Origin of the sequence: Aeromonas sp. MR16 (assembly GCF_022549315.1) — a bacterium.
Classification (GTDB): domain Bacteria; phylum Pseudomonadota; class Gammaproteobacteria; order Enterobacterales; family Aeromonadaceae; genus Aeromonas; species Aeromonas aquatica.
Genome location: NZ_JAKZFK010000023.1, coordinates 1 through 56259 on the forward strand (window position 1 = coordinate 1; position 56259 = coordinate 56259).

The 56259-nt window shown below is 62.2% G+C and carries 51 protein-coding genes (1 of these 51 only partly in view); 24 read left to right on the top strand and 27 right to left on the bottom strand.

What is annotated here, in order from left to right:
* Nucleotides 1–347: 347 nt before the first annotated feature.
* The 3 genes from MM194_RS15620 to MM194_RS15630 form a co-directional block, all read right to left on the bottom strand.
* On the bottom strand, nucleotides 348–1394 hold the full coding sequence (locus MM194_RS15620) for a nitronate monooxygenase (protein WP_241344063.1): 1047 nt from the start codon (nucleotides 1392–1394) through the stop codon (nucleotides 348–350).
* A complete protein-coding gene (locus MM194_RS15625; protein WP_033129733.1) occupies nucleotides 1391–1678 on the bottom strand; it encodes a helix-hairpin-helix domain-containing protein in 288 nt (95 codons plus the stop codon). Before MM194_RS15625 ends, MM194_RS15620 begins: the two co-directional genes overlap by 4 nt.
* 72 nt (nucleotides 1679–1750) lie before the next feature.
* Nucleotides 1751–2392 carry a ribonuclease gene (locus tag MM194_RS15630; RefSeq protein WP_033129732.1) on the bottom strand — a complete coding sequence of 214 codons (642 nt, stop codon included), beginning with the start codon at nucleotides 2390–2392 and terminating at the stop codon, nucleotides 1751–1753.
* 236 nt (nucleotides 2393–2628) lie between these two features.
* Here MM194_RS15630 and MM194_RS15635 point away from each other — a divergent pair, with 236 nt between their 5' ends.
* Nucleotides 2629–3189, top strand: a complete 561-nt coding sequence (locus tag MM194_RS15635) for a carbonate dehydratase (protein WP_033129731.1) — start codon at nucleotides 2629–2631, stop codon at nucleotides 3187–3189.
* 73 nt (nucleotides 3190–3262) lie between these two features.
* Here the strand turns inward: MM194_RS15635 and MM194_RS15640 are convergent, their stop codons facing one another.
* Both MM194_RS15640 and MM194_RS15645 read right to left on the bottom strand, forming a co-directional pair.
* The gene (locus MM194_RS15640; protein WP_241344064.1) at nucleotides 3263–6301 is read right to left on the bottom strand and encodes a cytochrome c peroxidase; all 3039 of its coding nucleotides are present in this window, start codon (nucleotides 6299–6301) and stop codon (nucleotides 3263–3265) included.
* 174 nt (nucleotides 6302–6475) lie between these two features.
* Nucleotides 6476–7384, bottom strand: coding sequence for an S-adenosyl-l-methionine hydroxide adenosyltransferase family protein (locus MM194_RS15645; RefSeq protein WP_241344065.1), 909 nt, complete (start codon nucleotides 7382–7384; stop codon nucleotides 6476–6478).
* Nucleotides 7385–7557: 173 nt separating this feature from the next.
* Between MM194_RS15645 and MM194_RS15650 the strand changes: the two genes are divergently transcribed.
* The 3 genes from MM194_RS15650 (at nucleotide 7558) to MM194_RS15660 (ending at nucleotide 11241) form a co-directional block, all read left to right on the top strand.
* Nucleotides 7558–8019, top strand: a complete 462-nt coding sequence (locus tag MM194_RS15650; RefSeq protein ID WP_241344066.1) for a hypothetical protein — start codon at nucleotides 7558–7560, stop codon at nucleotides 8017–8019.
* A gap of 342 nt (nucleotides 8020–8361) precedes the next feature.
* A complete protein-coding gene (locus tag MM194_RS15655) occupies nucleotides 8362–9843 on the top strand; it encodes a diguanylate cyclase (RefSeq protein ID WP_241344067.1) in 1482 nt (493 codons plus the stop codon).
* A gap of 153 nt (nucleotides 9844–9996) precedes the next feature.
* Nucleotides 9997–11241, top strand: a complete 1245-nt coding sequence (locus tag MM194_RS15660; protein WP_033129726.1) for a DEAD/DEAH box helicase — start codon at nucleotides 9997–9999, stop codon at nucleotides 11239–11241.
* 102 nt (nucleotides 11242–11343) lie between these two features.
* Here the strand turns inward: MM194_RS15660 and MM194_RS15665 are convergent, their stop codons facing one another.
* Entirely contained in the window at nucleotides 11344–12636 is a 1293-nt protein-coding gene (locus MM194_RS15665; RefSeq protein ID WP_241344068.1) for a hypothetical protein, read from the bottom strand.
* Between the two features lie 388 nt (nucleotides 12637–13024).
* On the opposite strand from MM194_RS15665, the gene MM194_RS15670 reads away from it, so the two are divergent.
* From MM194_RS15670 to MM194_RS15680, 3 genes are all read left to right on the top strand, one after another.
* Entirely contained in the window at nucleotides 13025–14449 is a 1425-nt protein-coding gene (locus tag MM194_RS15670; RefSeq protein WP_241344069.1) for a DASS family sodium-coupled anion symporter, read from the top strand.
* Between the two features lie 283 nt (nucleotides 14450–14732).
* Nucleotides 14733–15188: a GNAT family N-acetyltransferase gene (locus MM194_RS15675; RefSeq protein ID WP_241344070.1), complete on the top strand. Its 456-nt coding sequence runs from the start codon at nucleotides 14733–14735 to the stop codon at nucleotides 15186–15188.
* 638 nt (nucleotides 15189–15826) lie between these two features.
* Nucleotides 15827–16654, top strand: a complete 828-nt coding sequence (locus MM194_RS15680) for a hypothetical protein (RefSeq protein ID WP_241344071.1) — start codon at nucleotides 15827–15829, stop codon at nucleotides 16652–16654.
* Nucleotides 16655–16804: 150 nt separating this feature from the next.
* On the opposite strand, the gene MM194_RS15685 is transcribed toward MM194_RS15680, so the two are convergent.
* The gene (locus MM194_RS15685) at nucleotides 16805–18508 is read right to left on the bottom strand and encodes an amidase (RefSeq protein ID WP_241344072.1); all 1704 of its coding nucleotides are present in this window, start codon (nucleotides 18506–18508) and stop codon (nucleotides 16805–16807) included.
* A gap of 170 nt (nucleotides 18509–18678) precedes the next feature.
* The gene (aguA, locus tag MM194_RS15690; RefSeq protein ID WP_033129721.1) at nucleotides 18679–19776 is read right to left on the bottom strand and encodes an agmatine deiminase; all 1098 of its coding nucleotides are present in this window, start codon (nucleotides 19774–19776) and stop codon (nucleotides 18679–18681) included.
* A gap of 146 nt (nucleotides 19777–19922) precedes the next feature.
* Here aguA and MM194_RS15695 point away from each other — a divergent pair, with 146 nt between their 5' ends.
* Nucleotides 19923–20834: a LysR family transcriptional regulator gene (locus MM194_RS15695; RefSeq protein ID WP_241344073.1), complete on the top strand. Its 912-nt coding sequence runs from the start codon at nucleotides 19923–19925 to the stop codon at nucleotides 20832–20834.
* A gap of 162 nt (nucleotides 20835–20996) precedes the next feature.
* On the opposite strand, the gene MM194_RS15700 is transcribed toward MM194_RS15695, so the two are convergent.
* Complete coding sequence (locus MM194_RS15700; protein WP_241344074.1) at nucleotides 20997–22409, bottom strand: DUF2252 domain-containing protein; 1413 nt, start codon at nucleotides 22407–22409, stop codon at nucleotides 20997–20999.
* A gap of 92 nt (nucleotides 22410–22501) precedes the next feature.
* Nucleotides 22502–23074 carry a TetR/AcrR family transcriptional regulator gene (locus MM194_RS15705; protein ID WP_241344075.1) on the bottom strand — a complete coding sequence of 191 codons (573 nt, stop codon included), beginning with the start codon at nucleotides 23072–23074 and terminating at the stop codon, nucleotides 22502–22504.
* 172 nt (nucleotides 23075–23246) lie between these two features.
* Between MM194_RS15705 and MM194_RS15710 the strand changes: the two genes are divergently transcribed.
* The 3 genes from MM194_RS15710 (at nucleotide 23247) to MM194_RS15720 (ending at nucleotide 25949) form a co-directional block, all read left to right on the top strand.
* Nucleotides 23247–24284 carry an alkene reductase gene (locus MM194_RS15710; RefSeq protein WP_241344076.1) on the top strand — a complete coding sequence of 346 codons (1038 nt, stop codon included), beginning with the start codon at nucleotides 23247–23249 and terminating at the stop codon, nucleotides 24282–24284.
* 277 nt (nucleotides 24285–24561) lie between these two features.
* Nucleotides 24562–25491 (top strand): MarR family transcriptional regulator, encoded by a 930-nt coding sequence (locus tag MM194_RS15715; RefSeq protein ID WP_033129717.1) that lies wholly within the window; start codon nucleotides 24562–24564, stop codon nucleotides 25489–25491.
* Nucleotides 25488–25949, top strand: coding sequence for an acyltransferase (locus MM194_RS15720; protein ID WP_033129716.1), 462 nt, complete (start codon nucleotides 25488–25490; stop codon nucleotides 25947–25949). The genes MM194_RS15715 and MM194_RS15720 overlap by 4 nt, the downstream gene beginning before the upstream one ends.
* 157 nt (nucleotides 25950–26106) lie before the next feature.
* Here the strand turns inward: MM194_RS15720 and MM194_RS15725 are convergent, their stop codons facing one another.
* From MM194_RS15725 to MM194_RS15735, 3 genes are all read right to left on the bottom strand, one after another.
* Nucleotides 26107–26445 carry a nuclear transport factor 2 family protein gene (locus MM194_RS15725; protein ID WP_241344077.1) on the bottom strand — a complete coding sequence of 113 codons (339 nt, stop codon included), beginning with the start codon at nucleotides 26443–26445 and terminating at the stop codon, nucleotides 26107–26109.
* 205 nt (nucleotides 26446–26650) lie between these two features.
* Entirely contained in the window at nucleotides 26651–28240 is a 1590-nt protein-coding gene (prfC, locus tag MM194_RS15730; protein ID WP_347006511.1) for a peptide chain release factor 3, read from the bottom strand.
* A gap of 253 nt (nucleotides 28241–28493) precedes the next feature.
* Nucleotides 28494–30368: a diguanylate cyclase gene (locus MM194_RS15735; protein ID WP_241344079.1), complete on the bottom strand. Its 1875-nt coding sequence runs from the start codon at nucleotides 30366–30368 to the stop codon at nucleotides 28494–28496.
* Nucleotides 30369–30565: 197 nt separating this feature from the next.
* On the opposite strand from MM194_RS15735, the gene MM194_RS15740 reads away from it, so the two are divergent.
* Entirely contained in the window at nucleotides 30566–31570 is a 1005-nt protein-coding gene (locus tag MM194_RS15740; RefSeq protein WP_241344080.1) for a sensor domain-containing diguanylate cyclase, read from the top strand.
* 104 nt (nucleotides 31571–31674) lie between these two features.
* On the opposite strand, the gene viaA is transcribed toward MM194_RS15740, so the two are convergent.
* Nucleotides 31675–33129 carry an ATPase RavA stimulator ViaA gene (gene viaA, locus MM194_RS15745; RefSeq protein WP_033129712.1) on the bottom strand — a complete coding sequence of 485 codons (1455 nt, stop codon included), beginning with the start codon at nucleotides 33127–33129 and terminating at the stop codon, nucleotides 31675–31677.
* A gap of 102 nt (nucleotides 33130–33231) precedes the next feature.
* On the bottom strand, nucleotides 33232–34839 hold the full coding sequence (locus MM194_RS15750; RefSeq protein WP_241344081.1) for an ATPase RavA domain-containing protein: 1608 nt from the start codon (nucleotides 34837–34839) through the stop codon (nucleotides 33232–33234).
* Nucleotides 34840–35071: 232 nt separating this feature from the next.
* Here MM194_RS15750 and MM194_RS15755 point away from each other — a divergent pair, with 232 nt between their 5' ends.
* Both MM194_RS15755 and rimI read left to right on the top strand, forming a co-directional pair.
* A complete protein-coding gene (locus MM194_RS15755; RefSeq protein ID WP_241344082.1) occupies nucleotides 35072–35479 on the top strand; it encodes a DNA polymerase III subunit psi in 408 nt (135 codons plus the stop codon).
* A 138-nt stretch (nucleotides 35480–35617) separates the two neighbouring features.
* Nucleotides 35618–36079, top strand: a complete 462-nt coding sequence (gene rimI, locus MM194_RS15760; RefSeq protein WP_033129709.1) for a ribosomal protein S18-alanine N-acetyltransferase — start codon at nucleotides 35618–35620, stop codon at nucleotides 36077–36079.
* Nucleotides 36080–36135: 56 nt separating this feature from the next.
* Here rimI and MM194_RS15765 read toward each other — a convergent pair whose 3' ends face one another.
* Complete coding sequence (locus MM194_RS15765; protein ID WP_241344083.1) at nucleotides 36136–36681, bottom strand: thioredoxin family protein; 546 nt, start codon at nucleotides 36679–36681, stop codon at nucleotides 36136–36138.
* Between the two features lie 182 nt (nucleotides 36682–36863).
* Between MM194_RS15765 and MM194_RS15770 the strand changes: the two genes are divergently transcribed.
* Entirely contained in the window at nucleotides 36864–38654 is a 1791-nt protein-coding gene (locus MM194_RS15770) for a long-chain fatty acid--CoA ligase (protein ID WP_241344084.1), read from the top strand.
* A gap of 59 nt (nucleotides 38655–38713) precedes the next feature.
* Here the strand turns inward: MM194_RS15770 and MM194_RS15775 are convergent, their stop codons facing one another.
* From MM194_RS15775 to MM194_RS15790, 4 genes are all read right to left on the bottom strand, one after another.
* On the bottom strand, nucleotides 38714–39589 hold the full coding sequence (locus MM194_RS15775) for a hypothetical protein (protein ID WP_241344085.1): 876 nt from the start codon (nucleotides 39587–39589) through the stop codon (nucleotides 38714–38716).
* 327 nt (nucleotides 39590–39916) lie between these two features.
* Entirely contained in the window at nucleotides 39917–40609 is a 693-nt protein-coding gene (locus MM194_RS15780) for an aspartate/glutamate racemase family protein (protein WP_241344086.1), read from the bottom strand.
* Nucleotides 40610–40703: 94 nt separating this feature from the next.
* The gene (locus MM194_RS15785) at nucleotides 40704–41294 is read right to left on the bottom strand and encodes a LysE family translocator (protein WP_033129705.1); all 591 of its coding nucleotides are present in this window, start codon (nucleotides 41292–41294) and stop codon (nucleotides 40704–40706) included.
* Nucleotides 41295–41396: 102 nt separating this feature from the next.
* Nucleotides 41397–41993 (bottom strand): LysE family translocator, encoded by a 597-nt coding sequence (locus MM194_RS15790; protein ID WP_241344087.1) that lies wholly within the window; start codon nucleotides 41991–41993, stop codon nucleotides 41397–41399.
* 117 nt (nucleotides 41994–42110) lie between these two features.
* On the opposite strand from MM194_RS15790, the gene MM194_RS15795 reads away from it, so the two are divergent.
* Both MM194_RS15795 and MM194_RS15800 read left to right on the top strand, forming a co-directional pair.
* Complete coding sequence (locus MM194_RS15795; protein WP_241344088.1) at nucleotides 42111–43484, top strand: PLP-dependent aminotransferase family protein; 1374 nt, start codon at nucleotides 42111–42113, stop codon at nucleotides 43482–43484.
* Nucleotides 43485–43511: 27 nt separating this feature from the next.
* Nucleotides 43512–43976 (top strand): hypothetical protein, encoded by a 465-nt coding sequence (locus tag MM194_RS15800; protein ID WP_033129702.1) that lies wholly within the window; start codon nucleotides 43512–43514, stop codon nucleotides 43974–43976.
* 175 nt (nucleotides 43977–44151) lie between these two features.
* Here the strand turns inward: MM194_RS15800 and MM194_RS15805 are convergent, their stop codons facing one another.
* A complete protein-coding gene (locus MM194_RS15805) occupies nucleotides 44152–45465 on the bottom strand; it encodes a sodium-dependent transporter (protein ID WP_241344089.1) in 1314 nt (437 codons plus the stop codon).
* A gap of 267 nt (nucleotides 45466–45732) precedes the next feature.
* Here MM194_RS15805 and MM194_RS15810 point away from each other — a divergent pair, with 267 nt between their 5' ends.
* On the top strand, nucleotides 45733–45927 hold the full coding sequence (locus MM194_RS15810; RefSeq protein ID WP_152599045.1) for a hypothetical protein: 195 nt from the start codon (nucleotides 45733–45735) through the stop codon (nucleotides 45925–45927).
* On the opposite strand, the gene MM194_RS15815 is transcribed toward MM194_RS15810, so the two are convergent.
* Together MM194_RS15815 and MM194_RS15820 are read right to left on the bottom strand one after the other, a co-directional pair.
* Nucleotides 45893–47206, bottom strand: a complete 1314-nt coding sequence (locus MM194_RS15815) for a sodium-dependent transporter (RefSeq protein ID WP_033129700.1) — start codon at nucleotides 47204–47206, stop codon at nucleotides 45893–45895. The genes MM194_RS15810 and MM194_RS15815 overlap by 35 nt on opposite strands.
* A gap of 211 nt (nucleotides 47207–47417) precedes the next feature.
* The gene (locus tag MM194_RS15820) at nucleotides 47418–48257 is read right to left on the bottom strand and encodes a 2OG-Fe(II) oxygenase family protein (protein WP_033129699.1); all 840 of its coding nucleotides are present in this window, start codon (nucleotides 48255–48257) and stop codon (nucleotides 47418–47420) included.
* A gap of 195 nt (nucleotides 48258–48452) precedes the next feature.
* On the opposite strand from MM194_RS15820, the gene MM194_RS15825 reads away from it, so the two are divergent.
* A complete protein-coding gene (locus MM194_RS15825; protein WP_241344090.1) occupies nucleotides 48453–49016 on the top strand; it encodes a DUF2799 domain-containing protein in 564 nt (187 codons plus the stop codon).
* A gap of 92 nt (nucleotides 49017–49108) precedes the next feature.
* Here the strand turns inward: MM194_RS15825 and MM194_RS15830 are convergent, their stop codons facing one another.
* Both MM194_RS15830 and MM194_RS15835 read right to left on the bottom strand, forming a co-directional pair.
* A complete protein-coding gene (locus MM194_RS15830; RefSeq protein ID WP_033129697.1) occupies nucleotides 49109–49930 on the bottom strand; it encodes a Cof-type HAD-IIB family hydrolase in 822 nt (273 codons plus the stop codon).
* Between the two features lie 238 nt (nucleotides 49931–50168).
* Entirely contained in the window at nucleotides 50169–51407 is a 1239-nt protein-coding gene (locus MM194_RS15835; RefSeq protein WP_241344091.1) for an MFS transporter, read from the bottom strand.
* 373 nt (nucleotides 51408–51780) lie between these two features.
* Here MM194_RS15835 and MM194_RS15840 point away from each other — a divergent pair, with 373 nt between their 5' ends.
* Together MM194_RS15840 and MM194_RS15845 are read left to right on the top strand one after the other, a co-directional pair.
* Entirely contained in the window at nucleotides 51781–52401 is a 621-nt protein-coding gene (locus tag MM194_RS15840) for a transcriptional regulator (protein WP_241344092.1), read from the top strand.
* A 308-nt stretch (nucleotides 52402–52709) separates the two neighbouring features.
* A complete protein-coding gene (locus MM194_RS15845) occupies nucleotides 52710–53186 on the top strand; it encodes an Lrp/AsnC family transcriptional regulator (protein WP_033129694.1) in 477 nt (158 codons plus the stop codon).
* 79 nt (nucleotides 53187–53265) lie between these two features.
* On the opposite strand, the gene MM194_RS15850 is transcribed toward MM194_RS15845, so the two are convergent.
* Nucleotides 53266–53583, bottom strand: coding sequence for a hypothetical protein (locus tag MM194_RS15850; protein ID WP_033129693.1), 318 nt, complete (start codon nucleotides 53581–53583; stop codon nucleotides 53266–53268).
* A gap of 232 nt (nucleotides 53584–53815) precedes the next feature.
* Complete coding sequence (locus MM194_RS15855) at nucleotides 53816–54241, bottom strand: MarR family transcriptional regulator (RefSeq protein ID WP_033129692.1); 426 nt, start codon at nucleotides 54239–54241, stop codon at nucleotides 53816–53818.
* A 142-nt stretch (nucleotides 54242–54383) separates the two neighbouring features.
* Between MM194_RS15855 and MM194_RS15860 the strand changes: the two genes are divergently transcribed.
* From MM194_RS15860 to MM194_RS15870, 3 genes are all read left to right on the top strand, one after another.
* Complete coding sequence (locus MM194_RS15860) at nucleotides 54384–54812, top strand: organic hydroperoxide resistance protein (RefSeq protein WP_033129691.1); 429 nt, start codon at nucleotides 54384–54386, stop codon at nucleotides 54810–54812.
* Entirely contained in the window at nucleotides 54809–55813 is a 1005-nt protein-coding gene (locus MM194_RS15865; protein WP_241344093.1) for an NADP-dependent oxidoreductase, read from the top strand. Before MM194_RS15860 ends, MM194_RS15865 begins: the two co-directional genes overlap by 4 nt.
* Nucleotides 55814–56053: 240 nt before the next feature.
* Nucleotides 56054–56259 carry the 5' end (the start) of an NUDIX domain-containing protein gene (locus MM194_RS15870; protein ID WP_241344094.1) on the top strand. Its footprint extends 235 nt past the window's final position, so 206 of the gene's 441 nt are visible here — the first part of the coding sequence; the start codon lies at nucleotides 56054–56056; its stop codon lies off the right edge, out of view.

Below are 56259 nucleotides of genomic sequence, written 5' to 3' on the forward strand. Positions count from 1 at the left end.
AGTGGCATTCTACTCAACCGCCTTCTCGAGTCAAGCCTTATTTTCAGAGGCTTTTCGAGGCACCGACTGGCTTAACTGCGTTGCCGCTTGCCCTGTCGATGTGGCGCATTATAGAGAGATTGATCACGCTGGCAAGGGATAAATTGAAATAAAACTGCAATAATCTGCACTTTCTTAGTTATTCATAACAAGACACAGCTTTTATACAAACTTATCCACAGAGCACTGCTGAAACGGGGCCTGGCGCCCGACCAGTTAGTCAATTTTGCCCTCCACTTCGTCGCAGGAGGGATCTTATTCCAGCCCAAGGTGGCGCTGGTGCTCGTCCTCTATATATAAGGAAGCGCTCACAGCAGCCCCGCCTCTTGTACCCATGACGCCATCAGCTCGGCCGCAGGAAGATCACGGCTGCCCGATCGATTCTGCCCGGCCCAGAGCGGTGAGAAGTCATGACTTCCCCTCCTCTCTGCCGCGCCACGCAGTGGTGCCAAGGCCATGCTGGCGTGTGGAAAGGTGGGCGCCAGCTCGGATAGCGGGCCCAGCTCCCGCATCAGGCGGTTGACGATGCCTCTGGCGGGGCGGCCGCTGAACAGGTTGGTCAGTGCAGTATGATGACCCCATTCGGAGTGGAGAGCTTCGCGGTGCAGGGCAGAGGTCGTCGCCTCGGTACTGCAGAGGAAGGCGGTGCCCATCTGCACGGCGCTCGCCCCCAGCGCCAGGGCGGCGCGGATCCCCTTGCCATCGACGATGCCCCCCGTCGCAATGACTGGTAATGTCACCGCTTGCACTATTTGTGGCAGCAGAGTGAAGGTGCCTTGCTGCAGACTGAGATCGTCCGAGAGGAAGTGACCGCGATGGCCCCCCGCCTCCAGCCCCTGGGCGATGATGGCGTCGGCGCCATGCGCGCTAAGCCAGCGCGCCTCTGCCACAGTCGTCGCACTGGCCAGCACCTTGGCTCCCCCGCTTTTCACGTATCCGAGCAAGGCGGGATCGGGCAGTCCGAAGTGGAAGCTGACCACCACGGGTTTGAACTCGGCCAGGATGGCGGTATGTTCTTCGTTGAAGGGGGTTCGGCCGGGAGCGGTCAGGACGGCATCAGTGCTCAAGCCACACTCGGCATAATAAGGTGCCAGTGCCTGTCGCCAGCGGCGATCTGCGGCCAGATCTGGCTCGCACTGATGATGACAGAAGAAGTTGATGTTAAAGGGCCCAAGGCCGCTTTCCCTGAGCAGGGTCAAGGAGCGCCGCAGCTCGGCCAGGCTGAGCATGGCGGCCGGCAGGGAGCCCAGTCCACCGGCGGCGCTGACCGCCAGAGCAAGGTTGCAGTCTTGAACCCCTGCCATGGGAGCCTGAATGATGGGATAGCGAAGCCCGAGTTGGCCAAGCAGGGTCATGCTCCTCCCTCCGTCTGCCCTGCCGACACTGCCTCTTCTATATAGTCGCGCGCCATGACGATGGCACTCTCGATGGCAACCCGCGCCTGCGGACTGTTCTGCCAGCAGGTCGAGCCCAGCATGCTGGCCACCAGCCGGACTATCTGGCCGGTGTCGGCCTCCGCCAACTCACGCAGGCTATGGTAGCCGAGTTGTTCGAGCCGCCCGATGACGGTGGGCCCGACCCCCTTGACCCCGAGCAGCAAGGCCCGCTCCTTCGCCGGGAACTGTTTCAGATCAGTCATTCATCGCCTCCTTATGCCATGACACTGCTTATCTCTCTGCCTTTCTCGGCAGCCAACCATCACAACCGCTCTTTAACGCACATTTCTTAGCAGGAAATCTGGCTGACCACAGGAGCGAGCCTCTCGCTTGCGCATCTCGTCGGAGCAGGGCACTGCGTCATGCACTTCCTTGTCGATGCAGACATAGATCTCCCGCAGGAAGCGGCCGCCGTCGGCGCAGGCCAGGGTGATGCTCCCTTTGGACAGCCAGGCATTGGCATCGACCAGATCCTGCTTGAGTTGCTCTCGGCTCTTGCGCAGCGGCTCACTGGGCGCCTGGTAGGCGGCGGGCACCTTCACCCGCTGGCGCAGCTCGCCGGCCAGCCGGTGAAACTTCGGCTGGTCGAGGCCGGAGCAGGTGCCGTGCTTCTCCCATTCGTGGCGATAGAGGAAGCGGCTGGGATAGAGTCCGGCAAACTCGCGCTCCATGGCGGGATCCAGCCGCTCGGTGCCGCAGTCACTCGGGTAGCCGCGCTGATATTGCGGCCAGAGGCCGTGCAGCACGAACCCCAGCGGTCGGCTGCACTGCTCCCGATCGCCCGGTTTGACGGCGCAGTGCTGCGGCGACCAGGAGAGCGCCAGCGCGTAGTAGTCAAACTCCCCCGCCCGCCCCTTGCCCTGCACGCCTGAGACGAGCAACAGGGCACCGATCAGTAACACCATCATCTGCTTCATCTTCTTTTCATCTCCATCACCGCATCTTGCCTCCCCCGGACGAGAAAAATTTCCCTTCCCTCTCGGCCCCATGCTCCCACACCAGGGAGTCAAAGAACAACCATGCGAGCGGTCCCTGCGCGACGGGGTCAGACCAGTTAAGGGTTTCCCCTCCCGGATCTGAGGCGTAAGCTGACTCTCCGGCGAGCCTCTGCGTCCCGCCACCGTCTCCGAATTCATCTGCAACAGGACGTAACATGATCCGCAAGAATCCCTCAGGTCACCTGCCCGTTATCGACGAATCTGCCTATATCGACAAGACCGCCATCATCTGTGGCAAGGTGATCATCAAGGAGAATGTGTTTGTCGGCCCCTACGCCGTGATCCGTGCCGACGAGGTCGATGAGCATGGGGACATGGAACCCATCGTCATCGGTGCCAACTCCAACATCCAGGACGGGGTCGTCATCCACTCCAAGTCCGGCGCCGCCGTCACCATCGGCGAGTACAGCTCCATCGCCCACCGCAGCATAGTGCACGGGCCCTGCGAAGTGGGGAACCGGGTCTTTATCGGCTTCAACAGCGTGCTGTTCAACTGCCACATCGGCGAAGGTTCCGTGGTACGCCACAACTCGGTGGTCGATGGCTGCGATCTGCCTCCCGGCTTCTATGTGCCCTCCACCACCCGCATCAACCAGCAGAGCGATCTGGCCGAGATCCCGCGCGTCACCGTGGATGCCACCGAGTTTTCCGAAGACGTGGCTCACACCAATATCGATCTGGTCAAGGGCTACAAGGCACTCTCCAACGAGTTCTGATTTTTCCCTCATCCAGACAGCAAAACGGGCGCCAGGGCGCCCGTTTTTATTGCGGTGAAGCTGTGCTGGTTGCCTAACTCGCCCGCACACAGGCGGCGGCATGCGCCTCTTCGGGCAGATCGGTGAGAGGCTCGCCGGTGCCCAGATCGAGCAGGGGGGCCTCACCGTCGCCATTGCTGGCATCGCTGCTCCAGAAGCGGCTGTAAAGCGGCCAGCCTTTTTCGGTCAAGAGCTTCATCTCCTCACCCGCCTGGTGATAGGCGGCGAACAGGCTCGCCAGCTCCTGCGCCCCCGGCAGACGCCAATCATCGTGACCACGGGCCACCAGCTGCTGGCAATAATCGCGCGCCCGCTGCTGACTCATCATCGCGTAGTGGGCGCTGAAGGGGTTGTAATCCCCGTCCTCGTCGTTCGCCGTGTCGTCATAGGCGATCCCCAGCCGATCCGCCTCGCTCTGGGTCAAGGGGCAGACGAAGGAGAGCTTGCCCGCCGCCAGCTCGGGCTGGTGGCAGCCCTGGCTGAAGTCCGGTTGGGCATCCACCACCTGCACTCGCACCGCCAGAGTACGGCCACCCGCGCTGACCCGCACCCGTGCCGGGCCGACGGCGAGGCCGCTGACCGCCCCCTGCCCATCGATGCTCGCCAGCTCGGGCAACTCGCTGGACCAGGTTGCTGGCTCGGTGAGCGGCGCCAAGGACCCATCGCTCAGGCGCAGGGCCAATTGCAGGGCCAGGGTACGGCCGACCTCCAGCTGGGGCAGGGCCGGTGTCACCACCAGATCGACTGGGATGGCACCGACCGGACGGGCGTCATCCACCTCGCTCAAGCCCAGCTCGGCGACGCTGGCCGGGGTACGCCTCGGCTCGGCGGAGGCCCCGCGCAGGAACTCACCGATGGCGTCGAGCTCATCGTTGGTCAGGCCCAGCGCATGGAGGTGATCGGACGCCTTGGGGAAGAAGGGATCGTGCTGATCCGCCCCGGTCGGGAAACCGACCCCGCTGCTCCACTTGGTGACGCCGAAGTTGTACATGGCCACCACCCCCTGCACCGAGCCGCCGAGGCGCTGGGCCAGGATCGGGAAGACGCCGTTGTGCATATAGGGGCCGGTGAAGGCCACATCCCGCAGGCTCGGGGTCTTGAACAGCCCCATGTCCGCCTTCTGGCGGGTCTGCAGGAAGCGGCCCCTGTCCTCGAGATTGCGGCCGTAATAGGTCAGCCCCACGCTCTCAAACTGATGCTGGGTCAGCAGAGGACCTGAGTGGCAGTTCATGCAGCGGCCATCGGTTCTAAACAGGTGCATGCCCCAGAGCGCCTTGTCGCTGAGCGCTTGGGCATCCCCCTTGACGAAGCGCTCCAGCGGGCTCGGGCTGCTGATGATGGTGCGCTCGAAGGTGGCAATGGCCTTGGCAACCCGATCCAGGGAGATGTGATCATCCCCGAAAGCCGTGGCAAAAGCCGCCAGGTAGTCCGGGCTGGCCCGCAGCCGTGCCAGCAGCTCGTCGTGATCGAGGGCCATCTCCACCGGATTGTTGATGGGGTGCAGGGACTGCTCCTCCAGGGAACCGACCCGGCCATCCCAGAACTGGGTGCTGCTGTAGGCGGCATTGAGGATAGTGGGCGCGTTGCGGGTGCCCTTCTGGCCGAGATGACCGACCGACACGCTCAGCCCATCGCTCCAGCCTTTTTGCGGATCGTGACAGCTGGCGCAGCTGATGTCGTGGGCCTTTGAGAGCTGCTTGTCGAAGAACAGCTGCTGGCCCAGCACCACCTTGGCCCGGCTGTAGGGGTTGTCGACCGGGAAGGGCACCGCGGGCAAGGCCCCGAGCTCCTGCCATTGCACGCCGTCATCCACATTGGCGACGGGCCATTGGCTGCTGTCGCCAGCGTATTGCGCTCGCAGCGCCGCCAGTTCCGGCATGTCGCCGTCACGCACCACCGAGGGGCGCACCGGGTAGAGGGCGACCGCATACCAGAGCAAGCTGCCCTCCCCCTCGTCGAGCCAACTGCGGGTCAGCGGCTGATAGAGGCGGGCCCGAGCGCCATCCTGCAGCCAGATCTGCTGGGGCAAGGCGAGGGCGAAGGTATGGGGATAACGCCAGTCCTGCTTGTCGGTGGTGAGCAAGCGTTCAAACTCCACCAGGGTCGGCAGGCGCCACCCTGTCTGGCCACAGCTGGTCGGACGCAGCGCCAGTTGCTCGCGAGCGGCCGGCACCGAGTCGATAAAGCCCTGCCCCGGCAGCCAATATTGGCTGCCCTTGACCCCGGAGACGGTGCGCACGTCGTGCAGACAGTGCCAGGCGCCCTGGGTCAGCAACTTGCCCTGTTCATCCAGTCGCAATAGTTCGGCGGTCTCGGGCTCCCCCGGGATCACGGGCTTGGTTGGATAGATCGCAAGCTGGGCGGCCTGGATCGCGGCTTCGTTGGTGCGGCGATACCAGCTGCGGGCGGCGCTGTCATCCAGCAGCGCCAGCAGCATCTGCCAGCTGTCGGGGTAGTTGAGCTCGGCCCCCAGTCGCTGGGCCCGCAGCAGGGTGGCATAGTCCTGAATGGCGGCCTGTTGCTGCAGGCGGATCTCGCTGCCCTGACCCCATTCGCTGGCATCGAGTGCCCCGTCACCATTGCGATCGCTGAGCAGGAAGATCGCCGTTTCCTCCTCATCCAGTCGCAGTGTCGGCGCGGCTGCGCGGCGAGCCCGATTGTCACCGGCAGCCAGGTCGGCCACCAAGGCACTGCTGGCCCGCAGGATGTAACCATCCTGCTCACCGCTGAGTTCAAGCGGTGCCGTCAGCAACAGGCCGGCGGGCAAAGTCAGGGTCGGGTTGCCCTGGCCGGTCAGGGTCACTGATGTCCCTATCCCGGTGGCGCGCTGGCGCAGGTTCAGGGTCGCACCCGGTGCCAGTCGGTCACCCAGATCGATGTCGAGGATCAGATCGGCCCGGGTATGGGTCTGCAGCGGCGGCTCGACGGGTGGGGTGACGATCGGCGGATCGATCACCGGCGGGGTGACGACGGGAGGCTCGACGACAGGAGGCACTGGATTGGTACCTTGGCTACCGTTGTCGTTACAAGCAGTCAGGGCCAGCAAGCTGGCCAGCAGTAATATGGGTTTCATCGTTTGGTTGCGGTGGGCAGACAGGCCGGCGATTATCCATTCAAACGGCAATCATTATCAATTGCATCCAGCTAATATGTTTTTTAACAACAACTTCGCTACCTGAATGTGACAAGGGGTGGCCACAAGCCACCCCCGATCGCCTTAATATATAGACAGCACCTGCCCCTTCTTTTAATTGCACTTCTTCAGGCTGACATGCCAGTTGGCACCAGACTGCACCTGATACTTGGCGGCGAAGCTGTCCATGTTGAGTGCCACCGACACCTGCAACAGGCTGTTGAGGTAGATGAGCGGCTGTCCCTCAGGCACGTCGCCGAAGCTGCTGACGTAGGGGGCCTTGCCCTCGTACTTCTGCACATTCCCTTCGCTTATCTTGAAGCAGGCCTGGTCCCCCTTGTTGATCCCTGCCTTGGCGAGCAGGGTCTCGTCGATGTTGGTCCAGACGTTGCCGTACTGCACATCCAGGATGGGGATGGTGCCCTTGAGGGTGCCATCGGCCTCGGCCAGCGCCGGTTGGTAGGGAATGGTCACCACCTCGGCGGGCAGCAGCGGCCCCACTTGCTCGTAGCTGATGGTGCCGGAGGCGAGTCGCGCCCCGGTATAGGCGTAAACGTCACGGCCATGGAAGGTGTAGGACTTCTCGGAGCCCTTGAGGCGATTGCGCTTCTCGTCTATCTGGCGCACCGCTTCGATGCCGAAGTGCTCGGCCACCAGGGTCAGGGTGCCGTTGTCCGGCGAGACGATGTAATGACCACTCTTGGTCTTGAGCACCACAGAGTGGCGCGCCGTGCCCACCCCCGGATCCACCACGCTCACAAATACCGTGCCCTTGGGCCAGTAGTTGATGGTCTGATAGAGACGGTAGGAGGCCTCCCAGATGTTGTAGGCCGGGATCTCGTGGGTCAGATCGTAGAGCGGCAGGGTGCGATCCACCCCGAAAGCAACCCCCTTCATGGCCGATACGGCGCCATCCTTGAGGCCAAAGTCGGTCTGAATGACCAGCGCCTCGTTGGCAAAGGCACAGCCCGCCACCAGCGAGAGGGCGAGCACCAGGGTGCGGGGAGCGGTGCGAATATCCATATCAGAACTCCTTGTAGATCGATGAACAGGCATAAACAGCCATTTAGACATCCAGAATGCCATCATGTGCATTCTTTGCAAGCCGTCTCGCCCGAATGGGGGGAAAAGCACTCGCCTGAGCGCCCGAACTTGTGTATCCATGGGGCTGGGCAGAAGAATCAAGCGAGGTAGGCATGACAGAGACGGGGACTCCCACACTCTTGCTGAGTCTGGGTGAGCAAAGCAGCCGGGTGCGACTGACTTGGGAAGATGGCACCCTCTGGGATCATCCGCTGGCCTTTGGCCTGGAGGCCATGACGCCGGGCCCCTTTCGTCGGGATCCGCCCAGCGCGCTCGAGTTGGAGCAGGCCATCATGGTGGTGGAGGACGTGCTGATGCCGCTGGCCGCCCAGATCCCGCCCCACGAGAGGCTGATGCTGCACAGCCCCTACCCGTTGGTTGGCGAACTCGGCAGCCAGGAACTGAGCCGAGAGAGCGTCGAGCAGCTGTTCGGTCAGTTTGCCGCCATGGTGGAGGGGGATCCGCTGGCGGCGGCCAACTTGCCCAAGGCCCGCCACTTTGCCGCCACCCTGCTGATCCTGCGTGAGTGGATGCACCATCTGGATGCCAAGCGAGTCGTGCTAATCGACGGCTGACACGCATCTCGCACGTGAACGACAGAGAGCCCCTGACCAGTGATGTATCGAGAACCATCGACGATGTCACGAGTGCGATCTGTCTCTTTTATCGCCATCACAGGTGCCCATATCATCGCCATTCAGCCTGTATCAATGTTGTCTGACACATAATATGGTACCCGATAAGCTCCCCCCTCCTTCCGGCAACAGGAAATACCCAAGGATATGGGAAATAAACAACTATCCCATTGATATAAACGGCTAATTTTCACAACGATTGACGTTCACCCGGTACCTTGCCTGCTTATAATCAGCTGAGCCAGGTCAGTTGCAACCCCTCTTGCCATTCGGGAAAGGTCCATGCCTGCATCGAAGTCGAACCCCCTGTCCCGCAAGTGGCTAAGCCGGCTTGGCTTCCTCTGCGTGGGGCTGGCGGGGCTGGCAATGGTGTTCAACTACGCCTACCTCAGCATTCGCCATGACATGGAGCTCATCACCGCCAAGCAGCCCAACGTGTTCGAGGTGTTCTATCAACGAGCGCGCATTCTGGCTCCGGCACAGCTGGCACAGTTTATCGATCAGAGCGCCATCAAAACCCCCATCTTCAGCGAGAACCACAGCGCTCTCGCCTATGTCTATGGCTACGACTACAAGAGTCGGAAGAGGTTTGCGGAGATCCCCATCATGCCGTCGCTTCACAGGACCCTGGCCGCCTATCAATACGTGCTCTCCTACCCCGAAGTCATCAACCTCTACGCCATCTTCGACGATCACCAGCTGCTCGGCATGATCGCTGACAATCGGGACCTCCCGGCCCGACTGCTGACCACCAAGAGGGCGCTGGGTCAGAGAGCGCCCTGGCTACACTACTTTGGCTGTGCCTCCTTCCCGATAGCCCATCAGCTCTGCAGCCCCGACGAGGCCCAGGTGTCCGACATCTACACGGACAGCTTCACCCAGCAACAGATCATCACCATGTACTTCCCCTTCGATTTCTATGATCTGGCGACCAGGGCATATCGCCATGGTCTGATGGGGATCGACATCGCCATCGACGCCGCTTTCAAGGATGTGCTGCAGCCCTATGAGAGTTCCAATCCAACCCGTACCGTCATCACCTTCGACGCCGCCGAGCCCTGCAGCCCCGGCCACCTCTGCCTCAGCACCCCCCTTATGCGCACCAAGGCGGGGGCCGATCTCTATCTCAAGTGGTCCTACTCCTACGGCAGTTTCGTGCAGAAGGTGGTGCTCTACAGCCCCGCCTTCAAGCTCTATCTCATCGCCCTGTTGCTGCTCATGCCGACCTGGCGACACCTCTATTCCCGCCTGTATTTACTGGCACACACCGATCAGCTGACCCGTCTGCCGAGACGAGACATCCTGGATCAGGCGCTGCTGCAGGAGCACGATTGCCTGATGATCCTGGACATCGACAACTTCAAGTCCATCAACGACAGCTATGGCCACGGCGTGGGCGACAGGGCTCTGACCGCCTTCGCCCACCACCTGAACAACAGCATCCGCAGCGGGGATACCGCCATCCGCTGGGGAGGTGAAGAGTTTATCGTCCTCTACAAGGGGCTCGGCAATGATGCCGAGATGTGCCGGACCGTCGCCCGCTTGCTGGCACAACCGATAGCGATCCCGGATCTCCCCACCCCCATCACCTTCTCGGCCGGTATCATCCGCATCCGGGATTACCTGTCGGTGGCCGACGCCATCACCCTGGCCGACGAGCTGCTCTATCATGTCAAGCAGCGCGGCAAGCACAACATCGCCTACCGACAGGGACTGGAGATCAGGCTGGTCAAGGAGCCGGGCGCCCCCCAGGAGGCGGGGTAAACAGGCGGAAATCGCTGTTGGCCGGTGCCGCGCTGGTTGAAGATCGGCAAGCAGCCGAGGTTCTTCTCAACTTCTGCTTAACCAGGCGGTTCTGTTACCATTTACCACTGTGACTGTTTTCATCCTGCCGCGATGGCCCAACCTGGTATCCCTATGTCTTTTGCCTCCTTTGCCGAACTGGCCCTCTCCCCTCGTCTGCAGCAGACGCTGAGGGAGCTCGGCTATGCCCAGCCGACCCCGATCCAGGCCAGCGCCATCCCGACCATACTGGCAGGCTGCGATCTGCTGGCGGGTGCCCAGACCGGCACCGGCAAGACAGCCGCCTTTGTGCTGCCGCTGCTTGAGCGGCTGATGCAGCACTCGCAGGATGAAAGGCCCCGCCCGATCCGTGCCCTGGTGCTGGTGCCGACCCGCGAGCTGGCGGTGCAGGTACACGAGAGCGTGCTGCGCTATGGCAAGGAGACAGGGCTGACCTGCGCTTTGGTGTATGGCGGGGTGAGCATAGCCGCCCAGGTGGAGGCACTTAGAGCCGGGGTGGATATCCTGGTCGCCACCCCGGGCCGGCTGCTCGATCACCTGCGCCAGGGGGCCCTGAGCCTGGCACAGCTCCGTCATCTGGTGTTTGACGAGGCGGACCGCATGCTCGACATGGGCTTTATGGACGAGATAAAAGCCCTGCTCAAGCAGATCCCGGCAGAGCGCCAGACCCTGCTGTTCTCCGCCACCTGCGATGACAATCTGTTTGCCTTGAGTCGCGTGTTGCTGCGCGACCCTGTGCTTGTCGAGGTGGCAACCCGCAACACCACGGCGGCCGAGATAGAGCAGCGGGTCTACGCGGTGGATGGCGATCGCAAGCAGGCATTGATCGAACACCTGCTCAAAGTGAAGGGCTATGCACCGGCGCTGATCTTCAGCCGCACGCGGCAGGGTGCCGACCAGCTGGCCCAGCGACTCGGCAAGGCGGGCATCAATGCGCTGGCCTTCCACGGGGATCTCTCCCAGGGGGCGCGGGAGAAGGTGTTGCTGGAGTTTCGTGCCGGCACCCTGCAGGTGCTGGTCGCCACCGACGTGGCCGCCCGCGGACTGGATATCTTGGATCTCAACTATGTGATCAACCTGGAGTTTCCACATCAGCCTGAGGATTACGTGCACCGCATCGGCCGTACCGGTCGCGCCGGCAACAAGGGGCTCGCCATCACGCTGTTCAGCCCGGAAGATGCACCTCAGCTGGAGAAAGTCGAAGCCGTGCTCGATACCCGATTGCCCCAACAGTGGTTCCCGGGTTTTGAGCCCGATCTCACCCGCTTCGAGCCCGAACCCCGCAGGAGCGGCAAGGCCGCCCAGAAACAGCGTGCCAGAAAACAGGCGCTGGGTGGCAAGAGTGGCAAAGTCCGGTAGGTGCGATTAGCGGAGCGCAATCGGACACGATAGCGTCTCTCCACCACAATAAAAAACGCCCAATTGGGCGTTTTTTATTGTCCAGTCAGGCCGTTGCGGCCACTAAGACTGGACTGCCAGCGCCGGCGGCAGGGATCTGAGGATCCGCCGCTCCGCCAGGGTGGAGAGGATAAACATCGCCAGATAGCCGAGGCCCAGCGCCACTATGATGGCGACCACGTTGGCGGTGAACTGGGCCACCAGATAGTAGGCCGCCACCAGCGCCACTATGCCCACCAACCGGATGATCAGGCTCTGGGTAAAGTGGCCGTGGGCCTTGATATAGGCGAGCTGATAGCCGTTGAGCATCATGAAGATGAAGAAGATGGAGAAGTGGAACAGCACGGGCACGGCCCCCGCATAGTCGGTGGGGAACAGCAGCAATACTAGCGACTTGCCCGCCAGCAGCATCACCAGGAAGAATATTGTGCTAACCACGGCGCTCAGGCGGAAGATCCAGCTACGGATCTGCCGGATCTGCCGGTGATCGCCATTGCGCAGGTTGACCGCCAATTCCGGCAACACGAAGCGATAGATGGGGAAGACGAACAGGGTCGTCATATAAGTGAAGATGGGGCGCACCACCACCTGAAAATCCCCCAGCTCGTCGAGGCTGAAGTGGCGAATGGTGAGCAGCACTGTGATGTAGATCATCAGGATGCTGGCCCCTGCCTCGAGGGACGCGGTGAAGCTCTTCTTCACATAGCTGCGCATCTCGGGGCCGAGCGCCACCCTGGCGAGCGGCCGGGTCGCGATAGCCCTGCGCCTATGCAGATACATATAGCCGGCTATCCCCAGAGAGGAAAAAGTCAGCCCGTAGAAGAGCGAGGCGATCGCCTCCATCCCGAGGCCGAAGTAGCAGATCCCAAACATCAGGGCATTGGCGAGCGGCTCCAGCCAGGTGACCCTGTTCGAGATCTCGTACATCCGGTACATGGCCACCAGATTGGTGAAATAGACCTTGAGCCCCAGCCCGACCATGAGTCCCACCAGGTGCAGATACTCCACCCGGATATGGAGCCCGTGCTTGATATAGGGGATCACGACCCCCCAGGTGAGCAGCACCATGCCGATGAGGAAGTAGCGGAAGATATTGATGATGTCTCTGTCGTTCCTGGTCTGGGAGTAGCTCACCACCATGGAGGAGCGAAAGCCGGTCATCAGGATGAGGGACAGGGAGATCAAGTCCACCACGCTGTTGAACAGCGCCAGATCCCCCTTGGCCACCCACTGCGCCAGCCACACCTTGAAGGCGAAGCCGATGAGGATGCTGGCCAGCGACGCCCACATGCCGGTGACGAAGGCCTGCTTGAGACGGGTGAGAGAGTCGGGTTGCACGTCTTGCGTAACTTGCATGATTCGAAAGGCCGGGTCGCTGCGAGGCAAGGGAGAGGCCCATCTTATAAAAAGGAGGCCCGGATTGAACAGCCTTAATCCCGTCCCCCTTCCCGGCAGGAGATAAGGGCGTTGCCATCCCCCCACCTCAAACCGACGCCTTAGCCCCCATCACCGCAGGACAGCGACCAGTAAGGCCCAAAGCATGCGCCACTCGGCGACGCCAATGCAGTGCGTCCAACTGCCGAATGAGTGGGTTGATTATCGAACATCACGCTTTTGATCAAAATATCAATACAAGATATCGAATTGCTGGCAAGTTCCCAGATTTGGCCAATCACGCCTCTTATAGTGGGCTCATGGACGGCTCCAGTCGTCTCCCCATGACGTACAAAACAAGGGAATCACCATGAAAAGACCCACAACCCCCCAGCTGGCAGCATTTTGTATCGTGCTACTGGCTGCATTCTGCTGGTCACTGCCTACCCCGGCAGGGCTGGCGCCGGCGGCCTACCACACCGCCATCCTGTTTATCGCCACCATCCTTGTCATCGTCACCAACGTCGCCCCAACTGGCTATATCGCCATTGTCTCTCTCGCCCTCTATGCCGTGCTCCACGCCGGAGGTGAAACCACCCCCAAGGCGGCCATCGAGGGAGCCCTTGTCGACTTCAATCACCCACTGATCTGGCTCATCGTCATCGCCTTCATGATTGCCAGCGCCTTTGCCAAGACAGGGCTCGGCAAACGGATCGCCCTCTTGCTGCTGAGCCGCTTCGGCCAATCCACCTTGCGTTCCGCCTACTGCCTGGCGGTCGCTGACTTTATCCTGGCGCCAGCCACCCCGAGCAACACGGCGCGGGCCGCCATCGTGGCGCCCATTGCCGACTCCCTGGCCAAGACCATCAACAAGGAGGATCGCAAGCTTGGCCAGTTCCTGCTCTCCAGCGTCAGCGCCATGAACGATGCCTCCGCCGTCGCCTTCAGCACCGGCTTCGCCGGCAATCTGGCGCTGGTCGGTATTGCCGCCAGCGTGGCGGGTCTTGCCATCGGCTTTCGTGAATGGGCGCTCTATCTGTTGCCACCCGCCATCGGCCTGCTGCTGATCATTCCTTTCGTGCTCTATCTGGTGATCCGGCCCGAGACTCGCGCTACCCCGGACGTTCCCCGCTTCGCCCGGGAAGAGCTGACCAAGATGGGCCCCCTGTCACGGCATGAGAAAAGCCTGCTGGGGGTGTTTGTCGGTCTGGTCGTGCTCTGGGTCGGCGGTAGCAACCTGGGACTGGACGCCACCACGGTCGCCTTCCTCGGTCTCGCCGCCTTGCTGCTGCTCGGCGTGCTGAACTGGAACGACGTCAAGGGCAACAGCGCCGCCTTCGATACCCTGATCTGGTTCAGCGTATTGATGGGGATGGCCGACAACCTCAAACAGGTCGGCTTCACAGACTGGCTGGGGAACGCACTCTCCCAGTTCATGCACAGCACCCTCGGCGGCTTTGGCACCCTGCCCATGCTGGTGGTGGTGATGGGGATCTATCTCTTCACCTCCTATGCCTTCGCCTCCGGCACCGCCAAGGTAGTGGCACTGGCCCCCGTGATCACCGGCGCCCTGCTGGCAGTCGGCGTGCCCAAAGAGATGGCGATCTTTAGCATCGCCGCCATCACCAACGTGGGCTGCAATCTGGCCACTTACTCCCATGCCCGTATCCCGCTGCTGCTTGGCATGGGATATCACACCAGCGGTGAGTGGATGCGCATCGGCCTGGTGATCGCCTTGGCAGGCTTTGCCGTGGTGATGTCCATCGGCCTGCTCTGGTGGCAGTTCTTGATCTAGATGGCGGGGACCCCCTGCCATCCCCCATCCAATGAAACAACGAAATGGATTTGCCCCTTCTCCCGCGTCTTGTCATGCACAAGGGGTGGGGGATGAGGGTGGCGGTAACGCAATAAGCCCAGTAATGTAGGGACGATTAGCGTGGCGTAATCGTCCGTTTATCGCGAACGACGTGATGGCAAGACAAGCAGGAAACCTTGGATGGCAACGGGCTTCTGGCTACCCCTTATCGCGATCGTCCGAATAGGCTTCGCTATTCGAACCGGCGGCCCTTTGGAGAGATATGACAAACCTACATAGAATTGAACTGCTTCATTGCGAAGAAAACTCTCCCTATTTAGCGCAACTGGATCAGTTATTTCAATCCGAGTGGTCAGACTTTCGGCTTTGTGATGCTTACACAAAAGATGCGAACTTACCGCCGGTGCTTGTTGCGGTAATGAATGATGTGGTGATGGGGGGTTTGGCTTACTCTCGCTTCAAGGAACCCCATCGCAGCGGTGACGTCATCTGGATCAATGCCGTGTTTGTCTGTGCCGAATACCGGGGTAAAGGCATTGCCAGCCGACTCATCAATGCCGGTGTGTCACAGTTGTTAGAGCCGTCACAAGACTATCTCTATGCCTATACGAATGTCCCGGCACTGTATCAATCCTTGGGGTGGTCTGAAGTCGATATTGAATATGAGCCAGATCACAAGGTCATGGGCATTTCACTCAAGCCCCAGCTACCCGAATAAAAAGCGTCGAGGAAAACAGCTAGGATCCGCTGGGGAATAGGTGCAACCCCCTGTATTTATCTGCCCCAAAACGACGGTACTATCTTGGGTGAGCTGCACTTCCGCCGCCCGCACGCTACCGCCCCAGAAGCTCGCCACCAGTATCAAGGCCCCTGCCACCCCGTATTTGATCCAGGATTTCATCGTCTTGCTCCCCTCTCACCGGCCCCTCGCCACCCCTGTGGCAAGCAGCCCTTTAGTCAGTGGGCAGAAGATAGGGGGGATTTGTGAGGGAAGCATGAGGTTGTGTGAAGCCAGGGTGAAGTCCGGAGAAATCAGCAGCAACCTCCTATTCGCGAACGTCCGAATACGCTTCGCTATTCGAGCATACAGCTTTACAGAGGTATCATTCGAAAACCAACATGAAGTACACTCCTCACGGAGTCTTGATGTGCAATATCAGCTTGCGTCTAAGGAACAATGGTTTTTTCAGCTAACACATATATTGAACCGGGACTTCCCCAGTTTTACCTGGGGAAATGTTCTCTACCTGTCCCCCCCATAACGTTACTGGTGGAGGGGCCCGGGGTTGCTCTGGTGATAATGATATACATCATTATGGATGCCTCATGTTACTACTAAAGTTATAGGATGTATAGATGACAACTTTATTTTCATGGACGGGTATCGATACGCATGGACCAGCATCAATTTACATCGCTAGTGATAGCCGGATATCTTGGGGAAAAGGTAATTACTGGGATGTGGGAAGAAAAGTATTTTCATCAAAAAAACACCCAGAATTATTTGGCTATAGCGGTTCAGTTACATTTCCGATTCAAATGCTTGGTCAACTCATTGAACACATAGATAATGGATTGGCTATTTGTCAAAATGATAATATAGATAAAAAACTAGAAAGCATTAGGTCTTATATTGAGAATAGCTTCAATGCAATGCCACACGATCAAAAAAAGCCCTGCCAAATATTATATGCGACAAGATTAGGAAATAGAATTAGTTCTAGTTTTCATATGGCAATATTTGATATTACTAGTGGGGGAATTTCTTGTGAGAAAATGGCTTTACCTGAAAAATCTGGTTTAATTGTGACTACAGGTAGTGGAAAAGTCTCATTTAAAAAATGGTATGACACATGGGTAGGAAAACCACACCAAGACCCTTATCAAACAGGGCGGACCAGTAGAGCTGTGTTTAGCTCTTTTTGTGACTCCTTGGTGTCCCAACAAGATCCCTTCAGTGGCGGAGCTCCACAGCTAGTAGGGCTATACCGTGAAGGAGCGGCAATAAACTTTGGTATTATATACAACGGTAAAAGATATTTTAATGGTTCAGAAGTAACTGCATCCCAAGACTTAAACCTTATAGAATGGAGAAATTCATTATTTGAGCGATGCGATGGTGACACCATGAATATTCTAGATAAAGCTCAGCGACAACCTAGACCTAAAATGGAAATAAATTAATACAAAATAACAAAAAAATACTTTTTAACCTTTACCCTCTCTATTTAATAAAATGAAAAAACGAATTTTACTATCAGATTTTCCAGAGGGGGGCATGATGCCTCCCTCTCTCTTTATCCCTGATACCTCGCGGACAGGGAGCTACAGCAATCAGGCCAACGGCGGCGTGCGTGGCGGCACCTTGCGCTTGCTGCCGGTTGACTCGAAGGCCGAGGCGACGCGCAGCAGGTTATTGTCGTCATAGGCGCGACCGGCGAAGGTCAGACCCACCGGCATGCTGATGTCAGCCATCACCCCCATGGGGACGGTCACGGTCGGCACGCCGAGATGGCGAATGGCGAGGTTGCCGTTGGCGACCCAGACGCCGTTGCTCCAGGCGATGTCGGCGGAGGCCGGATTCACATCCGCATCGGCCGGACCGACGTCGGCGACCGTGGGGAACAGCACGGCGTCGAGCCTGAGCTCGTCCATCCACTCTTCCAGATCCAGCTTGCGGGTCTGCTCCAGGCCGCGCAGGCCGTCCGGCACGGAGGCAATCTCGTCAAAGCGCTTGAGGCCGCGCTTGGCCATATTGACGTACTCGTCCATACCGGCCGCCAGATCCCCCTCTCGGTTAGGCAGTGTGCCCGGATCGTGGGGGAAGATCTTGGGCCCGTCCACATCGGCCAGCTTATTGAGCTTGGGATCGCCGTTGGCGCGCAGGAAGTCGTCGAACGCCCAGCCGGAGAGCTCCCACAGCTCGTCGTTGAGAAACTCCGGGCTCACGATACCGCGATTGAACACGGTCGGCGCACCGGGTCTGTCCCCTTCGCAGTTGGAGACCAGGGGGAAGTCCACTTCGATGACTTCCGCGCCAGCGGCTTCCAGCGCCTTGCGCGCGTCTTCCCAGAGTGCGATCACGGACGGGCGGGTATGGATGCGCTGACCGGTCGGGCCGCCGATGCCGGGGTGCTCGCTGGTGCCGGCCAGCTCATCCTTGTTGATAAACATGCGCGGCACCCCGAGGCGCTTGCCCTTGAGGGCATCAGGCTTGGCGGCGAGATCCAGGTAAGAGGCCGGACGCACCTCGGAAGCCTTGGGCAACTTGATCCAGGGCTGCATGCGCCACAGATCCCCACGGGTGTCGCTATCGTCGGCCACCACCACATCCAGCACTTCCAAAAGGTCTGCCATGGTGCGGGCGTAGGGCACGACGACGTCCATGGTCGGGGTCAGGGGCCAGTTACCGCGCACCGAGATGACGCCACGGGACGGGGTATAGGCACAGAGGCCGTTGTTGGAGGCAGGGCCACGGCCGCTCGACCAGGTCTCTTCGGCCAGACCGAAGGCGGCGAAGCTGGCGGCGGTGGCGGTGCCGGCCCCGTTGGAGGAGCCGGAGGCAAAGGGCGCGGTCAGATACTCAGCGTTATAGGGGCTCTCGGCACGGCCATAGACGCCGCGCTGCATGCCGCCATTGGCCATGGGCGGCATATTGGTTTTGCCAAGGCAGATGGCACCGGCGGCGCGCAGGCGCTCGACGGTGAAGGCATCGCGCTGGGCCACCAGATCCTTGAACGCCGGGCTACCGGAGGCGGCGGTCAGCCCCTTGACCAGGTAGCTGTCTTTGGCGGTGTAGGGGATGCCGTCGAGCGGCCCCAGGGTCTCGCCACGGGCGCGGCGAGCATCGGAGGCTTGTGCCTCTTTCAGCGCATCGGGGTTGGGCACCACCAAGGCGTTGAGCTTGGTGTCAGTCTCGGGGCCGTTGTAGGCGGCAATGCGGGCCAGATAGGCCTCGACCAGTTCGACCGCGGTGGTGCGGCCGGATTCGAGCGCGGCGCGCAGCTCGGCGATGGAAACCTCGGTCACTTCGATCATGCTGGATCTCCTGTAAAAGGGTGACGCTGTGCGATATCTGCCGCAAAGCGGACATATCGCAGGTGATTGCTTGTGATGGTGGTCGCCGCATTCAGCGCCTTCGACCACCACGCCATCAAGGGACAAAACCCCACCAGAGTGGGGTTTTGTCGAACAGTCTCGCCTACGGCTTATTTGCCGGACGGGATCTGCTGGGTGATGCAGTGGATATTGCCGCCACCCAGCAGGATCTCGCGGGCGGGCACACCGATGACCTTATGCTCCGGGAAGATCTCTTCCAGAATGCGCTGGGCTTCGTCGTCGGTGGCGACATCCAGCAGCGGGTAGACGATGCGATCGTTGGTGATCAGGAAGTTCACGTAGGAACCGGCCAGACGACCCTCGGCCTCGCGCGGCACGCCGCTGCCGCTCTCGACGCCGGCAGACTCCTCTTCGGTACAGAACAGCGGGCCCGGCTGGGGCAGCTTCCAGACTTTCAGCTTGCGACCCTTGGCATCCACCGCCGCTTCCAGCACCTCGAGGGCAGCCAGGGAGCGGGCGTACTGGGGGTCGTTCTCGTCGTCGGTCCAGTGCAGGGCCACTTCACCCGGGCGCACGAAACAGCAGATGTTGTCGATATGGCCGTCGGTCTCGTCCAGATAGACACCCTCGTTCAGCCAGATAAAGCTCTTCACCCCCAGATAGTCGCGCAGCAAGGCTTCGATCTGACCCTTGGAGAGGTGGGGGTTGCGGTTCTCGTTCAGCAGGCACTCGGCGGTGGTCATGCAGGTGCCTTCGCCATCCACGTGGATGGAGCCCCCCTCCAGGATCAGCGGCGCGTCGTAGCGGCTCATGCCGTGCTCGGCCAGCATCTTGGCGGCCACTTCCTCATCCTGGTTCCAGGGGGCGTAGAGACCGCCCTTGAGGCCGCCCCAGGCGTTGAAGCCCCAATCTACCCCACGGCATTCGCCGGCGGCATTGGTGACCACGGTCGGGCCTGAGTCACGGGCCCAGCAGTCATCGCTCGCCATCTCCACCAGGGTGACGTGGGCGGGCATGATGGTGCGGGCCTGCTCCATGAACTCGGCCGGCACCCCCATGAAGACCGGGGTGGCGCCGCCGATGGCATCGGCCACCTTGGCAAAAGTCTGTTGGGCGAAACGACCCGCTTCACGCCAGTTGTCCGGACGGAACGGCCAGATCATCCAGACGGCCTGCTGGTGCGCCCACTCGGCAGGCATGGTGAAGCCGTCAGCGGCCGGGGTGGAAGTATTGGTCTTGATGCTCATCGCAAGACTCCTTGCATGGATTGAGGCCCCCCGGATTGACGCGGGAACGTGGAAAAATAAGAGTGAGTCGCAGTGTAAGAAGTTGCGTTCACATCAATCAAATGAATAGGATTAATTGTCCCATAAACAGCGCGAATAATCCCTCCATGAAATTACACCAGCTCGACCTCAATCTGCTGCTCGCCTTTGACGCCCTGATGACACAAGGCAGCGTCACCCGCGCCTCGGAGGCGCTGTTTATCAGCCAGCCCGCCATGAGCCACTCCCTCGGCCGGCTGCGCACCTTCTTCGGCGATCCGCTACTGGTACGCACGCCCCAGGGGATGCTGCCGACCCCCCGCGCCCAGCGGTTGCACCTGGGGGTGCAGCAGGCGCTGCGACTGCTCGAACAACAACTCAGCGACGAGGAGCTGTTCGAGCCGCGCCACTCCAAACGCCGCTTCGTGCTCTGCACCACCGACTACGTGGAGTGCGTGCTGATCCCGCCGCTCATCTCGCGCCTCAAAAAACTGGCGCCCGCGGTCACCATCGAGATCCGCATCCTGCGCGACAGCCTGCCGGAGGCGGAGCTCGCCAGCGGCGAGATCGATCTGGTGCTGGGGTTTGACGAGTACATGCAGGTGCCGAGGTATCTTGGCAAAGAGACCTGGCTGACCGAACCCCTGGCCGGGCTGGTGCGCGCCACCCGCGAGTTGCCGGAGGAGCGGATCACCCTCGCGCAGCTGGTGGAGATGCCCCATGTGTTCCACTCGCCGCTGGGCACCTCGGAGGCCAGCCTGGACCAGTTTCTCAAGACCCGGGGCCTCGCGCGCACCATCTCGGTCAACAGCCAGAGCTATATGTCCGCCGCCGCCATCGTGAGCCAGAGCGATCACCTGCTGGTGCTGCCCAGCAAGGTCGCCGAGCTCTTGGCCGAACACTGGCCCCTCAAGAGCCTGCCGCTGCCGGAAGATGTGCCGGATTACCATCTCAACTGCGTCTGGCACCCGGTGCATGCGCAACAACCGGCCTTGATCTGGTTGAAGGCGTTGATGAAGGAGCTGGTGAGCCCTGACTAATCCCCCCTCATCCCCTGCCCTTCTCCCACAAGGGGAGAAGGGAGCGGATACCTGGTCTGTGGAAAAATCTTGGCTCAACCTGCATGACCAACCCACAACGCCCAACAAATCCTCGATCAGTCCCCTCTCCCTCCGGGAGAGGGCCAGGGTGAGGGGAAGCGTTCACCTCGCCTCTGAGGCGACCGGCAGATCCCCGCGGGCGATGGCCGCCAGCAGCAGGCGGTGATCCTCCCGGGTACGCTGACCATAGGCCACGGCGAAGTCGGCGATGGCCTCATCCATCGCATCCGACTTGCCCATGTAACCGGCGATTTGCGCCGCATCCCCCGACTTGGCATGGGCCAGCGCCAGGGCCCAGCCACAGAGCTGACAATGCTCGATGAAGTGGCGGACTTTCACCACGCCGGGGGTGATGTCGATCCCCCCCTTCATGTCCCGCAGTTGGCGCACGTAGAAATGGCGTCCCCGCAGCTCGCACCAGCCGAGGAAGATGTCCGGTGAGCCCTGGATCATGCGCTGCCCCCGCACCACCCGCCGCCCCTGGCTGCCGCTGTCGTCCTCCGAGGTGAAATAGGGGGCCAGCACCGAGGGCTGCGCCTCCTTGACCTGCAGGAAGAGGGGATCCTCATCATCGGCCCCGGTCAGCAGTATCACCCAGCAGCGGGTTCCCACGCTGCCGACCCCGACCACCTTGCGCACCACGTCCACCACCCGGTAGCGCTGCAGCAGGATCCGCCTGTCCTCCGGCAGGGAAGCCAGATAGGCCTCCAGCAGTTCCCCCAGCACCTCATAGACGGGTTGGCCATCCTCGGTGTGGGTCTCGCGGATGACGAAGGGGTGGATCTCGCGGATCCTGTGCTGATCGTCCACCAGATCCGTCATCTTGCCGAGTACCTGCAGATGGTTGCGCCCCCGGGCCTTGAGGAAGGTGGCCTCGATCCGCTGGTGGGCATCCGTAGAGAAGGCGTTGAGTACCGAGGCCTGATCGATGCGGTCATACCAGACCCTCATAAATCCCAGTTTGCCGTATTCCCGCAGCCGGCTGCGATAGCTGGACGCTATCACTCTGGCCGCTTCCCGCTGACGGGCGGCGTCGGCCCCAAGATAGTCGGCGGCCACCAGGGCGCTGGCGGCCAGGCGCTTGAGATCCCATTCCCAAGGGCCGAGATGGGTTTCGTCGAAGTCGTTGATGGCCAGCACCAGGTTGCGCTCGGCGCTCGCATAGAGGCCGATGTTGGCCACATGCATGTCACCACAGGCCTGCACCATCAGCCCGGAGCGGGGGGTGGTGGCGAGATCCGCCGCCATGATGGCAGCCGCCCCGCGCAGGAAGGCGAAAGGCGACTCCTGCATCCTGGCATGGCGCACCGGCACCAGCCGCTGCAACCGGGTGGCGGCCTGGGCCTTGAGCACGGCGATGGGATCCCGTTCGGGCAAGGGGGGCGGCAGCTGGGCGTGTGATTCGCGGGGGACCCGTTCACGCAGTTGTTTACCGGCGGCGAACCGCTCCGCAATGGTGCTGCGCGGGGCGGTGAAATGCAGCAGCATCGCCTGGGATTTGGATGGCTTGGCCATGCTCGTTTCCTCCATGAGATCTCATCATCAAGATGGAAGAGGGAACAAATGAGGGCAAGGGTGACGGGAAAAAATCGACCCGCCCTGGCTGGTTAGCGGGCGGCGCTCAGGGAGTCCATCAGCTGATCCACTACGGCACTGAGCAGGGTGCGATCCGGGCGGCACTGGGCGAAGGTGACCAGGCCCTGGATATTGATCTGCAAGAAGGCGGTCAGGGTGGGAATGTCACAGCCGGCGGCCAGCTCGCCGCACGCGCTCGCCTGTCGCAGGATCAGCGCCAGATCGGCCTCCAGCTCGCCATAGATGGCCTTGAGGCGCAGGTGCAGCTCCTCGTCCTGCTCCGCCAGCTCCATCAGGGTGCGGGTGATCAGGCAGGAGCCCTGCAGGGCATCGTCCACCAGCTGGTTGAAGTAAGCGCGCAGGCCGTCGAGCGGGCTTGTCCGGTCGAAGCAGCGACGGCGCAGGGCGCATTTCTCCTGCACATAGTGGTCAACGGCCGCCAGCAGCAGGCCGCGCTTGTTGCCAAAGGCGGCGTAGAGACTACCCGGGTGCAGGCCGGTGGCCGCGACCAGCTCCTGCATGGTGGTCTTGGCATAGCCCCTGGCGCGAAAGGCCTCCATGGCGTGTCGCAGGACATGGTCCCGATCAAACTCGGCGCTGCGCATGGGATCTCCGTTGGCAGGGTCCCGGCTAGCCGGGGAGAAAAGGGCGGCAAGTTTACCCCAGCGGACGGGCAACACCAACCCATGCTGAACCCTCGTTCAAAAAAGACTTGCGTACAAAACAAAAAACGTCTTGAATGCACGTTCAAGAATTACTCCCCGAGGACAGACGACCATGGATACCCTGTTTCAACCCTATCGCCTCAACGGCACTCTCACGCTAGCGAATCGCTTCATGATGGCTCCCCTGACTCGCTGCATGGCGGGCCCGGGTCTGGTGCCCACCCAGCAGATGGCCGCCTACTATGGGCGTCGTGCCGACATCGGTCTCATCATCTCCGAGGCCACCATCATTCGCCCGGACGGCCAGGGCTACCCGAACACCCCGGGTCTCTACAGCCCGGAGCAGGTTGAGGGCTGGAAGCAGGTCACCGCCGCCGTTCACGCCAAAGGCGGCAAGATCTTCGCCCAGCTGTGGCACGTGGGTCGCCTCTCCCACCCCTTCTTCCACCAGGCCGAGGTGCTGGCGCCATCCGCCGTCGCCCATGACGGCACAGTGCCGCGCATGCGCGAGCTGGTCTATCAGGTGCCCCGCGCCCTGACCGTCACTGAGATAGCGCAGCTGGTGGAGGATTACGCCCAGGCTGCCGCCAACGCCATCGAAGCCGGTTTCGACGGGGTGGAGATCCACGGTGCCAACGGCTACCTCATCGATCAGTTCCTGCACCATTCGAGCAACCTGCGCGACGACCAGTACGGCGCCACCCCGGAAAACATGAGCCGCTTCGCGCTGGAAGTGGTGGATGCCGTCGCTGCCCGCATCGGCGGCGATCGGGTGGGGCTGCGCCTCTCCCCCGGTGCCTATGTGCATCTGGCCGGGGATGTGCGGGACCGTGCCGTGTTCGACCATCTGCTGGCCGAGCTCAACCGCCGCCCCCTGGCCTATGTGCACCTCGGCATCTTCGATGACAGCCTCACCTTCGACTACCTGGATGGTCGCGCCTCCGACTACCTGCGCGCCCACTACGACGGTCACCTGGTCGGGGTCGGCAACTACAGCGCACAGAGCGCTGCCGAGGCCATCAAGGCGGATCGCTTCGACCTCATCGCCATCGGTCGCCCGCTCATCGCCAACCCGGACTACCTCGCCAGGGTGAAGAAAGCCGAGCCCCTGGTCCCCTATGCCGACTCCATGCTGGCTGAGCTGGTTTAACAAGACCGGGCTTCTTGTGGCACCCCGTGCCGACACCATGCCGGCCGAGTTGGTATAGCAAGGCCGAGCGGGTCTAACCGGCTCTTTTACTGGCCAAGGATGGGATCCGCGCCCCGGCGCGGGTTTCCAATGTTTGGGCCCCACTCCCGGGCCCTTTTTTGTGCCCGCCAACCCCGCGCCTGCCCCATAACCCCTCCCCCAGCCCGACGAAAGCAGTTGCTGATGACAACCAGTTGGTTATATTGGTTGCTGATGACAACCAAAAGGACAATGACAGATGGATCCCCGTCCCCTTCGCGCCCTGTCACGGGAGCTGGTACGCGAGCTCGGTATGCTCTCCCAACAGTGCGGCGCCCTGACCTTGAGCCCACTCGAGGCTCACCTGCTGATCGAACTCGAGAACGGCCCCGCCACCAACCAGCAGCTGGCCGAGCGCCTGCGCATCGACAAGTCCAACGCCAGCCGCCCGCTGGCTCGCCTCGTCGAACGGGGCCTCATCGACTGGCACCCCCACCCTTCCGATGGGCGCAGCAAGGAGGCCCGTCTCACCGCCGCCGGCCAGGCTCAGTTGCTGGCCCTGCATCAGGAGATGGACAATGCCACCGAGCTGGCGCTGGCCCAGCTCAGCCCCGCCGAGTGCGAACAGCTGTGGAGCGGCCTGCGCCTGTATCGCAGCGCCCTGTCCCGGGCCCGCCGCCAGCAGGGTTATCAGATCCGTCCCATCGTTCCTGCCGATAACCCCCATATCGCCGCCGTGGTGCGCGCCGTCTCCGCCGAGTACGGCCTCACCGCCGACAAGGGTTACGGGGTGGCGGATCCGAACCTCGATTTTCTCCATGAAACCTATCAGGGTGAGCGCAGCCGCTATTGGGTCATAGAGGGACCGGACGGCGCCATTCTCGGCGGCGGCGGCATAGCCCCGCTGGCGGGGGCGGAAAACGAAGTGTGCGAGCTGCAGAAGATGTACTTCCTGCCTGTACTGCGCGGTCTGGGGCTGGGACGGCGGCTGGTGCTGCAGGCGCTGGCCGAGGCGAGAGCGCTCGGCTACCAGCGCTGCTATCTGGAAACCACCGACGTCTTGCGGGAGGCGACCTCGCTCTACGAGTCGCTGGGCTTCGAGCACCTGCCGGGGCCGCTCGGCAGCACGGGCCACGATGCCTGCGAGATCTGCATGGTGCTGACGCTGATGCCGGACAGTGCGATATGAACGGCCCGACTCGCCTGACGGTCGGCATCCGTGATGTACAGTTCGGAGAGCGGGTGAAGCTGGTTGAACCGGTGAATCTCTATGGTTGTTCCCTGGCCGACGATGTGTTCGTTGGCCCCTTCGTCGAGATCCAGTCGAACGTCAGCATAGGGCCGGGCACCCGGATCCAGTCCCACAGCTTTATCTGTGAGCATGTCACCATCGGGGCCCGCTGCTTTATCGGCCACGGCGTCATCTTTGCCAACGATCTGTTTCGGGCGGGAGCCCCGGACCCGGACTCTGCGAATTGGGGCCGGACCTTCATCGAGGATGAGGTCTCCATCGGTTCGAACGCCACCATATTGCCGGTGCGGATCTGCAAGGGGGCCGTCATCGGTGCCGGCGCCGTGGTGACCCGCGACATCCTGACTCCCGGCACCTATGCCGGTAATCCGGCCAGGCTGCTGCGCGCCTTCTAGCCAGCCACTGCGCGATAAAAATGTGTCTCTCCCCCTCATCCCTTCTCCCCCTTACGTTCAAAAAGGGGGGGAGAAAGGAGCAAAAAGACCCCGCCATGGCGGGGTCTCTTCTATTTGTCGGCCAGCAAAACACGGCTACCTGGTTTGGCGCTATGGCTCAGGAAGGGAAATAGAACCAGGCGGTCTTGATAAGGCCGGCTTCCACCTCGAACACGGCCACACTCTCGATGGGCTCGGGGGAGAGGCCACAAATCCGCTCGTGATCGAATACCTTGTTGCCCATTACCGTTCTCGACAGCAGCTCGGCTCTCAGGGCGGGGTTGTTGAATCTGTGCTCCGTATAGAAGGCCCTCAGCGCCCCCTTCCCCACGGTAGACGGCGTCTCTGTCGGCATCCGGTATCCCCTGAATTCCTCGGCGAAGCAGGCCATGAAGGCGTCGATGTCGTGGGCATTGTAGGCGGAAAATTGCGCCGCGACGGGCAGTTCGGCGGACATCTGTCACTCCCTGACGATGAAAAGGATCCCTGTTATAGGGGGCTTTGCCCCCGCTGTCGACAGGCAAGGATCACCCGACTTGCTCACCCCCGGCCAGCCGCCATTAGGGGGCGCCATTGACAGACACAATCTGCGGATAAAAAAAGACCCCGCCGAGGCGGGGTCTCTTATGTCATCTGCAGGCCTGTGCCATGCGAGCCGGCGATCAGTGTTCGCGGGTCTGGCGGAACAGCACGTCGGGGTGACGCTCCTGGGCCAGTCGCAGGTTGACCATGGTCGGGGCTATGTAGGTGAGGTTGTCACCGCCATCCAGCGCCAGGTTCAGCTCGTTCTTGCGCTTGAACTCCTCGAACTTCTTGACGTCTGTGCCTTCCACCCAGCGGGCGGTGGAGACGTTGACCGCCTCGTACAGGGCCTCGACGTTGTACTCGCTCTTCAGGCGGGAGACCACTACGTCAAACTGCAGCACACCGACGGCACCGACGATGAGGTCGTTGCTGATGAGCGGACGGAACACCTGCACCGCGCCCTCTTCGGAGAGCTGCACCAGCCCCTTGAGCAGTTGCTTCTGCTTGAGGGGGTCGCGCAGGCGGATGCGGCGGAACAGCTCGGGGGCGAAGTTCGGGATGCCGGTGAATTTCAGATCCTCGCCTTGGGTGAAGGTGTCGCCGATCTGGATAGTGCCGTGATTGTGCAGACCTATGATGTCACCGGCGCAGGCTTCGACGGCTTGCTCGCGGTCACCGGCCATGAAGGTGACGGCGTCGGAGATGTTCACGTCCTTGCCGATGCGCACGTGGCGCATCTTCATGCCCTTGCTGTAAGTGCCGGACACGATGCGCATGAAGGCGATACGGTCGCGGTGCTTGGGATCCATGTTCGCCTGGATCTTGAACACGAAACCGGAGAATTTCTCCTCGGTTGCGGCAACGATACGGCTCTCGGCCTTGCGCGGCATCGGGGCCGGGGCCCAGTCGGTCAGGCCGTCCAGCATGTGGTCGACACCGAAGTTGCCGAGCGCGGTACCGAAGAAGACCGGGGTCATCTCGCCGGCGATGAAGGCCTCGTGATCGAACTCGGGGGAGGCGCCTTGCACCAGCTCCAGCTCGCCGCGCAGTTGCGCCGCCAGATCCTCACCGATGGCCGCGTCCAGATCCGGGTTGTGCAGACCCTTGACCACCCGCTTCTCCTGGATGGTGTGGCCCTGACCGGTCTGGTACAGATAGACCTCGTCCTTGTAGAGGTGATAGACACCCTTGAAGGATTTGCCGCAGCTGATGGGCCAGGTGATGGGGGCGCACATGATCTTCAGCTCGCGCTCCACCTCGTCCATGACTTCCATGGGGTCGCGCACTTCGCGGTCCATCTTGTTCATGAAGGTGAGGATGGGGGTGTCCCGCAGACGGGTGACTTCCATCAGCTTGCGGGTCCGATCTTCGACGCCCTTGGCGGCATCGATGACCATCAGGCAACAATCCACGGCGGTGAGCGTACGGTAGGTATCTTCGGAGAAGTCCTCGTGACCCGGGGTATCGAGCAGGTTGACCAGGCAGTCGCTGTAGGGGAACTGCATCACCGAGGTGGTGATGGAGATGCCGCGTTGCTTCTCCATCTCCATCCAGTCGGACTTGGCGTGCTGGCCCGATCCACGGCCCTTGACGGTGCCGGCGCGCTGAATGGCCTGTCCGAACAGCAGGACTTTCTCGGTGATGGTGGTTTTACCCGCATCCGGGTGCGAGATGATCGCAAAAGTGCGTCTCTTGGAGACTTCACTCAGAAATTCAGCAGACATAATTCAGTGTTCTTCTTTTGAGCAAGGGCCTCAGGCCCCCGTGGGAATAAATGCGGATGCCACCATGAGAAAGGGGCCCCCTGCACACAACGGCGCCACCCGGGCGGGCCATCTGGCCAACCGGTGGGAAAGGAAAGAGCGTTGCGTTACATGGGCCTTCTCGCCTGGGTCAAAGCAAAATTGCGCGACATTATACCCGCGCGAGTGAAAAATACCCAGCCCGGCATAACAGGAAAGGGCAAGACCCCGAGCGGGATCATTGTGCCTTCACCACCCGGTTGCGGCCCGCCAGCTTGGCCTGATACATGGCCTCGTCGGCGCGGCGCACCAGCTCCCCGAGATTGCCGTCCTGGGGACGGTACTGGGCACAGCCGATGCTGATGTGAATGGGGTGATCCTCGGGCACCTCCTCGATGCGCAGTCGGGCAACTTGCTCGCGGATCCGCTCCGCCACCTCGGCCGCCTCGTCGAGCCGGGTATCCGGCAGCAGCACCAGGAACTCCTCGCCCCCGTTGCGCCCGACCCTGTCCAGGCTGCGCAGCTGATCCTCGATGCACTGGGCCACGGCGGTCAGCACCCGATCCCCCACGTGGTGACCCAGCAGATCGTTGACCTTCTTGAAGTGATCGATATCCAGCAACAGCACGCAAAACGGCTTGCCGCCCTCCCGCGTCTGGCTGAACAACTTTCGCCCCTTGGCCTGGATCTGGCGCCGGTTGTGGATGCCTGTCAGCTCGTCGGTCATGGCGAGGCGGTGCATCTTGCGGGTGCGGCTGCGCTGGTGGAGCACCAATATGCCCATCACCAGGATCAGCAGCGCCACCACCAGATATTGCCAATAACGCCGCTCCTGCAGCTGCTTGAGCTTTTCGGCCTGCAACTGCTGGTTGGATCTGAGGGTCTGGTTCTCCAGCTCCTTGCGGGCGAGATCGAACTCGAAGCGCAGTTGCAAGGAGCGCTGCTCCCGCAGCATCTGCTCGAGCTCGTGCCGGGTCTGCACGAACTGCTTGAGGCTGAGCAGCGCCTCCCTGATGCGCCCCTGCCGCTCGTATACCCGCGCCCGCACCTCATGGATCCAGGCCAGGAAACGCAGGTTCCGCTCCCTGGCGAAGACGCGCTCGGCCAGCTCCAGATGGGGCATCGCCTCAGCCGGTTTGCCCATGGCCTCCAGCACGGTCGCCATGACGATGTCCCAGTGACCGCGGGTCACGCTGTCCGCCCCCTCCCCCTGATGCAACAAGGAGGAGGCCTGCTCCAGCTTGCCCGTGGCCTCTGCCGCCTTGCCCTGATTGAGCAGGACGGTGGCCATCTCGATCCGGCTCCAGGCCAGCATCCCCTCCTGTTGCTGCGCCAGATAATAGCGCTCGGCCTCTACCATCAGCGGCAGGGCCTTGTCGTACTCCCCGCTCTCCATATAGAGCAATCCCTGCTGGGTATGGATGCCGACCAGGTGTTCCTCGTCACCCAGAACCCGGTAATCGTGATCCAGCTCCTGAAAATAGCCTTGTGCCCGCTCGTAGACCCCCATCCTGCGATAGGTATTGGCGATCTTGGCCAGCACCTCACGCCCTTTTTCTTCCAGCCCGAGCCCCTCGTAGCGCCGATGGGCATCGATGAGCTCCATCAGTCCCTCGGCCATCTCTCCCTGATAGGAGTACATGTCCCCTCGCAAGCTGAGGATGTCGGCCCGTTGCCGCTCATCCCCCAGTCGGCGCGCCAGGGTCAGCGCGTCGGCGTAATCCTGGCTGGCCTCGGTCATGTTGCCGAGCAACTGCTGATGAAAGCCACGGCAGGCGAGCAAGCCGCTCTCGGTGACGCGGTCCTTGCGCTCACGGGCCTGGGTCAGCGCCAGCTCGGCAAACCCCACGGCCCGCGCATAATCGTCATCGCGCTCGGCAGGCTGGGCCCAGCACTGCAGCCGGGTGATACGCCCCTGCGCCTCTGCCGGATAGTCCCCACTGTGGGCCGCAAGGGCCGCGACCCGCGCACGAAACTCCCGCACCGGCGGAGTATGGTCTTCCAACTGCTGCAACTCCCGGGACAAACCGGGCTCGGTGAGCGGCGCTTGCGCCCCCCAGGCCTGGGTCACTCCCAGCCATAACAGCAGACTCCAGCTCATCAGGATCTTCATGCCGACTCCGTCTCCCCGTTCGATGGCACCCATGCCGCACCCACAGTGCCAATAATATCCCTCCTTGTCGCGGGCGCACAGCCATCCGCTGACGAGGAGCCCGATCCGCTTCGCTATCAACTACTGCCATCTCATTCTTTACAGGATGAAAATCTGCATCGACTATAGGCAGATTCGAACAAGGGAAGGGACGATGAATGACCTACGAGGAGCTGCAGGAGGCCCATGACAGGTTGTTGCTGGAGAACGAGCGCCTGAAACGGATCGCCGAGGATGCCCGTGAAAAACTGGATGCCGCCATGGACGGCACCGGCCTGTGCATCTGGCAGAATCATGTGCCGACCGGCAAGCTCATCATCTTCAACCGACGCTGGGGCGCCATGCTCGGCTATCAGCCCAAGGAGCTATCGGCTCACTTCGATGTCTGGCGCGCCCATCTGCACCCGGAAGACAGGGAGCGGGTGCTGCAGGCCTTCTTCGATCACCTGGAGGGCAAGAGCCCCTTCTATCAGGTGATTCACCGCATGCTCGCCAAGGATGGCAAGGTCACCTGGGTGCTGGACAGGGGCCGGGTGGTGGAGCGGGACGAACAGGGCAACCCCCTGCGGGTGATGGGCTCCCACATCGACATCACCCACGAGAAGGAGTACGAGCAGCAACTGGCCCGCCTCGCCCACCGGGATCCCCTCACCGGCCTGCTCAACCGCACCGCCCTGCACCGCCAGTTCCCCGGCGAGCACAGGGCCATCTGTTTCATCGATCTCGACGACTTCAAGCAGGTGAACGACAACCTGGGCCACCGCGCCGGCGACGAGCTGCTGGTAGCCATCAGCCAGCGCCTGCGTGCCTGCTGCGACGACGACATCCGGCTGGGTCGGCTCGGCGGGGACGAGTTCGTGCTGTTGCTGCCCTGGCCGTCCGAGGATCCCAGAACCAGCCAGCTGGCCCGTCAGTGCATCAACGCCATCGCCACCCCGTTCGAGCTGCCCAACGGGGAGGCGGCGGTGGGGCTGAGCATGGGGATAGCGGCCATCCGGCCGCAGGATGATTTCAGCACCGCGCTGGCCAGGGCCGATCAGGCCATGTACAGGGTCAAACGCAGCGGCAAGCGGGGTTTCCACATCGCCCAGCCCAGCGGCCAACCGCTGCTGGATCAGGAGCAGGTGAGCGAACGGGGACTGCACCACAGACCCGATGCCTGAGACCTGAGCTCAGCTGCATTGTCAGCATCTAGTGAAAAGAGGGTGACAGGAGGCTGTCCCGCAGTTGCATTGTCAGCATCTAGAGAGTGAAAGGAGGCTGTCCCTCAGCTGCGTTGCCAGCGCCGCAATAACCGGCCACGCAGGCCGCAGTCCAGCAGCCAGCTGTTGTCGAACACTCGCAGGATCGCCGGTTTGGCGTGTTTGGACATGGCGACGGCGTGGAAACGGGTCTGCTGTTTGCGCCTCGCGTTCATCTTGTCGAGCAGGGCATGGGGCAGGCTCTGGGCGATGAAATCGGAGATCACCAGCACATCGGCCTTGGCAAAATCCGGCCGTTCCAGCTGGGTCAGCGCCTGCTCGAGACAGGGCACCAGATCGGTGCCGCCGTGGAAGCTCATGGAGAGGAAGCGCTCCGCCTTGTCGAGCCCGGTCTCGGCGGTGATCTCGAGGGTCGCCACCTCGGTGGAAAACAGCATCAGGTAGCAGCCCCGTTTCTCGTCCATCGCCACCTTGAGCAGGGCCAAAAACAGCGCCTTGGCGCACTCCTCAGGGTAACCCCCCATGGAGCCCGAGGTATCGACGCAGACGATGAAGGGCCCGCGCGGCTGGGGCTCCTCCCCCCCCTGTTCAGGGGATCGCAGCATCAGGCGCTGGCGTGGCAGGGTGCCCCGCGACTGGTAGCTGAGCAGCCGCCGCTCCAGGTAGCGGCGATAGAATTCCAGCTCCAGCTCGGGCAGGGCCAGCATCACCGCCTCGCTCGGCAACAGCCGCATCAGGTCGCTGGCCGGGTGTACCCCCACCAGATCGTCCGGTACGTCGTCGGTCTGCACCTCCTCGAGCTCATGCACCGGCACAGGTGGCAGAGTCAGGGAGTCGGTGCGTCGCTCCCGCTCGCTGCGCCCGAGCAGGGCGGCGATCTCCCCGAGCAAGGGCTCGCGCTGCAACATGCGGGCATATTGTTGCACCAGCACCAGGCTGCGTTTGTGCCAGCTGCCCTGGGCCAGATCCCAGAGGCCGCCGGCCGAGATCTGGTGCGGATCCAGCGCATCGGCCAGGGTGCGGTTCGCCAGCAGCTGATCCTCTATCTCCTGGCGCTGCTTCTCCCGCTCCGCCTCGGCGATCTGCTGCTGCAGTTGCAGCAGGCTGCCCACCAGGCTGGCCCGCCACTTCTCGATAAACAGCTGACGCAGGCCCTCGGTGGGCTGCACCATGATCTGGCGCACCAGGCTGCGGGCATCGCCGGCGAAGGGGCTGTGCTGATCCAGCGCCTCCAGCAGGGCGGGCAGGCGGCCCACCAGCTCGGTCATGGGCAGCAACCGGTGCGCCTGATAGAGCCGGTACTCCTGCTCCAGCGCCACCGGCACCGGCTTGTGGCGCATCTCCTCGCCGAGCTGTTCGCTCCAGCTCTGGATGCGTTTCTTGAGCAGCTTGCCCTGCAGCGGGGAACGTTTCAGGAATTCGGAGATCTTGGGGGTGGAGGCCAGCAGCAACGCCATCTCTCCCGCCAGTTCCCCCTCCCCCATGAGGAGCCCCAGATCCATCATGCCGATCTCAAGCACGGGATCTCCTTATGAGGCGACGCTGACAAAGGAGAGGCTGCCAGTCACACACCAGTAGCATGTTTGACTTGTTATTTGCGACTATTGCAGCACAAAAAACCATTATGCATCGAACCCGGACAGGCGGTCACGCCACTGCAGCAGCTCGGCGCGCAACCGCTCCAGATCCCGGTTCAACACGAAGAAGCTGTCTTCCACCTGCTGCAACCAGTGCGCCCCGATAAACAGATGGGGCTGGTGACGATCGAACAGCCCCCGCTGCACCTTGAGGCTCTGCTGCACCCGGCTCACCTGATCCACCAGCTCAGTCAATTCGGCTTGCCAGGGCGCGATCACCACCTCGGGGATGGCGGCGCGCTCCACCAGCACCAGGGGCACCGGCTGGCGCTGGATGTCCAGCACGTGCAGCCGCAGCTCGGCGTCGAGCACCAGCTCGTAGTGCCCCTCCTTGGGGTTGCCAAGGGGCCAGCCCACCAGGGCCTCGCCGGTCGGGTGCCAGTGGGAGAGCAGGGTGCGATCGAAGGTGAGGGTGCCGGTCAGGCGCTCGGGATCCCCGCCATCCAGCGGCGCCGGAGTGAGCAGATGGAAGCGCACCAGCTTGCCGAAGGGCTTGGCGTTGGCCAGCGGCAGCTCGGTGCCACGGGCGCGGCGGCCGAACCACTGCTTGCGCTTGACCGCCTTGCAGCCGAGCCGCAGGGAGACCGCGTTCTTGATCTGCTTGAACTGCTCTCGCAGGGAGAGCAGCTGGCGGGTCATGGCCAGTTGCTGGTAGCCGTAGAGGCGGGAGAATTCGCCGATCATCTCCAGCAGGGCGGTGCGGGAGGCTTCGTCGTGCCAGAGGCAATCCTTGAACAGCAGCAGATCCAGCGGCGCCACCTCGTCGCGACCGTTGAAGAAGGCACTCGCCTTGATGAGCCTTACGGCCTTCTTCCAGCGCCGATCCGACACGTAGCAGCCGTGGCCGAGCTGGCTGTCGAGCTGCTGGCGCAGCTGATAAATGAGCTCGAAGCAGGCGTCCGGCAGGCGCACCTGCTCGATCTGTCCCTGCCAGGCCTCATACTCCTCGCCATGGATCTGCACCGAGGGGGACAGGTTCTGGTGGGATTGACCATCGCTCGCCAGCATGGCCTGGAAGTTGGATTTCTCCTGCACCCTGTCCATCCAGATCCGCACCAGCATGCGGTCGTACAGCGCCTCCAGCCCGCTGTCCGGCGCGGGCAACTCGTTGGAGGCGGTCACCAGCAGCCGCATAGGGATGGGATGCTGGCTGTCGCCGTTGCGGAACTGGCGCTCGTTGATGGCGGTGAGCAGGGTGTTGAGGATGGCGGGGCCCGCCTTCCAGATCTCGTCGAGAAACACCACCTCGGCCTCCGGCAGGTAGCCGCGGGTCAGCCTCAGGTATTTGCCATCCTCCTTCAGCGCCTGGATGGAGAGGGGCCCGAACACCTCCTCCGGCGTGCTGAAACGGGTCATCAGGTATTCGAAATGGCGGGCATCAAAGAAGGCCAGCTTGAGACGCCGGGCGATCAGGCTCTTGGCGATGCCGGGGGGGCCGAGCAGGAAAACGCTCTCGCCACTGAGGGCCGCCAGCAAGCCGAGCCGCAGGGCATCCTGCCGCTCGTATAACCCCTCTCCGAGAGCGGCCAGCAACCTGGGCAGGCGCTCCTGGATGGGGATGGCACGAACAGTATTCTGGGCTAAAGGCGGCATAGGCACAGTTTCCGAAGCTGGTGGTCGAGCGTGACGACACGGTCCGGCCTCTGGCCGCGCGCCACTGCAATGTCTGTTGATTCTGGTCATCCCCGCCGCAAGGCGCCGGGGATCCCGCTGAAAATCCCTGTTCGGGGATAGCCGCAATGCGCAAAGGGTGCAGCAAATCCGGCGAGAGTGTACTCTGCGCATCAGAATTTACCCCAATACAGATCAAGAGTGAGCCTTCGCCATGCAAGATCCCCTGCTGGACCCCCTGCGTCAGCGCATCCTGGCCAGGATGGGCATACAGAGCTGGCAGCTCAGAGCCCCGCTCCAGGCGGGGGGCGAGCCCGCACAGGCAACGGCGGATAACGCCGTCCCCGCGCCAGCGCAGGCCCCCCTGCCAACGGGCAAGCTGTGGCTGCTGGCACCGACGCTGCCCGCCGCGAGCTTGCTGGCAGACATCTGCAATCTGCTCGGCATAGGGCCGGACGAGGTCTCCTTGCTAGGGGAGCTGCCCGAGGGGGCGACTCCGCCCCTGCTCTGGCTGACGGCCGCCGATGCGCACTGGCCCGACGCCCTGGTCTGTCCGCTCAAGCCCGATGCGGCGCACAAGCGCGCCCTGTGGCAGCAGTGCCGGCAGCGACTGCCCGGCTAAACCAGGCCATGCACCGACTCGCCATCGGCTCATGGCACCACCCCAGTCATCCAGACTTGCGCCGCCCGGCCTTCTCAGCCAACGACCATGGCATGGCCATGCCCTGTATCGCAAGTGCGAATCCTTCCCGGAGTTATCATGTCTGACGCCAACCTCAGCTTTCGTCCGCTGCAAGAGAGCGATTTTGCGCTCATCTACCCCATAGAGCAGGCCGCCCATCAGGAGCCCTGGAGCCAGGCAAACCTGCTCTCCTGCTTCGGGCCGCGCTATCTCAACGGCCTGATGCTGGTGGACGATCGCCCCGCCGGCTTCTACATCGCGGATCTGGTGGCGGGCGACAGCTCGCTGATGAACATCTGCGTGCACCCCGATTTTCAGGGCAAGGGGCTGGGCCGGGCGCTGCTCAAGGAGTACCTCGCCCGCAGCAAGGCGAAGAAGGCGGAGGCCTGGTTCCTGGAGGTGCGCGCCGGCAACAAGCGCGCCATATCCCTCTACGAGAGTGAAGGCTTCGCCGAATATTGCCGCCGCGCCGACTACTACGGCACCGGTCAGGACAGGGAAGACGCGGTGCTGATGTCCCGCCTGTTCGACTTCGGTTAAGCCGCCGGTCAAAACGGCTCTCTGTCGGCCGAGCCACATTCTCAACCCCCCACGTCTCAGGGCAAGGGCGCATTGTCGATGGCGGGATCCTCCAGGGTGAGGGTGACGCGCACCACGGCGTCGAAGCCAGCAACCGACAGCGGCATGAAGAAGCCGCGACCATAGGTCACTCCCGGCATCCAGATCTGCTGCTCCTCCACCTCGACTCTGATGGGCCGCAGCGGCTCACCCGGTCGCTGGAGATAGATGCCGGGTGACGTCGCCACCTGGGGGAAGCGGCGCAGTATGTGGGCACTGCCATCCCCCGCATCGGGGTTGAGCCGCACCTTGACCAGCCCGGCCAGGCTGGATTGCAGCTCGGGAGCGCGCCACAACAGGGTATCGAGGGTCTTGCAGCGTCGACACTTGGCGTGTTCGATCACGTAGAGCAAAGGGATCCCCTCGCTCAGTGCCCGTTGCTGACCCTGTTCGTAACCCTCGGCCCCGCTCAGCCAGGGATTGTCCTCCCCCGCAGGCAAGCCTCCCAGCACAAACCAGAGCACACCGACCCCCGCCAGCAGCAGCAAGCCCCCCGTGAACAGGCTCTTGATCCCGAACTTCATGGCCACCCTCCCTGAACGAATCCGATCTCTTTGTCCCATCATGCCTGAGGCAATCAGACTTGACGACTTTGTGATCCAGGACAAACGGCGCACACTTGTAAGCTGTAATGCTAGAGTTTACACTCCAGCGCGATTTTGAGTGCCCTCACGGGCGTACAACTGTTACTTGAGGATGATTGAGGATGCCGCAGTTTCATCTGGTTCGACTGATGCGGGAACGCATTGCCCGCCTTGGCAACAAGGCCGCCCTGCGCGTCCAGCAGGATGGCCAGTGGCGTGCCATCGGCTGGCGCACCCTGGGTCAGGCGATGGACTATTGCGCCCAGGCCCTGATCCGTACCGGCCACCAGCCCACCGAGATGGTCGGTATCTATGCCCGCAACATGCCGGAATGGACCCAGGCAGACCTCGGCATCCTCGCCGCCCGCGGCGTCAGCGTGCCCATCTACCCCACCAGCACCCCGGAGCAGTTGCGCTACATAGTGCGTGACGCCAACATCAGCCTGCTGTTCGTGGGGGAGCAGCAGCAGTTCGATCAGGCGCTCCAGCTGTTGAACAATGGCGAGATCCGCCAGATCGTCACCCTGGACGGCACCGTCGATCTGCGCGGCTGTCCAGAGGCCAGCCACTTCCAGACCTTCCTCTCCTCCGGCAACCATCAGCCGAGCGAACAGGCGCTGCGCGTCCGCGAGCAGCAGTACCGGATGGACGACCTGCTGACCCTCATCTACACCTCGGGCACCACGGGTGAGCCCAAGGGCGTCATGCTCGATTTTGCCAACGTCGCCGCCTGCTTCGAGATGCACGACAAGCGTCTGGATCTGAATCAGCAGGACGTCTCCCTGTGCATGCTGCCGCTGAGCCACGTGTTCGAGCGCGTCTGGACCTACTACGTGCTCTACTGCGGCGCCGAGAACGTCTACATCCGCGATCCCCAGAAGGTTATGGACGTCATCGGCGAGGTGCAACCGACCGTGATGTGCGCCGTGCCGCGCCTCTACGAGAAGGCCTACGCCATGATCCAGGCCAAGGTCGCCCAGGCACCGCGCCTGCGCCGCGCCCTGTTCGGCTGGGCCACTAAAGTTGGCCAGCAGATGGTGGCCACCCGTCAGGCGGGCGAATCCGCCTCGCCGCTGCTCTATGCCAAGCTCGCACTGGCGGAGCGGCTGGTGTTTCGCAAGCTGCGCGCCCGCTTCGGTGGCCGCACCCGCTTCCTGCCGGTGGCTGGCGCCCGCCTCGCGGACGATGTGAACCTCTTCTTCCAGGCCATGGGGCTCAACCTCAAGTACGGCTACGGCATGACCGAGACCACGGCCACCGTCTGCTGCTTCGAGGATCAACAGTTCAAGCTGGGCTCCATCGGCACTGTGCTCAGCGGCATCGAGGTGAAGCTGGGTGAGAACAACGAGCTGCTGGTTCGCTCCCCGACCGTGATGCGCGGCTACTACAACAAGCCAGAGGCCACCGCCGAGGTAATGACCGAGGATGGCTTCCTGCGCACCGGCGATGCCGGCGAGATGGACGACAAGGGCAACCTCTACTTCACCGAACGCCTCAAGGAGCTGATGAAGACCTCCAACGGCAAGTACGTGGCACCGCAACTGGTGGAAGGCACCCTCGGCAAGGATCGCTTCATCGAGCAAATTGCCATCGTCGCCGACGCCCGTCACTTCGTGTCGGCGCTGATCGTGCCCTGCTTCGAATCGCTGGAGGAGTACGCCCGCTCCATCAACCTGCAATATCAGTGCAAGACCGAGCTGCTGCGCCACTCCCGGGTGGTGGAATTCTTCGAGTCACGCATTCATGAGTTGCAACAGGAGCTGGCCAAGTTCGAGCAGGTGAAGAAGTTCACCCTGCTGCCGAGCGCCTTCTCCATGGAGCTCGGGGAGATCACCCCCACCATGAAGCTGCGCCGCAAGATCATCGAGGCCAAGTACCAGAGCGAGATCGAGGCGATGTACAGCCACGTATAAGCAATTGAATATTTTTACATACACCACATAAATAAAGGCCACCCTAAGGTGGCCATTATTTATCTTACAAAAACCATCAGTTGGCTACTACCATATGAGACGTCTTGTTGCTGAGCCCAATTTGTCCTAGCCCATAAATCTGGATAATTCGTAGTCCAAACACCTTTTTTATACCGATAAAAATTTCCTTGATAATCTAAACTACCAGGATGGCCGACTACTGTATAGTCTAGGTTTTCGAGCGAACAACCCTCTTTCTCAGCATGAACCAATACTTTCTTACTTAAATTATCACCCAATGGTGAACAGAATTTTTGGTTACTTGCTTGCGATATATTCATAACCCCCCATACATTTGTATCAGGCTGTAAAAACAAGATCTCTGTTGACTCATCCTTTAATTGCACCCATGCACCTGGATTGAGATACTGATTGCTATTTAATTCAGTGAGCGTTTCAACGGGAATATAAGGCTCTTTATTATACCTCACGGCAACCAAGCGCCAACCACCTCCATCAATTTCCGTATTGCAGTATAAACCGTGATACCAACCAGTTTCTGTTGCTAAGCGACAGTCAGGTGTTTCCTCATTACCCCATTCAATGCGGAAGTCGCCACCATTACCATCAATATCATACCAAACACCCTGGTATTGCCGAACATCTATTAGTTTACCAAGATAATAAGTATTTTTTTGATTCGAACTTTGCTTTAAATTTACTATCTTTTCATTTTCGATAAAACTACCATTTATCAAATCACCACTATTACCTGGAGATATTACACCGTTCTCAACATTCACCACTATTGTTGATGATGAGGCAGTACCGCTGTCCAGGACTCCATCAACCCAAGAATCCATTGTAAGTCTATAGTCTTGTTCTACAGCAGACACACCAATTGGAATTAAAAGTGAAAATATAATCGCCTTCATATAACCTCCACGCTAAAGGTAGAATGATATATTACTTTAACTCAACATAAGGAGGCTCACATGGGGTGTTGACTTTGAAGGGTAGCCATATTTTAAAATGAACCTATCTAGTGGGTTATTTGGTACGAATCCTTCCAAAACAAATATATTAAACATATTAAATTAGAATGCTTGAATCGTAAGACTATAAACCACTGTATTTTACGCCACCCATTGATGAAAGGGCCCCGAAGAGCCAATAGACAGAAGGTAAAGCCCAGGGTCGTTAAGCAGAGCCACGTTTAGGCCAAGGTTTCCCCCAAACAGCAAAAGAGGCACCATGGCGCCTCAGCCCAGCGCCCACTCCACCGCCGCCTCCGCATGAATGGCGGTGGTGTCGTAGAGCGGCACCGCAGCCTTTGCATCCTCCACCAGCAGGGCTATCTCGGTGCAGCCCAGGATCACCGCCTGGGCACCCGCCTGCGCCAGCCCGGCGATGATGGCGAGGTATTCGGCCCGGGACGACTCGCGAATGTCGCCGAGGCAGAGCTCGTCATAGATGATGCTGTGTACCCACTCCCGCGCAGCGTCGCCGGGCACCAGCACCTCCAGCCCGAACAGCTCTTGCAGTCGTCCCTTGTAGAAATCCTGCTCCATGGTGAAGCGGGTGCCGAGCAGGCCGACCCGGGTCACCCCGTCTGCCCGCAGGCGCCTGGCGGTGGCGTCCGCGATGTGCAGCAGCGGAATCTCGATGGCGGCGGCTATCTCGGGCGCCACCTTGTGCATGGTGTTGGTGCCTATCAGCAGGAAATCGGCGCCACCGGCCTGCAGATCCCGGGCGGCGATGCTCAGCAGGCGGGCGGTGGCGGGCCAGTCCCCCGCGTGCTGCAGCCGCTCTATCTCGGCGAAGTCGACGCTGTTGAGCAACACCCGTGCCGAGTGCAGGCCGCCGAGCCGGGCCCGCACGCCCCGGTTGAGCGCCTGATAGTAGCTGACGCTGGACTCCCAGCTCATGCCCCCCAGCAGACCGATACATTTCATAGCAGCTCCTCTCACCATGGAGGGTGACAATGCCGCCACCCGCAGACAAAAAAGGCCCCGCAGGGCCAACAAGACAGAGGGTAAGGCCAAAGGCCTAAATCCAGATCATCAGCACGCAGGCCGCCGTGGCGAGCCCCATGGTTCGGTTGAAACGACGCCAGCCCCTGGCGGTGCGGATGAGTCGGCGCACCTGGGCACCGAACAGCACCCAGAAGGCACCGGTGTAGAGGCCGGTCACGAAGAAGATGCCGAGCACCCAGCCGGCGGATGGCCAATAGGCTTCTCCCGCCAGGGTGAAGCCGCTGATGGCGGAGAGCGCCATCATCCAGGCCTTGGGGTTGAGCAGTTGCAGCATGGCCCCCTGGTGAGCCGGGATGAGCGGCCTGTTGCCCTCGGCCGGGCCGCTGGCGGTCGCCACCTTCCAGGCCAGCCAGAGCAGGTAGGCCGAGCCGAGGATCTTGAGCCCCTCGTGCAGCAGCGGCAGCTTCTCGAACACCACCCCCAGCCCCAGTGCCATGGCCAGGATCATCAGGTTGATGCCACCCACCACCCCCACCAGCAGCGGCACCGAGCGGCGAAAGCCCTGGGCCGCACCGGCGCTGGTGAGCAACATGTTGTTGGGGCCCGGCGTGCCACAGGTGATCAGGGCAAAGCCCGCCAGGGGAAGCAACCAGTTCAGATCCATCTCAACCTCATAGAGTGACAGCAAGCTCCCTAATATGCAGAGCCTGCGCCCTGACGACAAGGTCAGCAATGCACTTTATTTGCATTAATAATCAGTCACTCATCAATACCAGAGCATCACCACACAGAGCGCGGTCAAGGCGCCCAGGCTGCCGTTGAGGCGGCGCCAGCCTTTATCCGAATTGATCCAGCGGCTGAGCTGATGACCGAACAGCACCCAGGCGAAGCAGACCGGCAACCCCGCCATGGGGAAGACGGACATGATGCCCCACAGGCTCGGCCAGTAATCATTCCCCGGCAGGCTGAACAGACTGATGGCCGAGATCCCCATCATCCAGGCCTTGGGGTTGAGGAACTGGAAGCCCAGCCCTTCCAGGAAGGTCAGCGGACGCGAGCGCCGTGCCGGATCGCCGGGGGCACCGGCCACGGCGATGCGCCACGCCAGCCACAGCAGATAGAGGCTGCCCAGCACCTGCAGGCTCAGCTTGAGCAGGGGCCAGCGCTCGAACAACGGATAGAAGCCGAGCGCCAGCACCAGTTGCAGCACCGGCTGGCCCACCACCACACCTATCAGATGCGGCAGGGTGCGGCGCACCCCGAAGTTGGCACCGGATGCCGTCAACATGAGATTGTTGGGCCCCGGGGTGCCACAGGTGAGCAGGGCGAAGCCAAACAGGGTGGCATACCATTCCATGGTCATGGATTTATCTCCCATCAGATCATATTGTATCGATACAATGTGGGTATCGAGGTTGTTTAACGGCTGATATTCACGCTATATTGAGACAATCTTGCGATCAATGGATTTATTGTCACCATGACAATCTGGACCCCCAACCTCGACGCCTTCGAAGGCCCCCTCTACCTGAAACTGGTCAAGGCCATAGAACAGGCCATCCATGGCGGCACCCTGCCGCCCCAGACCCGGCTGCCGACTATGCGGGCGCTGGCGGACAAGCTCGGCGTGACGGTCGGCACCGTCACCCGCGCCTACGCCGAGGCCGAACGACGCGGTCTGCTGGCCGCCAGGGTGGGCCACGGCACCTGGGTCAGGGGGGAGGCGGATCCCGCAAACGAGTGGGTGATCCGCAACGAAGACAGTCACCGCATCGAGCTGTGGCAGAACCTGCCGGTGCAGCTGGACAGGGCCGCCATCATCAAGCCGATGCTGAACGAGCTGGCGGAAGGGGATCTCAATGCCCTGCTCGGCTATGACAAGGAGGCGGGACGGCTCGAGCAGCGCCAGCTGTTCGTCGACTGGCTCACCGGCCTGGGGGTCCATTGCCGCGAGGAGCACCTGCTGTTCAGCCACGGTGCCCAGCACGGCATCATGCTGGCCCTGCTCGCCACCGGCTGCGTGGGGGAAACCATCCTGTGCGAGGGCCTCAGCTACCCCGGCATGCTGGGCAACGCGCGCCAGCTGAAGAACCAGGTGGTGGGCCTGCCGCTCGACGAAGAGGGATTGATCCCGGCGGCGCTGGATGCGGCCTGCCGCCAGCGGCGGGCCAAGTTGCTCTATTTGACCCCCACCCTGCAGAACCCCACCACCGCCATCATGAGCCTGGCGCGGCGGGAGGCCATAGTCTCTATCGCCCGTCGCCACGACCTGCTGATCATCGAGGACGACGTCAACGGCCTGCTGCCGGAGACCACCACTCCCCCCCTGGTCAATCTCGCGCCGGAGCGGGTCATCTACCTCGGCAGCCTGGCCAAGATCGCCTGCGGCGGCCTGCGCGTCGGTTTCGTGCTGACACCGCCGTCCCTGCGCAACGGCTTCGCCCAGGCGATGCGGCTGTCGAGCTGGATGGTGAGCCCGCTGCTCATCGAGCTGGCCTGCAAGCTGGTGAGCCAGCACCAGATCATGCCGCTCATCGAGCTGCAGAGACGGATCCTGGCGCGCCGGGGAGAGTTGCTGCGCCACCTGCTGCCAGGCGCCCGCTGGCAGCCGGGCTCCATGCACGCCTGGCTACCCCTGCCCGAGCCTTGGCGCAGTCAGGAGTTTGCCGAGGCGGCCAACGCCCTTGACGTCGGGGTCGCCAGTGGGGAACACTTCGCCGCCGGCCAATTTGCCGCGCCGCAAGGGGTGCGCCTGAGCCTCAGCCAGCCCGCCACCGACGCCCGTGTCGCCGAGGGGCTCGAGCGTCTCGCCGGCCTGCTGCGAAGCGCACCGCCGACCAATCCCCTGCTATAGTCAGTGGCCCGCCCAGAAGGAGCCTTCATGTTGCCACCCCGCGCCCCCTTGTTACTCATGACCCTGCTGCTGGGAGGCTGTGCCGCCCCCGCCCATCAGCAGCTCGGCCAGGCCCTGAGCGGACTGGAAGGGGAGCTGGCACGGCTGGAGGAGGAGCTGGCAGCCATGAACGGGCTCCACTACCAGAAGGCCATTGACGCCCCCGTCGCCCTGCGTCGCTATCTCGAGGCGCCCTCCCCCACGGCGGAAGGGCTGGTGCCCGCAGAGATAGCACTGCAGGATGGCCCCCTGCTGCGCTATCGCTATCAACTGCCGGCGGGCATGAAGGCGCTGCCCACGGACAACCCCTGCCTGCGTTACGAGTTCGAGCTGCGCCACCTCGGCCGACTCGGTCAGCTCGATCTCGTCTGGCAGGGAGATGGCCATCAGGGGCGCCACCTCATCCAGCAGGCCGACTGCCCCTTCTCCGCCAAGGGGCCGGGGCTGCAATAAGCAGCGCCAGATGCCCAGATACAAAGAGGGGTTGGCCACTGGCCAACCCCTCTCGCTTTATCCCTTATCTCTTTAAGCCCGTCAGATGATGCCTCGCACCAGAATGCCGGCGATCAGCAATGACACCACCGGCCACCGACATCCTCTTGCTATCCACAACCGGCTCTACAGGAGGTCAGATGATGCCTCGCACCAGGATACCGCCGATCAGCAGCGGCGCCACCAGCCGCCAGCACCAGAGCAGGCAGCCACGCATAAAGGGCGACAGGTCGGCGGGCAGAATGCTGTCTCCCAGTCGCCAGCCCAGCAGCAGGGTCAGCACCAGGCCGAACAGCGGCATCATCAGGTTGGAGGTGAGGTAGTCCAGCAAGTCGAATATCGTCTTGCCAAACAGGGTCAGCTCGCTCCAGGGGCCGAATGACAGGCTGACCGGGATGCCGGAGGCCATGATCAGCAGGGTCAGCACCCGGCAGGCACCGCGGCGGGACCAGCCCCACTCCTCTGTGGTGAAGCGCACCAGGTGTTCCAGCATAGAGATGGAGGAGGAGAGCGCCGCCACCAGCAGCAACAGGAAGAACACCACCCCCAGCCCCTGGCCGAACGGCAGGTGGCTGAACACCGCGGGCATGGTCATAAAGGTGAGGCCTGGCCCGGCAGTCGGGTCAATGCCCGTGGAAGCCAGCGCCGGGAAGATCATCAAGCCCGCCAGCACCGAGATGAGGCTCGCCAGGGTCACCACCCAGACGCCGGATTTCAGCACCCCCTCGCTGTTTGGCAGGTAAGCGCCATAGGTGGTGTGCACCCCCAGGCCGATGGAGAGGGAGAAGAAGGCGAGCCCCAGCGCATCCAGCACGCTCTGGCCGGTCAGCATGGAGAAGTCCGGCAGCAGCAGCTGGCGCACCCCGGCCAGGGAGCCCGGCATGGAGAGCCCCACCGCCACCAGCAGCAACATCATGATGAACAGGGCCGGCATCATCCAGCGCAGGGCCCGCTCCACCCCCTTCTGAATGCCCCCCTGCACAAACCACCAGGTGAGCGCGGCAAACACCAGATGGGTCAGCACCGGCCACCCGGGATGGCTGACATAGCCGTTGAACAGGGCGGTCAGCGCCGAACCCTCGCTCAGGTTCAGCTTGCCCATCACCGCCAGCGCCGCATAGCCCACGGTCCAGCCGCCGACCACGCTGTAGAAGCTGTAGATGAAGAAGCCGCACAGTATCCCCATGTAACCCATCCAGCGCCAGTTCGGCCCCACCAGCTGGTTGAAGGCGCCGAGCACCCCGCGCTGGCTGCGGCTGCCGAGCAATGTCTCCCCCACCAGCACCGCCACCCCCAGGGTGAAGCTGAACAGCAGGAACACTAGCAGGAAGGCGCCGCCGCCGTTGGTGGCGGTCACATAGGGAAACTTCCAGATGGCGCCGAGGCCGATAGCGGTGCCGGCTGCCGCCAACACATGCCCAAGACGGGAAGACCACTGAACCTGGCTCATACAACCTCCGGGTAAGACAACATCGAATCGAGACTCCTGACCATGACGGGAAATAAAAAAGGCCGCCTCTGGCGACCTTTGCAATGAACATTCAGACAAACTGCGCGTGCAAGGTCACCTCTCTTGCGAGCTAAAAAATCGACCAAAGGAGGTGATGAAAGGTGACATGAGGGGGTGACCCGAACGCAAAACAGGGGGCACAGCCTAAACCATGGAAAGAGAGGTTGACAGTTAATAGTCCCCATGGGCCCATAAAACAGAATATTGATGGTTAAAAAAATCAAATTACCCATCAAAAATATCGACAAGGCCCGCTTTGTTGGATTTTTCCATATGGTCAATCCCGCCACGACGATGAACGCTGACCACCCGGCGGCCATATCATCATGGCAGTTCAAGGCGGTGGACCTGGGGCCCGCCGCCGAGTTTACAGCAGACCCCGCACCAGGATGCCGCCGATGAGCAAGGGGGCCAGCCAGCGCCAGCAACCCATCACCAGCTGGCGCCAGTGGGGAGCCAATCCCTCGGGCAGCGCCTTGCGGCCGAGCTGCCAGCCAAGCAGCAGGGTGAGGGCCAGGCCGAACAGCGGCATCAGCAGGTTGGAGGTGACGAAGTCCAGCAGCTCGAAGATGTTCTTGCCAAACAGGGTGATGCTCGCCCAGGGGCCGAACGACAGGCTGACCGGTATGCCCCCCGCCATCACCAGCGCCGTGATGAGGCCGCAGGAGGCGCGCCGCGACCAGCCGAAACTCTCGCAGAGGAAACACTGCAAATGCTCCAGCAGGGAGATGGAAGACGAGAGCGCCGCCACCACCAAGAGGGCGAAGAACACCACCGCCAGCCCCTGGCCGAACGGCAACTGCTGGAACACGGCCGGCATGGTCATAAAGGTGAGCCCCGGCCCGGCAGTCGGGTCAATCCCCGTGGAGGCCAGCACCGGGAAGATCATCAGGCCCGCCAGCACGGCGATCAGGCTCGCCAGCAGTACCACCCAGAGGCTGGAGCGGCCAACCCCTTCGCTGGAGGGCAGGTAGGCGCCATAGGTGGTGTGGATGCCAAGGCCGATGGAGAGGGAGAAGAAGGCCAGCCCCAGGGCGTCCAGCACCCCGGACATGCCGAGCTTGCTGAAGTCCGGCAGCAGGAAGTGGCGCACCCCGGCCATGGCATTGGGCAGGGTCAGGCCGAAGGCCACCAGCAGCAGGATCATGATGAACAGGGCCGGCATCATCCAGCGCAGGGTGCGCTCCACCCCTTTTTGTACCCCGCCCTGCACGAACCACCAGGTGAGACCGGCGAACAGCAGGTGGGTCAGCACGGGCCAGAGCGGATCCCCGACGTAGTCGTTGAAGCGGGCGGTGAGCGCCGCCCCGTCCCCGTGGCGCAGCTCACCCGCCAGCGCCATGCCGGTGTAGCCCAGGGTCCAGCCGCCGACCACGCTGTAGAAACAGAAGATGAGCAGGCTGCACAAGAGCCCCATGGCACCGACCCAGCGCCAGCGTTGGCCCAGCAGCGTGCCGAAGGCCCCCACCACCCCGCGCCGGCTCAGGCTGCCGAGCAGGGTCTCTCCCATCAGCACCGCCACCCCCAGGGTGAAGCTGAACAGCAGGAACACCAGCAGGAAGGCGCCGCCCCCGTTGGCGGCGGTGACATAGGGGAACTTCCAGATGGCGCCGAGACCGACCGCGGAACCCGCGGCGGCCAGGATGTAACCGAGCCGGGATGACCATTGGGACTGCTGCATAAGAACTCCGAGCGAGGGGCCCGCCCACGGGGCCCGAAATGGCGCCCAGAGTACGCCCGGGGGCGCGCAATCACTCGGCGTATATCCGGCTTAAAACCGCTTTATTGGCAGCAATGACCAATAATATTCGGATTACTACCCAAAGATGCCACCCAATAAAAACCGGAGCCTATTTGCTCCGGTTTTCGATCCCTTAAAGGTGGGCGTCAGGTTAGATAACCCCCAGCTCCCGCAGCCGCTCCATCAGGTAGCTGTGGGCGGTGTGACGCTCCGAGAGCACCACGTCCGGGCGCGGGTGCAGGAACAGCGGCAGGGAGATGCGGGACTTAGCGGCGCTGCCACCGGTCGGGTTGATGACCCGATGGGTGGTGGAGGGGTAGTAGCCGTGGGAGGCCTCCTGCAGCATGTCACCTATGTTGATGATCAGGGTGCCAAAGTCGCAGGGCACGTCCATCCATTCACCATCGGATCCCTTCACCTGCAGGCCAGGCTCGTTGGCGGCGGGCAAAATGGTGAGCAGGTTGATGTCCTCGTGGGCGGCGGCACGGATAGCCCCCGGCGCCTCTGTGCCGTCGAACGGCGGGTAGTGCAGCACCCGCAGCAGGGTCTTCTGGCTCTCTTCGATCATGGAGGAGAGCGGGCAGCTGTAGTGGGCGGCGATGTCCTTCGGGGTGTACTGCTCCACCCAGCCGAGCAGCTCGGCGGCCAGGTTGTTGGCGAGGGCATAGTACTCCATCGCCTGGGCCTTCAGCTCCTCCGGCATCTGACCCCAGGGGTAGAGATGGAAGTACTCTTTGAGATCTTTCTGGGTGTTGCCCTTGGCCACCTCGGACACCGACGGCGGGAAGTAGCCGTCCTGGGTCTCGCGCTTGAACAGGAAGTCGTGCTTCTGCTCGCTCATGAAGAAGCGATACCAGTTGTCATAGATGGACTGCACCAGCTCCTTGGGGATGGGGTGATTGGTCAACACCCCGAAGCCGGTAGTACGCAGGGATTCGGTGAAGCGCTCGGCCGCATCGGGGGAGCGATAATCGACGGTCAGGACTTTCATTGTTTTTGTTACGCGCCAGTTAAAAGTAGGCGCAGTTTACCTTGCCTCCCCCGGCAAGAAAAGTCTGCCAAGACTGCGTCCGCAACAGGTTGAAAGTATTGATAAAAACATCATGTTATCCCGGTTGCGGTGGAGACTTGTCCTGATCGTCCATCCTCTCTAGAATGCCTGCACTTTCACATTAGGAGCCCTCCCATGTCCCCCAGGATGCTGTTGCTGACCCTGCCCCTGCTGCTCGCCGGTTGCAGTTCGCTGTCGGAAGAGGAGTGCCGCGCCATGAGTTGGTACAACCAGGGCTATCAGGACGGGACAGAGGGCAAGACCCGGACGGCCAGCAGCGGCTACAGCAAGACCTGCGGCGAATATGGCCTCAAGGTGGACGAAGCCGAGTGGCAGCGGGGCTACGCCAAGGGACTGGAGCTCTACTGCATCCCCGAGCTTGCCTACAGCAAGGGGCGGGAGGGGAACGAATACCTGGGGGTCTGCCCCAACGACACGACCTTCCTCACCCAGTTCGAACGCGGTCGCAAGGAATTCCTGCTGGCACAGCGCCTCGGCGAGCTGGAGCAGGAACTGGAGCGGACCGAGCGCAACATCTACCAGCTGGATCAGCAGATCCGGGGCGAGAGCGACAGCAAGCAACGGGACTACTACCGCGGCCAGCGCGAGCGGGCCATCCGCCATTACGAAGGAGTACGCCGGGAGTACAACCGCATCCGCTTCCCGGATCGGGTGATCCAGTTCTCCTTCGGCAGTTGAGCGTCAGGGAGGGCGCTATCCCCTCCCGCGCCTCCAATGAGGATCAGGGGCGCCCCGACGGCAGTGCCCCCTGGTCCCAATCTTTCGAGAGATCAGGAGGGCAGTACCCAGCGCTGCAGTGCCAGCGCGATGCCATCCTCGTTGTGATCCGCAGTGACCTGGTGGGCGTGCGCCTGGATCTGGGGCGCCGCATTGCCCATGGCCACCGCCAGCCCGACCTGCTCGAACATGCTGATGTCGTTGTTGTTGTCCCCAAAGGCCACCACGTTTTCCATCGCAATGCCTTCGCTCGCGGCCCACTGGGCCAGCCGGTTGCCCTTGCTGCAACCGGGTTGCACCAGCTCCACCGCATAGGGCGCCGCCCAGTCCTGGGTAAAGGGCAGACCCTGCACCACCTCCCCCACGAAGCGATGCAAGCGGCCGGGATCCTGACTGAACAGCTCCAACTTCCAGACTGGTTTCTGCAGCCAGGCCTCGATATCCTCCGCCGGCAGCAGGGAGATCTTGAGGTGCGCCGGCAGCTTATCCGACCGACTCTGGATGCGGGTGACATACTCCTCGCAACCGATGTAACCGATGCCGTCGCTCAGGTGGAACTGCGCCTCCATCTGCTGGGCCTCGACCTCGGCCAGCAGCGCTCGAAGGGGCGCCACCGACAGGGGATCCCCCGCCAGGATACTGTCTTGCAGCGGATCGTAGAGGTAGGCGCCGTTGCTGCAGATGATGGGGGTGTCGAGGGCCAGCTCGTGGTGGAAGGGGCGCGCCGTCATGAAGTGGCGGCCCGTCACCAGCAGTACCTTGATGTCGTGGGCGCGGGCCTGCGCCAGCGCCGCCCGGGTCGCGGACGAGATCTTGTGATCCCGGGTCAGCAGGGTGCCATCCATATCGAGCGCAATGGCCTGGTAATGACTCATATCACCTCCAAGAATATCGAACCGTGCGAGGTGCCATACAGTCCCGGTTCTAGCGCAATGGCCTGAAAACGACTCATATCACCTCCAAAGGCTGGGCATCGCCGGGCGCATGATTGAGAGAGGGGTCGCCGAGCGATGGGGTAAAACGAAGCAAAGAGCCATACCGTCCCAGAGTCGGCGCGACTATGCAAGTCCCCGCTGCCCCGCCGTCGCCAATCCGTGATCCCGTCGGCCGGGATCAGCCCGGCTCGGCCTGGGCACCCGCCTGCTCGCGCCTGTCCGCCGCCCGCCGCAGACCATAGAAGCCGAGGGCGCAGCCGATCCCGGCGAGGGTCGCCAGATAGAAGGGCCACTCGGTGTCCGCCAGCAGCGCCACGCTGCCCACCACCACCGCCAGGATCTCGCTGCCCACCGCCAGCCCGCGGTAGAGCCCCATCGCCTGCCCCTGCTGCTGGGGATGGCTGCGGTTGGAGACGGCAACCGAGGTGGCCAGCTCCCCCAGGCTCATGCCGATGCCGGCCGGGATGAAGGTGAGTGCCAGCCCCCACCACTGAGTGGGCAGCACGAACATCAGCATGCCCGCCGCCATCACCAGGTGACCGACGATGCCGAGGCTGCTGCCACGCCAGTGACGGGCGAGTTGCTCCCCTATCCAGGAGCCCAGCATCATGGGCACGCTCACCAGCACGGCCCCCTGCGCCAGTTGCACCGGATCCCAGGCCAGCCGCTCCACCAACCAGACGTTGAAGTAGGTGAAGTAGAGCTGCACCGCCCCGTAGCTGAGCAAGGTCAGCGCGAAGTAGGGCAGCAGCCGGGGCTGTTGCAGCAGTTGCCAGGTCGACAGCGGTGCCAGGGTCTGCTCCGCCGCCACCGGCGGCCGGTTGGGAATGAGCCAGAGGATCAGCAGCAGGTTGACCGCCGTCATGGCCACCGCCAACCAGGCCGCCAGGCTGTAATCCCCGGACATCACGGCGGCATAGCCCCCGATCATGGGGCCCAGCACCCAACCCAGGTTCATGCCGATGTTGATCCTGGCGAAGTTGCGCGCCTTGGTCTTGGGGGTGCTCATGTCCGCCGCCATGGCCTGGACGATGGCGATGTCACCGTTGAAGAAGCCCTCCAGTACCCGGCTCAGCAGGAGCAGCGGCAGGGATCGCCAGGCGATGCCGAGCGCCATCAGGGCATAACCCGCCAGCACACCGACGAGGCAGAGGGTCAAGATGGGTTTGCGGCCATAGCGGTCGGACAACTTGCCGAGCCAGGGCGCCCCCAGCAGCTGAAACAACGGGTAGAGCCCCATGATGACCCCGAGCCACAGCTTGCGGCTCCAGTCAGAGGCCTCCGGGGTCAGCATACCCTGGGCCGGATCCAGCATCAGCGGCGCCAGCACGGGAGAAGGCAGGCTGAAACCCGCCACCGCCAGGGTCACCGTCATCACCAGCACCCAGAGACTGGCCTGCGTCTTGATTCCTTCCATGTACGCCTCATTAAATAAAGTCATTTGTTTATTTATACTGAGTGGAGACGGGGTATTAAGTAAAGTGAATTGTTGATTTAAATGAATCCCCTCCCCATAATGGCCCATCAAGGCCTGCTGTTCCTGCTCTAGATGCCACCGAGCGCGCCTGCCGATAACGAGAGTCACCCAATGAACGCCAGCACCGACAAGATACTCTTCCTGCTCAAGATGCTGTGGCTCCCCCAGAGCGCCGCCTCCGGCGAGTGCCTGTCGATAACGAGAGCCACCGAATGAACGCCAGCACCGACAAGATACTCTTCCTGCTCAAGATGCTGTGGCTCCCCCAGAGCGCCGCCTCCGGCGAGTGCCTGTCGATAACCAAGGCCACCCAATGAACGCCAGCACCGACAAGATCCTCTATCTGCTAAAGACTCATGGCCCCCAGAGCGCCGCCGCCCTCGGCGAGCAATTGCAGATGACCTCCATGGGCGCCCGCCAGCATCTGATCGCGCTGGAGGCCGAAGGCTGGGTGGGCTTTAGCGACGAGGCCCGTGGCCGGGGTCGCCCGGTGCGGCTCTGGCACCTGACCGATCAGGCCTGGCAGCGCTTCCCCGACACCCACAGCGAGCTGGCCCTGCAGCTCATCGACGACGTCCAGCAGCTGTTTGGCGAGGAGGGCACGGAACAGCTCATCGCAAGGCGGGAGCAGCAGATGCGGATCCGCTATCAGGCCGAGCTGAACCAGCCAGAGCTGGCACAGCGGCTGGCCGCGCTCAAGACGCTGCGCAGCCGGGAAGGCTATATGGCAGACATGCGCCAAGAGGAGGATGGCAGCTGGTTGTGGTGGGAGAGTCACTGCCCCATCTGCGCCGCCGCGCGGGCCTGCCGGGGATTTTGCAGAAGCGAACTGGCGCTGTTTCGCGAGCTGCTGGCCCCGGCGGGGGTGGAGCGGGAGCAATATCTGCTGGAGGGGGATCAACGCTGTCTCTATCGCATCAGGCCGCAGCCCTGATGGTCAAACGCCAGAAACAACAAAGCAGGCGCCGGGATGCCTGCTTTGTTGCCTTCGGGGAGGAGATGCTCTCGTTCCAGCCTGTCGTTTCCCGATAGAGTCGGACGGCTGATGGGGCGTTTGACCCGGTAAGGTCCTTCACCACAGAGACCTGGTCGGGTATCTGTTTTGCCACCGGAAGATGTAACCATGGTACCCTTCCCGCCGCGGTGAGTGGTTGTGAAGTAGCAAGTTTTTACAGTTGTTTTTGCAATAGTTCACCCTTAATCTAGGGAAAGTGAATCAGTAATTGCAACGAGGAACGGATAATGCTGAAACTGGATCGTATCGACAGGCATATTCTGGAGTTGATGCAGGAGAATGGCCGCATCAGCAACCTGGAGCTGGCCGAGCTGGTCGGTCTCTCCCCTTCCCCCTGCTCGCGCCGGGTCAAGGCGCTGGAAGATGCCGGTCTCATCGATACCCACGTCACCCTGCTCAATGCCCGCCAGCTGGGGCTGACGCTCACGGCCTACATTCACATCTCCATGGACAGGCACACCCCGGAGCGGTTCGAGAACTTCGATCGGGCCATTCAGGAGCTGCCCGAGGTGCTGGAGTGCGATCTCATCACCGGCAATGACGCCGACTATCAGCTCAAGGTGGTGGTGCGGGACATGGAGCACTATCAGCACTTCCTGCTGGACAAGCTGACCCACATCTCCGGCGTGACCGGCGTGCGCTCCAGCTTCGTGCTGCGCCGCATCAAACACAAGACGGCGCTGCCCCTCAATCATCTGGGCTAGCCACGATGGGATCTGACCATAAACAAGAGGAGGCCCTGGCCTCCTCTTTTGTTGCTTCAGCCCTGGTTCGCGGCCGAGCTCAGACCGCCACCTGACTGACGTCCTGCACCTGCAGGAGCCAGCCGGCCTGCTCCTGCTGGGGCTCGCCACTCAGGCGCAGCCGCTCACCGGCAGGGACCCAGTGCCCCTCTGGCAGGGAGACCAGCAGGCTCTCGCTGCCGTTGTCGAACACCCAGCGATCTTCGCCGAGCGACTCTATCAAATACCCTTCCATCTCCACTCTGGACTCGGCTTGCCAGGACGGCGCAACGGAATCACGGCTCTCGATGAAATCCCCCTGAACACCAAAACTGGCCAGCCCCCACAGAATGGAGAGCCCGACGATGGATGACTGCATCTCTCTCTCCTTTGATGGCACTGTGGGGCCAGTATGGGAAGATAAAAATGAGCGCACCATGAACAAGGCGCCAAAGTGCAGGCGAGATCGCGAAAAAAACCGGCAAAGGAGCCGGTTATGTCATTTTATGATGCCTGTATCACACTATTTTGGCGGCTTTATCTACCACAGGTTCAGCTTGCAGCGTATTCGTCCAAAGGGGGATGGCTCCCGGCCATGGCCGGGGCCGGACTCAGCGCCCCAGCTGCCCGGCCAGGCGGTCGCAGAGCTGCTTGAGCTGAGCCAGCTCCGCATCATCCAGATCCAGCTGGCTGCGCAGGTTGTCGACCAGGCAACAATCCTTGACCCCTTGCTGCAGCTCGCGCCCCGCCTCGGTCAGACGGATACACTTCTGGCGCTCATCCTCGCTGGAGACGCTGCGCGTCAGCCAACCCTTGCTCTCCAGCCGCTTGACGATGGGGGTCAGGGTGCCCGCATCCAGCCCGGTCTCCTGACCTATCTCCTTGAGGCTGACCTCGTCCCGCGCCCAGAGCGACAGCATGACCAGATATTGGGTGTAGGTCAGATCCAGCTTGTCCAGCAACGGCCGGTAGGCGCGCATCACCGCATTGGAGGCGCTGTAGAGGGCAAAACAGACCTGCTTTTTCAATTCACTCATGGGGCACCTCGCTGACAAGTGGGGCCAGTATACCTCAGGAAAACGGAGGGCTGAATAATTTGCACACAAAACAGTTGCCAGCCCAAGGGTTCGGGATTAGTCTCGCTTTAGTTTGCACGCAAATCAATTCGAAGGCACCGACATGAAGACACTCTATCGCACTCAGGCCATCGCCCAGGCGGGCCGCAACGGCGAGGTCCATACCCTGGACAACAGCCTGCAACTGGCGCTGGCCCTGCCGACCGCCCTCGGCGGCAACGGCCATGGCAACAACCCCGAGCAGTTGCTGGCCGCCGGCTATGCCGCCTGCTTCTCCAACGCGCTGATCCACGTGGCCAGGCAGCTCGGCGCGCCCCTCGCCAGCGCCCCGGTCGAGGCGAGCGTCGAGCTGCTGGCCCTGAACGACGGCCGCTTCAATTTCGCCATCGCACTGGACGTCTCCCTCCCGGGGGTGCAGGCTGAGCAAATAGTGCGTCTGGCACACCAGACCTGCCCCTTCTCCAACGCCATGCGGGGCAATGTGATCACCCATCTCTCTCTCAACGGTACCCCACTGGAGGAAACACCATGAGTCAGCTCAGCCATCAAATTCAGCTGCTGCGTCGCCCGACCGGCCTGCCCACCCCGGCCGACTTCGCCCTGCGGGAGGTTCCCCTGCCCGAGCCTCAGGAGGGGGAGGTGCTGGTCGCCAACCAGTGGCTGTCGGTGGATCCCTACATGCGCGGCCGCATGAGCGAAGCCAAGAGCTATGTGCCCCCCTTCCCCCTCAATGGCCCCCTCGATGGCGGCGCCATCGGCACCGTGCTGGCCTCGCGCCACCCCGGTTTCAAGGTGGGGGATCTGGTGAGCAGCATGCTGGGCTGGCGGGATGCCTTCGTCGCCAAGGGGGAGCAGCTGACCCGGTTGCCCGCCACGGCGCTGCCCTCCCAGCTGTTCCTCGGCGCCCTCGGCATGCCGGGCATGACCGCCTGGGCGGGTTTGCACAAGGTCGCCCGCCTGCAGGCCGGTGAGACCCTGCTGGTCTCGGCCGCCTCGGGCGCGGTCGGCACCATGGCGGTGCAGCTCGCCAAGCGCGCCGGGGCACGGGTGATAGGCTCGACCGGCTCGGCCGACAAGGTCGCCTATCTCAAGACCCTGGGCGCCGATGCGGTGATCAACTACAGGGAGACGCCGGATCTCGACGCCGAGCTGGCCCGCCTCGCTCCGGAAGGCATTCAGGTCTACTTCGAGAACGTGGGGGGCGCCATGCTGGACGCGGCCCTCAACAACATGGCGCTGCACGGGCGCATCGTCCTGTGCGGCCTCATCGAGCAGTACAACAGCAATGGCGAGGCGAAGGGCCCGCGCAACCTAGCCCAGATGATCCGCAAACGCATCCTGATGCAGGGGCTGCTGGTCTCCGATCACTGGCAGCACTATGGCGACTTCCTGGCCGAGGCCATCCCGGCGTTCGAGGCGGGCGCCCTGCAGGCCGAGGAGACCGTCAGCGAGGGGCTGGCCAGCATGCCGCAGGCCTTTATCGGGCTGTTCGAGGGACGCAACACCGGCAAAATGCTGGTCAGGCTGGATTAAGTCTCTCCCGTCATACCGGCAAGATGCGGCTCAAGGGGGATTAGATCCCCTTCCTGATCGCCAGTCAGCCACTTGCACAGCGGGCCCATCCGACCTAAGGTGGGCCCGTTTTTTATGGTCTGTCTCGTCTTTGCAAGGAGCCTGTATGTCCACTACTCCCTATCCCCGCGTCGGAGATGCTGACGTCATCCTGACCAAGCAGGCCTCTCTCTCATGGTGATGCCACAGCAAGGAGCTTATATGTCCACCACTCCCTATCCTCGCGTCGGGGTCGGTGTCATCCTCGTCAACCATCAGGGCCAGGTACTGCTCGGCAAGCGCAGGGGCAGCCACGCGCCCTACTGGTCCATCGCCGGCGGTCATCTGGAGCTGGGGGAGAGCTTCGAATCCGCCGCCATCCGGGAAGTCGCGGAAGAGACGGGCTTCGTCATCACAGCCCCCAGCGT

Excerpts from the sequence above, each read along its gene's own strand:
- MM194_RS15820 (WP_033129699.1), bottom strand. The coding sequence starts at position 48,257 with ATGAAAGTCCTGACCGTCGATTATCGCTCCCCCGATGCGGCCGAGCGC.
- MM194_RS15720 (WP_033129716.1), top strand. The coding sequence starts at position 25,488 with ATGAACGGCCCGACTCGCCTGACGGTCGGCATCCGTGATGTACAGTTC.
- MM194_RS15650 (WP_241344066.1), top strand. The coding sequence starts at position 7,558 with ATGACAGAGACGGGGACTCCCACACTCTTGCTGAGTCTGGGTGAGCAA.
- MM194_RS15710 (WP_241344076.1), top strand. The coding sequence starts at position 23,247 with ATGGATACCCTGTTTCAACCCTATCGCCTCAACGGCACTCTCACGCTA.
- MM194_RS15845 (WP_033129694.1), top strand. The coding sequence starts at position 52,710 with ATGCTGAAACTGGATCGTATCGACAGGCATATTCTGGAGTTGATGCAG.
- MM194_RS15635 (WP_033129731.1), top strand. The coding sequence starts at position 2,629 with ATGATCCGCAAGAATCCCTCAGGTCACCTGCCCGTTATCGACGAATCT.
- MM194_RS15840 (WP_241344092.1), top strand. The coding sequence starts at position 51,781 with ATGAACGCCAGCACCGACAAGATCCTCTATCTGCTAAAGACTCATGGC.
- MM194_RS15770 (WP_241344084.1), top strand. The coding sequence starts at position 36,864 with ATGCCGCAGTTTCATCTGGTTCGACTGATGCGGGAACGCATTGCCCGC.
- MM194_RS15695 (WP_241344073.1), top strand. The coding sequence starts at position 19,923 with ATGAAATTACACCAGCTCGACCTCAATCTGCTGCTCGCCTTTGACGCC.
- MM194_RS15865 (WP_241344093.1), top strand. The coding sequence starts at position 54,809 with ATGAGTCAGCTCAGCCATCAAATTCAGCTGCTGCGTCGCCCGACCGGC.
- MM194_RS15630 (WP_033129732.1), bottom strand. The coding sequence starts at position 2,392 with ATGAAGCAGATGATGGTGTTACTGATCGGTGCCCTGTTGCTCGTCTCA.
- MM194_RS15860 (WP_033129691.1), top strand. The coding sequence starts at position 54,384 with ATGAAGACACTCTATCGCACTCAGGCCATCGCCCAGGCGGGCCGCAAC.
- MM194_RS15835 (WP_241344091.1), bottom strand. The coding sequence starts at position 51,407 with ATGGAAGGAATCAAGACGCAGGCCAGTCTCTGGGTGCTGGTGATGACG.
- MM194_RS15705 (WP_241344075.1), bottom strand. The coding sequence starts at position 23,074 with ATGCGCAGCGCCGAGTTTGATCGGGACCATGTCCTGCGACACGCCATG.
- MM194_RS15740 (WP_241344080.1), top strand. The coding sequence starts at position 30,566 with ATGACCTACGAGGAGCTGCAGGAGGCCCATGACAGGTTGTTGCTGGAG.
- MM194_RS15850 (WP_033129693.1), bottom strand. The coding sequence starts at position 53,583 with ATGCAGTCATCCATCGTCGGGCTCTCCATTCTGTGGGGGCTGGCCAGT.
- MM194_RS15735 (WP_241344079.1), bottom strand. The coding sequence starts at position 30,368 with ATGAAGATCCTGATGAGCTGGAGTCTGCTGTTATGGCTGGGAGTGACC.
- MM194_RS15670 (WP_241344069.1), top strand. The coding sequence starts at position 13,025 with ATGAAAAGACCCACAACCCCCCAGCTGGCAGCATTTTGTATCGTGCTA.
- MM194_RS15815 (WP_033129700.1), bottom strand. The coding sequence starts at position 47,206 with ATGCAGCAGTCCCAATGGTCATCCCGGCTCGGTTACATCCTGGCCGCC.
- MM194_RS15790 (WP_241344087.1), bottom strand. The coding sequence starts at position 41,993 with ATGACCATGGAATGGTATGCCACCCTGTTTGGCTTCGCCCTGCTCACC.
- MM194_RS15675 (WP_241344070.1), top strand. The coding sequence starts at position 14,733 with ATGACAAACCTACATAGAATTGAACTGCTTCATTGCGAAGAAAACTCT.
- MM194_RS15825 (WP_241344090.1), top strand. The coding sequence starts at position 48,453 with ATGTCCCCCAGGATGCTGTTGCTGACCCTGCCCCTGCTGCTCGCCGGT.
- MM194_RS15775 (WP_241344085.1), bottom strand. The coding sequence starts at position 39,589 with ATGAAGGCGATTATATTTTCACTTTTAATTCCAATTGGTGTGTCTGCT.
- MM194_RS15785 (WP_033129705.1), bottom strand. The coding sequence starts at position 41,294 with ATGGATCTGAACTGGTTGCTTCCCCTGGCGGGCTTTGCCCTGATCACC.
- MM194_RS15780 (WP_241344086.1), bottom strand. The coding sequence starts at position 40,609 with ATGAAATGTATCGGTCTGCTGGGGGGCATGAGCTGGGAGTCCAGCGTC.
- MM194_RS15725 (WP_241344077.1), bottom strand. The coding sequence starts at position 26,445 with ATGTCCGCCGAACTGCCCGTCGCGGCGCAATTTTCCGCCTACAATGCC.
- MM194_RS15680 (WP_241344071.1), top strand. The coding sequence starts at position 15,827 with ATGACAACTTTATTTTCATGGACGGGTATCGATACGCATGGACCAGCA.
- MM194_RS15640 (WP_241344064.1), bottom strand. The coding sequence starts at position 6,301 with ATGAAACCCATATTACTGCTGGCCAGCTTGCTGGCCCTGACTGCTTGT.
- MM194_RS15755 (WP_241344082.1), top strand. The coding sequence starts at position 35,072 with ATGCAAGATCCCCTGCTGGACCCCCTGCGTCAGCGCATCCTGGCCAGG.
- MM194_RS15685 (WP_241344072.1), bottom strand. The coding sequence starts at position 18,508 with ATGATCGAAGTGACCGAGGTTTCCATCGCCGAGCTGCGCGCCGCGCTC.
- MM194_RS15765 (WP_241344083.1), bottom strand. The coding sequence starts at position 36,681 with ATGAAGTTCGGGATCAAGAGCCTGTTCACGGGGGGCTTGCTGCTGCTG.
- MM194_RS15805 (WP_241344089.1), bottom strand. The coding sequence starts at position 45,465 with ATGAGCCAGGTTCAGTGGTCTTCCCGTCTTGGGCATGTGTTGGCGGCA.
- MM194_RS15795 (WP_241344088.1), top strand. The coding sequence starts at position 42,111 with ATGACAATCTGGACCCCCAACCTCGACGCCTTCGAAGGCCCCCTCTAC.
- MM194_RS15855 (WP_033129692.1), bottom strand. The coding sequence starts at position 54,241 with ATGAGTGAATTGAAAAAGCAGGTCTGTTTTGCCCTCTACAGCGCCTCC.
- aguA (WP_033129721.1), bottom strand. The coding sequence starts at position 19,776 with ATGAGCATCAAGACCAATACTTCCACCCCGGCCGCTGACGGCTTCACC.
- MM194_RS15660 (WP_033129726.1), top strand. The coding sequence starts at position 9,997 with ATGTCTTTTGCCTCCTTTGCCGAACTGGCCCTCTCCCCTCGTCTGCAG.
- MM194_RS15810 (WP_152599045.1), top strand. The coding sequence starts at position 45,733 with ATGGTTAAAAAAATCAAATTACCCATCAAAAATATCGACAAGGCCCGC.
- MM194_RS15645 (WP_241344065.1), bottom strand. The coding sequence starts at position 7,384 with ATGGATATTCGCACCGCTCCCCGCACCCTGGTGCTCGCCCTCTCGCTG.
- rimI (WP_033129709.1), top strand. The coding sequence starts at position 35,618 with ATGTCTGACGCCAACCTCAGCTTTCGTCCGCTGCAAGAGAGCGATTTT.
- MM194_RS15800 (WP_033129702.1), top strand. The coding sequence starts at position 43,512 with ATGTTGCCACCCCGCGCCCCCTTGTTACTCATGACCCTGCTGCTGGGA.
- MM194_RS15830 (WP_033129697.1), bottom strand. The coding sequence starts at position 49,930 with ATGAGTCATTACCAGGCCATTGCGCTCGATATGGATGGCACCCTGCTG.
- MM194_RS15715 (WP_033129717.1), top strand. The coding sequence starts at position 24,562 with ATGGATCCCCGTCCCCTTCGCGCCCTGTCACGGGAGCTGGTACGCGAG.
- MM194_RS15700 (WP_241344074.1), bottom strand. The coding sequence starts at position 22,409 with ATGGCCAAGCCATCCAAATCCCAGGCGATGCTGCTGCATTTCACCGCC.
- MM194_RS15620 (WP_241344063.1), bottom strand. The coding sequence starts at position 1,394 with ATGACCCTGCTTGGCCAACTCGGGCTTCGCTATCCCATCATTCAGGCT.
- MM194_RS15625 (WP_033129733.1), bottom strand. The coding sequence starts at position 1,678 with ATGACTGATCTGAAACAGTTCCCGGCGAAGGAGCGGGCCTTGCTGCTC.
- MM194_RS15665 (WP_241344068.1), bottom strand. The coding sequence starts at position 12,636 with ATGCAAGTTACGCAAGACGTGCAACCCGACTCTCTCACCCGTCTCAAG.
- MM194_RS15750 (WP_241344081.1), bottom strand. The coding sequence starts at position 34,839 with ATGCCGCCTTTAGCCCAGAATACTGTTCGTGCCATCCCCATCCAGGAG.
- MM194_RS15655 (WP_241344067.1), top strand. The coding sequence starts at position 8,362 with ATGCCTGCATCGAAGTCGAACCCCCTGTCCCGCAAGTGGCTAAGCCGG.